49 protein-coding genes (1 of these 49 only partly in view) are annotated in these 57,305 nt (G+C 71.7%); 19 read left to right on the top strand and 30 right to left on the bottom strand.

Going from position 1 to position 57,305, the window contains the following annotated elements; genetic code table 11:
* Positions 1–8 precede the first annotated feature (8 nt).
* Entirely contained in the window at positions 9–626 is a 618-nt protein-coding gene (locus ACFZAX_RS12420) for a hypothetical protein (protein ID WP_390961137.1), read from the bottom strand.
* 337 nt (positions 627–963) lie between these two features.
* Between ACFZAX_RS12420 and ACFZAX_RS12425 the strand changes: the two genes are divergently transcribed.
* Positions 964–1,623, top strand: coding sequence for a class F sortase (locus ACFZAX_RS12425; protein WP_390961521.1), 660 nt, complete (start codon positions 964–966; stop codon positions 1,621–1,623).
* 151 nt (positions 1,624–1,774) lie between these two features.
* Here ACFZAX_RS12425 and ACFZAX_RS12430 read toward each other — a convergent pair whose 3' ends face one another.
* Positions 1,775–2,629, bottom strand: a complete 855-nt coding sequence (locus tag ACFZAX_RS12430) for a polysaccharide deacetylase family protein (protein ID WP_390961138.1) — start codon at positions 2,627–2,629, stop codon at positions 1,775–1,777.
* A gap of 157 nt (positions 2,630–2,786) precedes the next feature.
* Here ACFZAX_RS12430 and ACFZAX_RS12435 point away from each other — a divergent pair, with 157 nt between their 5' ends.
* Both ACFZAX_RS12435 and ACFZAX_RS12440 read left to right on the top strand, forming a co-directional pair.
* Positions 2,787–3,248 carry a universal stress protein gene (locus tag ACFZAX_RS12435; protein WP_390961139.1) on the top strand — a complete coding sequence of 154 codons (462 nt, stop codon included), beginning with the start codon at positions 2,787–2,789 and terminating at the stop codon, positions 3,246–3,248.
* A 171-nt stretch (positions 3,249–3,419) separates the two neighbouring features.
* Positions 3,420–3,989, top strand: a complete 570-nt coding sequence (locus tag ACFZAX_RS12440) for a sigma-70 family RNA polymerase sigma factor (RefSeq protein WP_390961140.1) — start codon at positions 3,420–3,422, stop codon at positions 3,987–3,989.
* Positions 3,990–4,018: 29 nt separating this feature from the next.
* Here ACFZAX_RS12440 and ACFZAX_RS12445 read toward each other — a convergent pair whose 3' ends face one another.
* From ACFZAX_RS12445 to ACFZAX_RS12490, 10 genes are all read right to left on the bottom strand, one after another.
* Positions 4,019–5,209: a histidine kinase gene (locus ACFZAX_RS12445; RefSeq protein ID WP_390961141.1), complete on the bottom strand. Its 1,191-nt coding sequence runs from the start codon at positions 5,207–5,209 to the stop codon at positions 4,019–4,021.
* Positions 5,206–6,696, bottom strand: coding sequence for a cation acetate symporter (locus tag ACFZAX_RS12450; protein WP_390961143.1), 1,491 nt, complete (start codon positions 6,694–6,696; stop codon positions 5,206–5,208). Before ACFZAX_RS12450 ends, ACFZAX_RS12445 begins: the two co-directional genes overlap by 4 nt.
* A 106-nt stretch (positions 6,697–6,802) precedes the next feature.
* On the bottom strand, positions 6,803–7,165 hold the full coding sequence (locus ACFZAX_RS12455) for a hypothetical protein (protein WP_390961144.1): 363 nt from the start codon (positions 7,163–7,165) through the stop codon (positions 6,803–6,805).
* A gap of 47 nt (positions 7,166–7,212) precedes the next feature.
* Positions 7,213–7,965 (bottom strand): LytTR family transcriptional regulator DNA-binding domain-containing protein, encoded by a 753-nt coding sequence (locus ACFZAX_RS12460; protein WP_390961145.1) that lies wholly within the window; start codon positions 7,963–7,965, stop codon positions 7,213–7,215.
* Positions 7,966–8,010: 45 nt separating this feature from the next.
* Positions 8,011–8,871 carry a DNA-formamidopyrimidine glycosylase family protein gene (locus ACFZAX_RS12465; protein WP_390961146.1) on the bottom strand — a complete coding sequence of 287 codons (861 nt, stop codon included), beginning with the start codon at positions 8,869–8,871 and terminating at the stop codon, positions 8,011–8,013.
* 115 nt (positions 8,872–8,986) lie between these two features.
* A complete protein-coding gene (locus ACFZAX_RS12470; RefSeq protein ID WP_390961147.1) occupies positions 8,987–9,844 on the bottom strand; it encodes an amidohydrolase family protein in 858 nt (285 codons plus the stop codon).
* Position 9,845: 1 nt separating this feature from the next.
* The gene (locus tag ACFZAX_RS12475) at positions 9,846–10,856 is read right to left on the bottom strand and encodes an aldo/keto reductase (RefSeq protein WP_390961148.1); all 1,011 of its coding nucleotides are present in this window, start codon (positions 10,854–10,856) and stop codon (positions 9,846–9,848) included.
* 119 nt (positions 10,857–10,975) lie between these two features.
* Positions 10,976–12,352 carry a wax ester/triacylglycerol synthase family O-acyltransferase gene (locus ACFZAX_RS12480; RefSeq protein ID WP_390961150.1) on the bottom strand — a complete coding sequence of 459 codons (1,377 nt, stop codon included), beginning with the start codon at positions 12,350–12,352 and terminating at the stop codon, positions 10,976–10,978.
* Positions 12,353–12,536: 184 nt separating this feature from the next.
* The gene (locus ACFZAX_RS12485; protein ID WP_390961151.1) at positions 12,537–14,708 is read right to left on the bottom strand and encodes a SpoIIE family protein phosphatase; all 2,172 of its coding nucleotides are present in this window, start codon (positions 14,706–14,708) and stop codon (positions 12,537–12,539) included.
* A gap of 86 nt (positions 14,709–14,794) precedes the next feature.
* On the bottom strand, positions 14,795–16,012 hold the full coding sequence (locus ACFZAX_RS12490; protein WP_390961152.1) for a DUF6777 domain-containing protein: 1,218 nt from the start codon (positions 16,010–16,012) through the stop codon (positions 14,795–14,797).
* A gap of 194 nt (positions 16,013–16,206) precedes the next feature.
* Here ACFZAX_RS12490 and ACFZAX_RS12495 point away from each other — a divergent pair, with 194 nt between their 5' ends.
* Both ACFZAX_RS12495 and ACFZAX_RS12500 read left to right on the top strand, forming a co-directional pair.
* Positions 16,207–16,713 (top strand): DUF1990 family protein, encoded by a 507-nt coding sequence (locus tag ACFZAX_RS12495; protein WP_390961154.1) that lies wholly within the window; start codon positions 16,207–16,209, stop codon positions 16,711–16,713.
* Positions 16,714–16,793: 80 nt separating this feature from the next.
* Complete coding sequence (locus tag ACFZAX_RS12500; RefSeq protein ID WP_390961155.1) at positions 16,794–18,233, top strand: lipase maturation factor family protein; 1,440 nt, start codon at positions 16,794–16,796, stop codon at positions 18,231–18,233.
* Between the two features lie 94 nt (positions 18,234–18,327).
* On the opposite strand, the gene ACFZAX_RS12505 is transcribed toward ACFZAX_RS12500, so the two are convergent.
* Entirely contained in the window at positions 18,328–18,501 is a 174-nt protein-coding gene (locus tag ACFZAX_RS12505) for a hypothetical protein (RefSeq protein WP_390961156.1), read from the bottom strand.
* Between the two features lie 384 nt (positions 18,502–18,885).
* Positions 18,886–20,367, bottom strand: a complete 1,482-nt coding sequence (locus ACFZAX_RS12510) for an SDR family NAD(P)-dependent oxidoreductase (RefSeq protein WP_390961157.1) — start codon at positions 20,365–20,367, stop codon at positions 18,886–18,888.
* Positions 20,368–20,708: 341 nt separating this feature from the next.
* Between ACFZAX_RS12510 and ACFZAX_RS12515 the strand changes: the two genes are divergently transcribed.
* From ACFZAX_RS12515 to ACFZAX_RS12535, 5 genes are all read left to right on the top strand, one after another.
* Positions 20,709–21,629: a SigB/SigF/SigG family RNA polymerase sigma factor gene (locus ACFZAX_RS12515; RefSeq protein WP_390961523.1), complete on the top strand. Its 921-nt coding sequence runs from the start codon at positions 20,709–20,711 to the stop codon at positions 21,627–21,629.
* A 148-nt stretch (positions 21,630–21,777) separates the two neighbouring features.
* Complete coding sequence (locus ACFZAX_RS12520) at positions 21,778–23,052, top strand: SpoIIE family protein phosphatase (RefSeq protein ID WP_390961159.1); 1,275 nt, start codon at positions 21,778–21,780, stop codon at positions 23,050–23,052.
* Positions 23,045–24,670 carry a CHASE3 domain-containing protein gene (locus ACFZAX_RS12525; RefSeq protein WP_390961161.1) on the top strand — a complete coding sequence of 542 codons (1,626 nt, stop codon included), beginning with the start codon at positions 23,045–23,047 and terminating at the stop codon, positions 24,668–24,670. Before ACFZAX_RS12520 ends, ACFZAX_RS12525 begins: the two co-directional genes overlap by 8 nt.
* Positions 24,667–25,110, top strand: a complete 444-nt coding sequence (locus tag ACFZAX_RS12530; RefSeq protein ID WP_390961162.1) for a response regulator — start codon at positions 24,667–24,669, stop codon at positions 25,108–25,110. Before ACFZAX_RS12525 ends, ACFZAX_RS12530 begins: the two co-directional genes overlap by 4 nt.
* 108 nt (positions 25,111–25,218) lie before the next feature.
* Positions 25,219–25,674, top strand: coding sequence for an ATP-binding protein (locus tag ACFZAX_RS12535; RefSeq protein ID WP_390961525.1), 456 nt, complete (start codon positions 25,219–25,221; stop codon positions 25,672–25,674).
* 114 nt (positions 25,675–25,788) lie between these two features.
* On the opposite strand, the gene glgC is transcribed toward ACFZAX_RS12535, so the two are convergent.
* Both glgC and glgA read right to left on the bottom strand, forming a co-directional pair.
* Entirely contained in the window at positions 25,789–27,006 is a 1,218-nt protein-coding gene (gene glgC / locus ACFZAX_RS12540; RefSeq protein ID WP_390961164.1) for a glucose-1-phosphate adenylyltransferase, read from the bottom strand.
* Between the two features lie 43 nt (positions 27,007–27,049).
* Positions 27,050–28,219, bottom strand: coding sequence for a glycogen synthase (glgA, locus tag ACFZAX_RS12545; RefSeq protein ID WP_390961166.1), 1,170 nt, complete (start codon positions 28,217–28,219; stop codon positions 27,050–27,052).
* A 214-nt stretch (positions 28,220–28,433) separates the two neighbouring features.
* Between glgA and ACFZAX_RS12550 the strand changes: the two genes are divergently transcribed.
* On the top strand, positions 28,434–29,543 hold the full coding sequence (locus ACFZAX_RS12550) for a DMT family transporter (protein WP_390961168.1): 1,110 nt from the start codon (positions 28,434–28,436) through the stop codon (positions 29,541–29,543).
* Here the strand turns inward: ACFZAX_RS12550 and ACFZAX_RS12555 are convergent.
* The 3 genes from ACFZAX_RS12555 to ACFZAX_RS12565 form a co-directional block, all read right to left on the bottom strand.
* A complete protein-coding gene (locus tag ACFZAX_RS12555; RefSeq protein ID WP_390961169.1) occupies positions 29,533–30,858 on the bottom strand; it encodes a peptidoglycan DD-metalloendopeptidase family protein in 1,326 nt (441 codons plus the stop codon). The two genes, ACFZAX_RS12550 and ACFZAX_RS12555, sit on opposite strands and share 11 nt — an antisense overlap.
* 210 nt (positions 30,859–31,068) lie before the next feature.
* Positions 31,069–32,442 (bottom strand): FAD-dependent oxidoreductase, encoded by a 1,374-nt coding sequence (locus ACFZAX_RS12560; protein ID WP_390961171.1) that lies wholly within the window; start codon positions 32,440–32,442, stop codon positions 31,069–31,071.
* An 81-nt stretch (positions 32,443–32,523) separates the two neighbouring features.
* On the bottom strand, positions 32,524–33,387 hold the full coding sequence (locus ACFZAX_RS12565) for a methyltransferase domain-containing protein (RefSeq protein ID WP_390961172.1): 864 nt from the start codon (positions 33,385–33,387) through the stop codon (positions 32,524–32,526).
* A gap of 72 nt (positions 33,388–33,459) precedes the next feature.
* Here ACFZAX_RS12565 and ACFZAX_RS12570 point away from each other — a divergent pair, with 72 nt between their 5' ends.
* On the top strand, positions 33,460–34,062 hold the full coding sequence (locus ACFZAX_RS12570; protein WP_390961173.1) for a TetR family transcriptional regulator: 603 nt from the start codon (positions 33,460–33,462) through the stop codon (positions 34,060–34,062).
* Here ACFZAX_RS12570 and ACFZAX_RS12575 read toward each other — a convergent pair.
* The 4 genes from ACFZAX_RS12575 to ACFZAX_RS12590 all read right to left on the bottom strand — a co-directional run bounded on the left by ACFZAX_RS12575 (position 34,007) and on the right by ACFZAX_RS12590 (position 37,280).
* Positions 34,007–34,660, bottom strand: coding sequence for a GNAT family N-acetyltransferase (locus ACFZAX_RS12575; protein ID WP_390961176.1), 654 nt, complete (start codon positions 34,658–34,660; stop codon positions 34,007–34,009). The genes ACFZAX_RS12570 and ACFZAX_RS12575 overlap by 56 nt on opposite strands.
* A gap of 85 nt (positions 34,661–34,745) precedes the next feature.
* Entirely contained in the window at positions 34,746–35,081 is a 336-nt protein-coding gene (locus ACFZAX_RS12580) for a hypothetical protein (protein WP_390961178.1), read from the bottom strand.
* 206 nt (positions 35,082–35,287) lie between these two features.
* Positions 35,288–35,800, bottom strand: coding sequence for a GNAT family N-acetyltransferase (locus ACFZAX_RS12585; protein WP_390961179.1), 513 nt, complete (start codon positions 35,798–35,800; stop codon positions 35,288–35,290).
* A 124-nt stretch (positions 35,801–35,924) separates the two neighbouring features.
* Positions 35,925–37,280, bottom strand: a complete 1,356-nt coding sequence (locus ACFZAX_RS12590) for an ROK family protein (RefSeq protein WP_390961181.1) — start codon at positions 37,278–37,280, stop codon at positions 35,925–35,927.
* 142 nt (positions 37,281–37,422) lie between these two features.
* Between ACFZAX_RS12590 and ACFZAX_RS12595 the strand changes: the two genes are divergently transcribed.
* From ACFZAX_RS12595 to ACFZAX_RS12610, 4 genes are read left to right on the top strand one after another with little or no spacing between them, the layout of a single operon-like run.
* Positions 37,423–38,736: an extracellular solute-binding protein gene (locus tag ACFZAX_RS12595; protein ID WP_390961182.1), complete on the top strand. Its 1,314-nt coding sequence runs from the start codon at positions 37,423–37,425 to the stop codon at positions 38,734–38,736.
* A 10-nt stretch (positions 38,737–38,746) separates the two neighbouring features.
* Positions 38,747–39,757 carry a sugar ABC transporter permease gene (locus ACFZAX_RS12600; protein WP_327179435.1) on the top strand — a complete coding sequence of 337 codons (1,011 nt, stop codon included), beginning with the start codon at positions 38,747–38,749 and terminating at the stop codon, positions 39,755–39,757.
* Positions 39,758–39,785: 28 nt separating this feature from the next.
* Positions 39,786–40,625, top strand: coding sequence for a carbohydrate ABC transporter permease (locus tag ACFZAX_RS12605; RefSeq protein ID WP_327180262.1), 840 nt, complete (start codon positions 39,786–39,788; stop codon positions 40,623–40,625).
* A gap of 20 nt (positions 40,626–40,645) precedes the next feature.
* Positions 40,646–42,004 (top strand): GH1 family beta-glucosidase, encoded by a 1,359-nt coding sequence (locus ACFZAX_RS12610; protein WP_390961527.1) that lies wholly within the window; start codon positions 40,646–40,648, stop codon positions 42,002–42,004.
* A gap of 185 nt (positions 42,005–42,189) precedes the next feature.
* Here ACFZAX_RS12610 and ACFZAX_RS12615 read toward each other — a convergent pair whose 3' ends face one another.
* From ACFZAX_RS12615 to ACFZAX_RS12625, 3 genes are all read right to left on the bottom strand, one after another.
* Positions 42,190–43,350, bottom strand: coding sequence for an alpha-lytic protease prodomain-containing protein (locus ACFZAX_RS12615; protein WP_390961183.1), 1,161 nt, complete (start codon positions 43,348–43,350; stop codon positions 42,190–42,192).
* A gap of 271 nt (positions 43,351–43,621) precedes the next feature.
* A complete protein-coding gene (locus ACFZAX_RS12620) occupies positions 43,622–44,218 on the bottom strand; it encodes a DUF664 domain-containing protein (RefSeq protein ID WP_390961184.1) in 597 nt (198 codons plus the stop codon).
* 97 nt (positions 44,219–44,315) lie between these two features.
* Entirely contained in the window at positions 44,316–45,878 is a 1,563-nt protein-coding gene (locus tag ACFZAX_RS12625) for a carboxylesterase family protein (RefSeq protein WP_390961185.1), read from the bottom strand.
* Between the two features lie 552 nt (positions 45,879–46,430).
* On the opposite strand from ACFZAX_RS12625, the gene ACFZAX_RS12630 reads away from it, so the two are divergent.
* Both ACFZAX_RS12630 and gndA read left to right on the top strand, forming a co-directional pair.
* Entirely contained in the window at positions 46,431–47,021 is a 591-nt protein-coding gene (locus ACFZAX_RS12630; RefSeq protein ID WP_390961186.1) for a DUF5709 domain-containing protein, read from the top strand.
* A 136-nt stretch (positions 47,022–47,157) separates the two neighbouring features.
* Positions 47,158–48,612: an NADP-dependent phosphogluconate dehydrogenase gene (gene gndA / locus ACFZAX_RS12635; protein ID WP_390961187.1), complete on the top strand. Its 1,455-nt coding sequence runs from the start codon at positions 47,158–47,160 to the stop codon at positions 48,610–48,612.
* Positions 48,613–49,097: 485 nt separating this feature from the next.
* On the opposite strand, the gene ACFZAX_RS12640 is transcribed toward gndA, so the two are convergent.
* Both ACFZAX_RS12640 and ACFZAX_RS12645 read right to left on the bottom strand, forming a co-directional pair.
* On the bottom strand, positions 49,098–49,649 hold the full coding sequence (locus tag ACFZAX_RS12640) for a TetR family transcriptional regulator (RefSeq protein ID WP_390961188.1): 552 nt from the start codon (positions 49,647–49,649) through the stop codon (positions 49,098–49,100).
* A 320-nt stretch (positions 49,650–49,969) separates the two neighbouring features.
* Positions 49,970–53,980, bottom strand: a complete 4,011-nt coding sequence (locus ACFZAX_RS12645) for a beta-ketoacyl synthase N-terminal-like domain-containing protein (protein ID WP_390961189.1) — start codon at positions 53,978–53,980, stop codon at positions 49,970–49,972.
* A 308-nt stretch (positions 53,981–54,288) separates the two neighbouring features.
* On the opposite strand from ACFZAX_RS12645, the gene ACFZAX_RS12650 reads away from it, so the two are divergent.
* Positions 54,289–55,353 carry a hypothetical protein gene (locus tag ACFZAX_RS12650; protein WP_390961191.1) on the top strand — a complete coding sequence of 355 codons (1,065 nt, stop codon included), beginning with the start codon at positions 54,289–54,291 and terminating at the stop codon, positions 55,351–55,353.
* Positions 55,354–55,679: 326 nt separating this feature from the next.
* On the opposite strand, the gene ACFZAX_RS12655 is transcribed toward ACFZAX_RS12650, so the two are convergent.
* Positions 55,680–55,862 (bottom strand): hypothetical protein, encoded by a 183-nt coding sequence (locus ACFZAX_RS12655; protein WP_390961193.1) that lies wholly within the window; start codon positions 55,860–55,862, stop codon positions 55,680–55,682.
* Positions 55,863–56,352: 490 nt separating this feature from the next.
* A protein-coding gene (gene aroC / locus ACFZAX_RS12660) for a chorismate synthase (protein WP_390961195.1) crosses the window boundary here: on the bottom strand, positions 56,353–57,305 show its 3' portion. 232 nt of this gene lie beyond the right edge of the window; 953 of the gene's 1,185 nt are visible here — the last part of the coding sequence; its start codon lies beyond the right edge, outside the window; it ends in the stop codon at positions 56,353–56,355.

The raw sequence follows: 57,305 nt of genomic DNA on the forward strand, positions 1-57,305 counted from the left end.
GAGAGGCCCTACACGGCCGCATTGCTCGTCCGACGACGGCGGACGATGAAGACGGCGCCCCCGACGGCCGCGGCCGCCACCAGCGCGCCGCCGATCCGCGTCTCCGTGGAGCCCGGCCCCATGGATCCGCCGAGACCACCCTGGGCCCCCCGGCCGTCGAGCACGGTGAACCGCGCCGTCGCCACGGCGCCGTTGCCGGAGCCGTTGCCGTTGCCGTTGCCGTTGCCGTTGCCGTTGCCGTTGCCGAAGTCGTTGGCGTCGTCGTTGCCGAAGCCGTTGTTGTTTCCGCTGTTGTTCCCGTTGTTGCTGCCGTTGTTGCTGTTGCAGCGCACCGAGAGGTTGTAGTGCCCAGGGGTGGTGTCGTAGCGGACGCGCGCGGTGGCGTAGCCGGTGCGGCCCGCCGAGAGCTCCACCGTCGGGAACGCGTTCGACCACACCCGGCCGCCGCGGTTGCAGCCCTGAGCGCTGATCTGCAGCGTGGCACCCTGGTGGACCGCACGCGGGTTGACGGTGACGTTCACCGGGACGGACGGTGACGGGCCGCCGCCGGCGACGGCCGGCGAGGGGGCGAGTCCGAGCGCCGCGAATGCCGTCGCGGTGACCGCGAGAGCGCGTGTGACACGCATCGTGTGAACCTCCAGCGGGACGCGCCCCGGAAGCCTCTCCTCCGGGATCGGTCGAACGCGTCCCATGACGAACCCTCACCAGAACCTCTGACTGGTCGCATGTCGGCACCGCCGTCCCCGGTACGGCGACACGCCGGGCGGTGCACGGCGTGACCTGACGGGACCGCAGGTCACGGACCGTCAGAACTTTTATGCGGCCATTACTCCGACAGGCATTACTCCGACAGGCAGGGCGGCCGACCTGCCGCATGTCCGACGCCACCCGTTCGCGCCGCTCCGATCGCCGTCGTGCCCCCGCGCCCTTAGCGTGCCGAGCGTGGCGACGAAAGGGAGAACCATGGGCCGGGACAACTGGAAGGTCCGGCGGACCAGACACACTCCCTGGGGTGCCGTCGCCCTGGTCATGCTCACCGGGATCGCGCTGATGAGGAACGGCGTCGACGTGCCGGCCGGGCCGCCGCAGCCGGTGGCCGCCGCCCGGATCGACAGCTCCCCGGACACCGGGAGCGTCCCCCCGGCCGCGGAGCCGGTGCAGATGCTGCCGTACGCCCCCGCCGCCCGCGTCTCGATCGCGGCGATCAAGGTGGACGCCCCGATCGTGGACGTGGGCCTCGACCAGGACGGCTGGATCGCCGCGCCTTCCCCGCGGGACACCAACCTGGCGGGCTGGTACCAGAACGGCATCTCCCCCGGGCAGCGGGGAACGTCGGTGATCGTCGGGCATGTGGACAACATGTCGGGGCCCGCCGTCTTCTACGGGCTCGGCGCCCTCACGAAGGGCGAGCACGTGGAGGTGACCCGCTACGACGGCCGGGTCGCGGTCTTCGAGATCTACGGCGTGGAGGTCTTCTCCAAGGCCGGCTTCCCCGGCCCCCGGGTGTACGGAGACACCGGTTACGCCGAGCTCCGCGTCATCACCTGCGGCGGCGGCTATACGAAGGCCGGCGGGTACGACGGGAACGTGGTCGTCTTCGCGCGACTGGTGGAGACCCGCTGAACCGTCTTCGCCCGCCCGCCCGTGCGGCAGGTGCCCGGGGCCCCCGCCGGACCGGCCGGGCCCGCGGGTGCGAGCCGCGCCGCCCCTCTGCACGGCCGACGCGCCCGCCTCGCACGCCGTACCCCCGCTCCCGGTGAGTGGGCCCGGTGTTTCAGGTGCGGTACGGCACCGTGAGCCGGTAGCCCTGGTCGATCAGACGGGGCAGGTAGCGGGGAAGCGCCTCGACGGTCTGCGAGCGGTCGCCGCCCGCGTCGTGGGAGAGGACGACCACGCCCGGGGCCGCGCCGTCCAGCACCCGGCCGATGATCACGTCGGTGCCGGGCGTCTCCCAGTCCAGCGTGTCGACCGTCCAGGCCATCGGTTCCATGTTCAGCTCGGCGCCGATCTCGAAGACGTTGCGGTTCCACGCCCCGTACGGCGCCCGGAACCACAGCGGCGCGTCCCCGGCCGTCCGCCGGATCACCTCGCTGGTCCGCTCGATCTCGTCCCTCGCCTCCGCCCGGGTCAGGCCGGTCATCAGGGGATGCGTCCAGGAATGGTTGCCGATCACGTGCCCGTCGTCGGCGATGGCCCGCACCAGATCCTGGTTGTCGTCGGCCATCTCGCCGCAGAGGAAGAACATGGCGTGCACCTGGTGCCTGCGCAGGGTGGCCAGGATCTGCGGGGTGTGGACGGGGTCGGGGCCGTCGTCGAAGGTGAGCACCATCGCGTGCCCGAGGTCCGGCAGCTCCTCGAAGGGCCGGGTGCGTACGGGCGGCAGCGCGGGGCGGCGGCGGGGTGCGGCCTCGGCGGCCCGGCCGACCATGGGCTGGAGCCGGTAGCCGGAGGGCCGGCGGGGTGCCGCGGCGGGCGGGCCTGCGGCCACCGGCATCCGCGGGGCGGCGGCCGGTCCGGTGGGGGCCGCGGCCGGTTCCGCCGCGATGAGGCGCACGGTGACCGCCGCGCCGATCCCGGCGGCGATTCCCAGCAGCGTTCGACGCCCCGGCTGCTTTTTCTCGTATTTCATGACTAACTGCTCGCACGAAGATCCTTTCGTCGGACCTTGCGACACGAGAGCCGGGCGAGGTCCACCCGATGGAAGGGCCGCGCCTGTGCCGACCGGTCCAACACCGCACGTGGGACCTCGTGCGGCGCCACACGCGGGAGCGGCTAGCCTTCCAGCCGTGAGCGAGCAACAGCAACACCAGTTCGAACGAGGCACCGACGGTCCCAAGGTGATCGTCGCGGGCATCGACGGCTCCGAGTCCTCCATGAGGGCGGCGGCCTATGCCGCCGGGCTCGCGCGCAGGCAGCACGCCATGCTGGCGCTGGTCTACGTCCAGCCCTTGATGATCGCCGGGGCGGCGCTCGGCGCACCGGTGTCGGGAACCACCGGGGACGTGGCGGAGGGGCTGATCAACGAGATCCGCAGCTCCTCGGAGCGGATGAAGGACACCTGGGACGTGCGCTGGGAGTTCCACACCTTCCCCGGTGACCCGTACAACGGGCTCGTCACCGCCGCGGACGAGCTGAAGGCGGACGCCGTGGTGGTCGGCGCCTCCGAGTCGGCCGGGCACCGGATCATCGGCTCGGTGGCGGTGCGGCTGGTGAAGGCGGGCCGCTGGCCGGTGACGGTGGTGCCGTGACCGCCGAGGCCCGTCGGACCTCGCTGCCGAGGGGCTGACGACCGTTCACCGCACCGTGCGACCGCTCGCCGCACGCTCCGGCCCGCAGCCTGGTCCTCGGCCCGCTGGATGCGTTCGTATACGCCAGGCGGCGACGAGGCCGCCTGCGACCTGCGGGAAGGACGTTCCACGATGTCCACGACGACCACCGACGAGCGGGCCATCGCGGAGCTGCTGCGGGAACACGGCCCCGCGCTCCTGCACTTCCTCCAGCAACTGACCTACGGCGACAGCCAGGGGGCCGAGGATCTGGTCCAGGAGACGCTGGTGCGCGCGTGGCAGCACCCCGAGGCTTTCGCCGCACCGTACGAGTCCATGCGGCCGTGGCTCTTCACCGTGGCCCGGCGCCTGGCCATCGACGCCCGGCGGTCCCGGCAGGCGCGTCCCGCCGAGGTGAGCGACTCCGTGCTGGAGTGCGCGTCCGCCCCGCTGGACACCGCCGACTCGGCGGTCCGCTCCCTCGACGTGCGCGCGGCGGTGCGCGGTCTGAGCCCCGAACACCGTGCTGTGCTGGAGGAGATCTACTTCCGCGGGCTCAGCGTCGGGGAGACGGCCGAGGTACTCGGCATTCCGCCGGGTACGGTCAAGTCGCGCTCCTACTACGCCCTCCGGCTGCTCCAGCGCGGTCTGCCCGGCTACTCCGAAAGGTCCCGCGCCGCCGGCCGGACGAGGCGTGCGGAGACCTGCGCCACCTCCGTGTAGGCGGATGCCGTCGCCCCGGCGGGCCCCGCTCAGGAACCGTGCACGCCGGCGCGGTACTTGGGGAACCGCAAGGTGATCTTCATGCCCGCGCCGACGCCGGTCTCGATGACGAGCCCGTAGTCGTCGCCGTACACCTGGCGCAGCCGCTCGTCGACGTTGAGCAGGCCGATGCCGGTCGAGGCGCCGCCCTCGCCGCGCAGGATCTGCCGCAGGCGTTCGGGGTCCATGCCGGTGCCGTCGTCCTCGATGACGACCTCGGCCTCGGAGCCCGCGTCCAGGGCGGAGATGGTGATCCGACTGCGGGTGACGGCTCCTTCGAGCCCGTGCTTGACGGCGTTCTCGACGAGCGGCTGGAGGCAGAGGAAGGGCAGGGCGACGGGCAGTACCTCGGGGGCCACCTGCAGGGTGACCGCGAGCCGCTCGCCGAATCGTGCGCGCACCAGCGCCAAGTACTGGTCGATGGAGTGAAGTTCGTCGGCGAGCGTGGTGAATTCGCCGTGGCGACGGAAGGAGTAGCGGGTGAAGTCGGCGAATTCCAGCAGGAGTTCTCGTGCCTGCTCGGGGTCGGTGCGGACGAACGACGCGATGGCGGCGAGCGAGTTGAAGATGAAGTGCGGGGAGATCTGGGCGCGCAGCGCCTTGATCTCCGCCTCGATCAACTGGGTGCGTGAGCGGTCGAGTTCAGCGAGCTCCAGCTGTACGCAGACCCAGCGCGCCACCTCGCCCGTCGCGCGCGCCAGCACCGCGGACTCGCGCGGCGCGTGGGCGACGAGCGCCCCGAGGACCCGGTTGTCGACGGTGAGCGGTACGGCCACCGCCCAGCGCAGCGGGCAGTCGAGGTCCTCGCAGTCGGTGCCGAAGGCGGTGTCGCGGCCGTTCTCCAGCAGGTTCTCCACCTGTTCCATGACGTCCGGGCCGTGGTGGTGTCCCGCGCCGTCCCAGACGAGCACCCGCTCCCGGTCGGTGAGGCAGAGCGCTTCGGTACCCAGCAGGGAGCGCAGCCGGCGGACGGAGCGCCGTGCGCTGTCCTCGGTCAGGCCGGCCCGCAGCGGGGGTGCGGCCAGCGACGCGGTGTGCAGGGTCTCGAAGGTCGCGTGCTCGACAGGGGTCCCGACGTCGCTGGGCCGCACGGGGCGGGCGGTACGGCGGCCGAGCAGGAAGGCCGCTCCGGCCAGCAGGGCGGCCGGCACGGCGAGGACCGCGATCTGCGCCCCGGTCATCGGTCCCGCCCCGGGGTCAGGGCTTCCGGCAGGTGGAAGCGGGTCATCACCGCGTTGGTGCCCGGGGGCACGCGCCCCGGGGTGGCGAGCGAGACGAGGACCATCGCGAGGAAGCCGACCGGCACCGACCACACGGCGGGCCAGGCCAGCAGCGCGTGGGGCCAGCCCGGCTGCCGTACGGCCCCGCTCACCGTGATCGCGACGGCGAGGAGCGCCGACCCGCCGCCGAGCAGGAGTCCGGCGATGGCTCCCGGCGGCGTGAGACGGCGCCACCAGATGCCGAGCACCAGCAGGGGGCAGAAGGACGACGCGGAGACGGCAAAGGCCATGGCCACCGCGTCGGCCACCGGCACCCTGCTGACCAGCAGCGACCCGGCCAGCGGCACGGCGATGGCAAGGACGGTCGCGGGCCGGAAGTAGCGCACGCCGCGTTGCGGCAGGACGTCCTGCGTGATGACCCCGGCCACGGCGACGGTCAGGCCGGAGGCGGTGGAGAGGAACGCGGCGAAGGCTCCCCCGGCGATCAGCGCGCCCAGCAGGTCGCCGCCGAGCCCTCCGATGACCCGTGCGGGCAGCAGCAGGACGGCGGCGTCGGCGTCACCGCCGTGCCGCAGTTCGGGGGCGTACAGGCGTCCCAGCGCTCCGTAGACGGGCGGCAGCAGGTAGAAGACGCCGACGAGGGCGAGCACGGCCACGGTGGTACGGCGCGCGTCGCGGCCGTTGGGGCTGGTGTAGAAGCGGACGACGACGTGCGGGAGCCCCATGGTGCCGAGGAAGGTGGCGACGATCAGCCCGTACGTGGCGTAGAGCGGGTGGTCGGCGCGGAAGACGGCGTGCTGTCCGCCGAAGGTGACGGCCGGGCGGCCGTCGCCCTGCCAGGCGAGTACGAGGAAGAGTGCGGGGACCAGGAGGGCGGTCAGCTTCAGCCAGTACTGGAAGACCTGGACGAAGGTGATCGACCGCATCCCGCCCGCCGCGACCGCGACCACGACGACCGAGGCGACGAGTACGTCCCCGAGCCAGCCGGGTGCGCCGGTGAGGATCTGCAGAGTGAGACCGGCCCCTTGGAGCTGGGGCACGAGGTAGAGCCAGCCCGCGCCGACGACGAAGACGCTGACCAGGCGGCGTACCTGGCGCGACTCAAGACGTCCTTCGGCGAAGTCGGGCAGGGTGTACGCCCCCGAGCGGCGCAGCGGGGCCGCGACGAAGAAGAGGAGCACCAGATATCCGGCCGTGTAGCCGACCGGGTACCAGAGCATGTCGGGGCCGTGCACGAGCACCAGTCCGGCGATGCCGAGGAAGGAGGCGGCAGAGAGGTATTCGCCGCTGATCGCCGCCGCGTTGAGGCGGGGGCGGACGGTGCGGGAGGCGACGTAGAAGTCGGAGGTGGTGCGGGATATCCGCAGGCCGAATCCGCCGACGAGCACCGTGGCGAGGACGACGAGGGCGACCGCGGCCCACGACGCCGTGTGGTCGGGCGTGTTCACCGTTGGGTGCGCCCTTCAGCGGGGTGTTCTTCGCGGGCGCCTTCTTCGACGGTGCGTCCCTGACCGGGGTGGGCGAAGGGGGCGGGCGGGGGGCCGACGGGGTTCCTCACGGGGCGGAGCGACCTTCCACGAGCCGGGCGAAGTCCCGCTCGTTGCGTTCGGCCCGGCGTACGTACCACCAGGCGAGAAGGGTGATCGGCAGGTAGGCGGCGAACCCGAGGACGGTCCAGACGACCGCGCCGCTGCGCAGGGTGGTGAAGACGAGCGGGAGGGTGCCGGCGACGAGCGCGAGGGCGGCGAAGGCGGTGAGCCCGGCCCGGAGCTGGCTGCGCATCAGCGAGCGTACGTACGCTCCGCCGAGGGCGGTCTGCTCGTCTATCTCGGACTGGGTGCGGTGGCGCGGCAGCGGACGCACCCGCCGGGGCACGCCGGTGACGACCTCGCGCCGGGGCGTGGGCTCTGCGGACATGGGCTGGAAGTTTAGGGCGCGTGGGGGCCGGCTGGGAAGGGGCCTGGTCAGCGGCTTCCCTGGCGCATCAGCAGATCGCGCAGGGCGCGGCTGTGGCGGCGGCTCACGGCGAGTTCCGCACCGCCGATGCGGACGCTCATGGTGCCGGCTTCGAGACGGAGTTCGTCGATGCGGGTGAGGGCGACGAGATGACGGCGGTGGATGCGGACGAAGCCCCGGGAGCGCCAGCGCTCCTCCAGCGTGGTGAGTGGGATCCGTACGAGGTGGCTTCCGGTGTCGGTGTGCAGGCGGGCGTAGTCGCCCTGGGCCTCGGCGTACGCGATGTCCTCGACGGGCACGAACCGGATCACTCCGCCGAGTTCGACCTGCACCGGGTCGCCGCCGGTGTCGTGCACGGGCGCGGTGCGCTCCCCCATCTGTTCGGCGACGCGGCGGACGGCCTCGGCAAGGCGTTCGCGGCGTACGGGCTTGAGCACGTAGTCGACGGCCTTGAGGTCGAAGGCGTGGCCGGCGAAGCCCTCGTGGGCGGTGACGAAGACGATGAGCGGCGGTGCGGCGAACCCGGCCAGCAGTTGGGCGATGTCGAGCCCGGTGAGGCCGGCCATGTGGATGTCCAGGAAGACGACGTCGATCGCACCGGGGCCGTCGGGTCCCGCGTCGACCGCGGCGCCGATGCGGCGCAGCGCCTCGGTGGCACCGGTGGCGCCTTCGGCGCTGCGGATGCGGGGGTCGGCGCGGAGGAGGTAGAGAAGTTCCTCCAGGGCCGGTTCTTCGTCGTCGACGGCGAGTACGCGCAGCATGAGGCCGGAGTGTAGGCGGTGCCCGGTAGCCTCTGCGTGACCTGTTCATTTCAGGAAGCGGGACGTCCTGCGGTCGGCGAGAGGCTTCCCGCCGGTCTGGCAGGTGGGGCAGTACTGGAGGGCGGAATCGCTGAAGGACACCTGCAGGACGGTGTCCCCGCAGACCGGGCAGGGCTCTCCCGCGCGTCCGTGGACGCGCATGCCACTGCGCTTCTCGGACTTGAGCTCGCCGGTGGCGATCCCGCTGGAACGGGCGACCGCGTCCTCCAGGGTGGTGCGCAGCGCGGCGTGGAGGTGGCTGATGTCGTCCTCGTCGAGGTCGGCGGTGCGCTTGAACGGGGACATCTTCGCGGCGTGCAGGATCTCGTCGCTGTAGGCGTTGCCGATGCCCGCGATCAGCGACTGGTCGCGGAGCGCGCCCTTGATCTGGCGGCGCTCCCCGTCGAGGAGGGCGGCGAGGGCGTCCCGGTCGAAGTCCGGGGCGAGCGGGTCGGGGCCGAGCCGGGCGATGCCGGGTACGTCCATCGGGTCGTGGACGAGGTACACGGCGAGCCGCTTCTTGCTGCCCATCTCGGTCAGGTCGAACCCGTCGCCTCCGGTGAGGACGGTACGGAGGGCGAGCGGACCCTTGCCGGGTCCGGGCGGTTTGGCGGGGAAGGAGTCCCGCCACCGGAGCCAGCCGGCCCGGGCCAGATGGGTGACGAGGTGGAGCGGTCCGGCACCGATGTCGAGGAACTTGCCGTGCCGGTCCACGGAGGTGACGGTGGCGCCCTCCAGCGCGGCGGGTGGCGGGTCGTACGTCTTGAGCACGTTGACGGAGAGCGGGAGGACACCGGCGATCTCCCTGCCGACCAGGTGGTCGCCGAGGAAGACCCGCAGGGCTTCGACTTCCGGCAGCTCGGGCATGTATCCAGCCTGCCGCAGGCCCCGTACGGTCGGCCACCGCTGGCCCTGGGCCGTGCTGTGCGCCACCCCCGGCGGGCATGCCCGACAAGGCCCGGCACACGCGCCCGGGGGCGGTTCAGCCGAGCCGGTACACGCGGGTCGCCGTCCCGGCGAAGACGGCGGCGCGCTCGTTGGCGGAGAGGTCCGCGGTGAGGGTGCGCGCGGCCTCCAGGACCTCCGCGTACGGCGCGGCGAGCCGGCAGACCGGCCAGTCCGAGCCGAACATCAGCCGGTGCGGTCCGAACGCGTCGAGCAGGACGTCGGTGAAGGGGCGCAGATCGTCCGTGGTCCAGTGGTGCGGGTCGGCTTCGGTGACGAGGCCGGAGAGCTTGCAGACCGTGTTCGGCAGCGCGGCCAGCGTGCGCAGGTCGTCGGCCCAGGGCTGGAGGTGGCCCTGGGCGACGGGAGGCTTCCCGGCGTGGTCGAGTACGAAGGTGAGCCCGGGCAGCAGTGCCGCGGCGGCAGTGGCGGCGGGCAGCTGGTGGGGGCGGACGATCAGGTCGTAGGCGAGACCGGCGTCGGCGACGGCGGCCAGGCCGCGCAGCACGTCGGGGCGGAGCAGCCAGCGCGGGTCGCTCTCGCCCTGGACCTGGTGGCGGATGCCGGTCAGCAGGTCGCCGCCGGGCAGGCCTCGCAGTGCGGCGAGAGTACCGGCGACGTCCGGGGCGGTGAGATCGGTCCAGCCGACGACGCCGGCGACGAGGTCGCTGCCGTGGGCGAGGGCGAGGAACTCCGGCGTCTCCTCGGCGACGGTGACCGTCTGGACGAGGACGGTGGCGCCCACGCCCGCGGCCCGGGCTTCGGGTTCCAGGTCGGCGAGAGTGAAGTCGCGCCGGATGGGGGCGAGTTCCTCGCCGGTGATCCACTCCTGGTCTCGTACGGAGAGGTCCCAGACGTGATGGTGGGCGTCGACGGTCGTCGCGGACGCGGTCATGTCATCGCTCCTCGGGGGCGCGGGACCCGGTGGGCGCGCCGGGGGCCGGAAGGAGCCCTTCGGCCCGCAGGTCGTCCCAGAGCGCCGACGGCAGCGGGGTACGCAGCAGGGCCGCGGCGTCGCGCACCTCGTCGGGTGAGCGGGTGCCGACCAGCACGCTGGCGACGGCAGGGTGTGCGAGGGAGTGGTGCAGGGCGGCGGCGCGCAGCGGGACGCCGTGCGCCTCGGTGACGGCCTTCATGCGCAGGGCGCGTTCGAGCAGTGCGGCGGGGGCGGCCGTGTAGTCGTAGGGGGCGCCGGGGCGCGGGTCGGCGAGGAGGCCCGAGTTGAAGACCCCGCCGACGACGACGCCGCGCCCCCGGGCCTCGGCCTCGGGGAGGAGTTCGTCCAGCGCGCTTCCGTCGAGCAGGGTGTGACGGCCGGCGCAGAGCACGACGTCGACGTCGGTGTCCCGCAGGAAGCGGGTGAGCAGGGCTGTCTGGTTCATCCCGGCTCCGATCGCGCCGACGACGCCCTCCTCGCGCAGCCGCTCCAGAGCGGGGTACGCCTCGCCGAAGGCGGCTTCCGCATGGTCGTCGGGGTCGTGCAGGTAGGCGACGTCGATACGGTCGAGGCCAAGGCGCAGCAGGCTGTCCTCGATGGACCTGCGCACCCCGTCCGCGCTGAAGTCCCAGCGCCTGCGGTGGGTCACCGGAACCGCGAACCCGTCGTCCAGGCCGTCGGGCACCGGGGTTCCGGCGGGCAGCGGGTCGAGGATCCGCCCGACCTTGGTGGAGAGGGTGTACGAGGAGCGGGGCCGGGACCGCAGCGCGGCGCCGAGCCGTCGCTCGGAGAGGCCGAGTCCGTAGTGCGGGGCGGTGTCGAAGTGCCGGACGCCCTCGTCCCACGCGGCGTCCACCGCGAGGGCCGCCTGCTCGGGGTCGACGGCGCTGAAGAGATTGCCGATGGCCGCTGCCCCGAAGGACAGTTCGGTGACCTCCACGGCGGTACGTCCGAGTGTGCTGCGCCGCATGGCCTGCCGCCCTCACTGAATGATCGCTTTCCGTACAGGGCGATGATTCATCGGATCACTGAGGCAAGTCAACCGGACAGACGCGGCCCATTTCCTCTCTTCATTGGGAATCAGTCCGATCACTCCACGAGGCCGAGGGTCCGCGGGGGCGTCCCGACGAGCTCCTGGAGCGCCGCGAGCTCGTCCGCCATCGCCGCTCCGAGCAGGTCGAGGTCGGGCAGCGCCCGGCCGTCGGCGACCAGGCCGACCTGCACCCGCCCGCCGTACGTCGAGAGCGCCACGGCGAGGGACTGCCCGCGCGCCAGCGGGGCCATCGGATAGAGGGAGCGCAGGGGGCAGCCGCCCAGCGAGAGTGCGGCGCGCGGCAGCGGAACGCTGGTGACCAGGAGGTCGAAGAGCATCCGGGCCGCGTTGCCGGCGAGGGGGGCGCCGAAGCGGTGGGCGAGCGGCGGCAGCCGGTCGGCCAGTACGGCGACGGCTCCCGCGCCCTTCAGCGGGCCGGCCGCCTTGTTGCGCTCCATCGCGACGCGTACGGCCCGCAGCCGGCTGCGGGCGTCCGGCTCCGAGACCGGGAGGCCGAGGAGGTAGGCGGAGAGCCGGTTGCCGTTCTGGGCAGCCACGCCGGGCCGGCGGCGCGATACGGGCACCAGGGCCCGGGGGTCGTCGCCCGGCAAGTCCTCGCCGCGCCCGGTCATCCACCGCCTCAGCGCCCCGGCGACGACGGCGAGCAGCACGTCGTTGGCCGTGCCGCCTTCGGCTCTGCGGACGCGCCGCACGGCTTCGGCGTCCAGATCCGCGGTGACGAGCCGCCGGGTGCCGCTGGAGCCTGCCGCCAGGGCACCCGAGCCGCCCGGCACCAGTCGGCTCGCGCGCACCACGGAGGCCCCGACACCCAGCGCCCGTCCGGCCTCTTCGAGCCGGCCGAGCGCGAGACCGGCGACCTCCCGGGGGCCGGGCATCCAGGAGCGCGGCGGGACGGGGGCGCGCCGTACGGCCGTCGCGCGCCGGGTGGCGACGGCCGCGATCTCGTCGAAGATGCCCGCGCCGATCGCGACGGCGCGCATGCCGTCGGCCAGCGCGTGGTGCAGTTTCACCAGCACGGCGAACGGACCGTCGCCGGACCCGCTCTCCAGCAGGTACATCTCCCAGGGCGGCAGCCCGCGGGCGATCGGGCGTTCCATCAGGTCGCCCGCGAGCGAGGTCGCCGCCGCCATGAAGTCCCCCGGCGGCAGGGCGGCGCGGTGGACATGGCGGCGGACGTCGAAGCCCTTGTCGGTGGACCAGGCCGCGCCGCCGAGGGGCAGCAGGACGTCCCGTACCCGCATCCGGAGCCGGGGGACGGCGGCCGCGCGCTCCCGGAGCAGTTCCAGCACGTCCTGCTCGGAGCCGCCGGCCACCGGGGAGAACACGGCGAGCGCGCCCAGGTGCATCGGGTGGGCCTCGGACTCCAGGTGCCAGAAGGCGAGATCGAGAGGGGCGAGCAGTTCGGTACCCATGGGGGACCTCATGTCATCGGGGGGAGAGCTGGACCGCCGTGCGCCCCCAGTCAAACCACGGCGGTCAGTTACGGTCAAGAACGGACATGTTACGTTCCGCTACCGCCAAGTAGGCGCTTTAGTCCGACCAGGTATCGGCAAAGTCCGATCCGCGTTCGAGTGAGGGCGGGGGCGAGGGCGAGGCTCAGGAACGCCGGGACGGACCGAACCGTCCGCCGTCGGGACGGTCGGAGGGCTCGGGCCGGTCGGGGAGCTCGTGGGGATCGCGGCGCCCGGGCCGCCCCGGGCGGTCGAACCGCTCGGGGATGAGGAACTCGCCCCACACGCACTTGCCGCCGCCCCGCGACTCCACCCCCCAGACGTCGGCGAGCCGGTCGACGAGCATCAGCCCGCGCCCGGAGACTCCGGCGTCCCCCGCATCGCGACGGCGCGGCAGCGCGCTGGAGCGGTCCTCCACGTCCACCCGCAGCCTGCGCTCGCCTCCGGCGAGGATCCGGATGGTGACGATCGCCCCGCCGTCCGTGTGCATCAGGGCGTTGGTCATCAGTTCGTCGGCGGCGAGTTCGATCTCGTCGGCGCGTTCCCTGGCGCCCCAGGCGCGGACCGCCGCCCTGATCATGTGACGGGCCGAACTCAGCGCCTCCGGGTCGTTCTGGGCCACGTGCTGCCGGAGCCGCCCGCCGGGCTGCGGCGTGGGCGCCGCGTCCCGCCGCAGCAGGAGGACCGCCACGTCGTCCTCGCCACCGCGCTCGTCGACCGAATCGCAGAGCCGGCCGGCCAGCCGCCGGATGTCCTGCGGGCCGGCCCGCACCATGTCGGTCAGCAGCCGCATTCCGGCGTCGAAATCGGTGTCGGGAAGCTCCACCAGCCCGTCGGTGTAGAACACCAGCGTCTGCCCGGGGTCGAGTTCGACGGTGCTCACCGGATAGTCCAGGCTGCCGAACTCGGCCGAGAGTCCGAGCGGCAGGCCGCCTTCGACGAACAGCTTGTGGCAGCTGCCGTCGGGGTCCCGGATGAGGGGCTCCATGTGCCCGGCCCGGACCATCTGCATCACCCCGGTGGTGAGGTCGACCTCGGCGTAGTTGCAGGTGGCGAAGCGGTCCGTGTCCAGCTCGTGCAGGAAGACGGAGGCGCGGGCCATGACCGTGGCGGGGCTGTGCCCCTCGGCGGCGTAGGCGCGCAGCACGATCCGGAGCTGTCCCATCACGGCCGCGGCGTGGGTGTCGTGGCCCTGCACGTCCCCGATGACGGCGCCGACCCGGCTGCCGGGGAGCGGGATGACGTCGTACCAGTCGCCGCCGATGTCGCGCCCCATACGGGCCGAGCGGTACCGGACGGCGACCTGCGCGCCCGGCACCTCCGGGATGCGGCGCGGCAACATCGCCTGCTGGAGCCCCTCGGCGAGGTCGTGCTCCTGTTCGTAGAGCATCGCGCGCTGGAGACTCTGCGCGATCGAACTGCCGAGGGAGACCAGCAGGTTGCGCTCGTCGGCGGCGAAGCCCACCCGGTCGTTGTACAGCAGGCCGAGCGCGCCGATCGGGCGGGCCTGGGCGATCAGTGGCAGATAGGCGGCGGAGGTGATCCCGAGGTGGCCGACCTGGGCCCAGAGCTCGGGGTACGAGGTGGCGAAGTCTTCGGAGGTCTCGATGAACCGGGGGTCCAGGGTCCGCAGCACTTCGCTCATCGGGTACCGCTCGTCCACCCGCGTGTAGCGGGTGCCCGGCACGAACGACCCCTCGGGTCCGTCCGCCACCAGATGGATGCGCCCGGCCTCCAGCAACCCCATGACGAGGCTGGTCGCCCCCAGGTGGGCCAGGCCCCGGGAGTTCTTGAGCACGTCGATGACGTCCTGCACCGTACGTGCGCTGGCCAGCGCAGCCGACGTGGCCTGCACCAGGCTGGTCCGCCGGCGCCGCTCCTCGTCGAGTTCCTGACGCGCGGCGGAGTCCGCCAGCTCCTGGGAGGCGTCCCGGACGATGCCCAGGATGCGGCGGGGCCGGCCCTCGGCGTCGCGGCGGATGAAGCCCTGCGTGTGGGTCCAGCGCAGCGAGCCGTCGCGGAGCCGGCACCGGAAGTAGGCGCCGTAGCTCTCCCGTCCGGCCGTCAACGCCTGCGTGACCATGGCGTCGAGCCGGGCGCCCTCGTCCTCGGGCACCCGCAGGGAGAGGGAGGCCGGCTGGTCGTCGTACTCCTCGGCCCGCAGATCGAACACGTCCAGTGCGGGCTGGTCCATGTGCATGAGGCCGCTGTCCAGATCCCAGTCGAAGCTGCCCATACGGTTCAGGGCGAGGCTGAGGTCCGGGTGGGCGGGCCAGTCTTCCGGGAATGACAGGGCACCGGCTGCCCGATCATCCATGTCGGCCACTCTGCCACCCTTTGTCCGATTCTTCGAGCGGTTCGCGAGGCGGGCGGGCCCGAGCGGCGCGACGCGGCCCGGGCCGGTCACGCCGTGGCCGTCTCCTGAGCCGCTTCCGCCTCACCGGAGTCACCGAGGTCACCGGGATCACCGGCGGGGTCCTGGAAACCCGAGTCCTCGTTCCCGGTGAAGTCCGGCAGGCCGTCGATGGACGGGTCGCCCGTGAAGTCCGGCAGGCCGTCGGCGGACGCGCCGCCCGTGAAGTCCGGCAGGTCGTCGATGGACGGGCCGCCCGTGAAGTCCGGCAGGCCGTCGATGGACGCGTCGCCCGTGAAGTCCGGCAGCTCCACATACGGATCCCCCGTGAAGTCCGGCAGGCCGTCGGCGGACGCTTCACCCGAGTCAGGGGAGCCGGGGGCGTGGACGCCGTCCGGGCCGGTGGAGGCGGCGTCCGAATCCGCCGCGCTGTCGGGCCGCTGCGCGTCGGCCGAGAAGGGGAAGAAGCTGTCCCCCGGACCGGCCGCCGGCGGGGCGGAGGGGTTCCTGTCCTCGGCGCCCTCGCCGCTCGGCCGCTCGATCCACGCACCCTCGACGAGGTCCGCGATGACCAGGCTCTCCAGCACGCCCGAGCTGGGGGCGACGTCCAGCACCCGGTCCGGGGCGTACCCGGCCCAGCGCACACCCCGGTCGGCGATCCGTCCCGTGAGGGGTACCGCGGGCGCGAGCGGGTTGCCGGAGGCGCACCGCACCCGGGGCAGCCCCCGGCTGTCGACCATCACGGCGGTACCCGCCTGGAGCACGGTCTGGAAGCTGATGGGGGCGCCCGAGGCGAAGCCGTGGTCGGTGACCCGTACGTCGGCCCGCAGCACTACGGGGGTCAGCGCACGCAGGTATCCGGGGATCTGCACCGCCTCGACGCCCGCCACCCGCGCGAAGGCCCGGGCCCGGGTGGGGTCCTCGGTCAACAGATCGGCCTGGGCGTCCACATCGCAACTGGGCGTGTTCCGGACACCTCCGTAGAGCCCCGCCGCGTCGCCCGTGACGGTACGGGCGGCCGGAGCGGCGGCGGGGGCGCCGCCCGCCGGAAGCGGCTCAGCGGCCTCGGCCCCGGGGACCGCTCCGGCCGTGGACCGGGTGAAGGGCGCCGGTCCCCGGGCGGCGGCCGACTGGAGCAGTACCTCGTGGCCGACGGTCGTCGCGGCGGGCCGGGCGGCGCCGGGTGCACCGGTACATCCGGCCGCGGAAAGGGCCGCCACGGAGACCACGGCGGACAGGGCATACGGAAGTCGTCGGGACGAGCGCACGGTGCTCTCCTGCCAGTACGTACGGGGGTGGTGGGTCCCCTCATGTCTGACGCACCTCCGTACCGGTCGCAAGCCGGGATACGGCCGCCCGGCGCAGTCTTGAACACGTTCAAGGAACGTACTAAGCTCGAGGACGGATCACCGCGCCGCGCCCGCGGCACCACGGTCGGACGCCGAACAGAGGGAGGCCCCCCGTGCCCGCCTTCACCTACCCGGAGACCGGCGCCACCCGTCGGCGCCCACTGCCGCGCGGCTACGACCACCTGCAGCACCGCGCTCCGGTGGGCCGGGGCCGCGCCTCGTTCGAGGCGGCCGGCGCGGCGGTGACCGAGTGGCGCATGCACCGTGCGACAGGGTTCCTCGTCGCGGCTTCCGCCGACCGCGCGGAGGTGGGAGCATCCGTCGAAGTGGCCCTGCGCCTGGGGCCTTTGCGCGTCAAGGCTCCCTGCGAAGTGGTGTGGACCGAGTACACCGGCGAGCGCATCGGCTTCGCGTACGGAACGCTCGACGGTCATCCGGAGCGGGGCGAGGAATCCTTCGTCGTGGAGCTCGCCGACGACGGCACCGTCTGGTTCGCCGTCACGGCGTTCTCCCGGCCCGCCCTCTGGTACTCCCGCATGGCCGGACCGTTCGTCCGGGTGCTCCAGCGGAGCTACGCCCGATACCTGGGGCGGACACTGCGCCGCATCGCCGCCACCTGAGCTCAAGCCGGGACGGCGGGTCGCCACGACCGCCGCGTCGGTCACACGGTGCGGGGCCGGGCTGACCGATACTGACGCCGGTGGACTGGTTCACCGCGGACGACTACGGGCTGAGCAGGCTGATCTTCCAGCGGGCTCTCGCCGCCATCTATCTCACCGCATTCCTCGCCGCCGCCCTCCAGTTCCGCGCGCTGATCGGCGAGCGGGGCATGCTGCCGGTGCCCGAACTGCTCTTGCGTACCCGCTGGACCACCGCTCCCGGACTTTTCCGGCTCCACTACTCGGACCGCTTCTTCGCCGCCGTCGCGTGGTCCGGCTGCGCGGTCTCCGTCGCGCTCCTGGGCGGGCTCGACGGCCTGTTGCCGCTGTGGGGCGCCCTGATCCTGTGGGCGCTGCCCTGGGTCCTGTACCTCTCGATCGTGCAGGTCGGGCAGGTCTGGTACGGCTTCGGCTGGGAGTCGCTGCTGCTGGAGACCGGATTCCTGGCGATCTTCCTGGGCAACGAGAGGACGGCTCCGCCGGTTCTGACGCTCTGGCTGATGCGCTGGCTGCTGTTCCGGGTGGAGTTCGGGGCCGGTCTCATCAAGATGCGCGGGGACGAGTGCTGGCGCCGGCTGACCTGCCTGGACTTCCACCACGAGACGCAGCCGATGCCGGGCCCGCTCAGCTGGTTCTTCCACCATCTGCCGGCCCCGGTGCACCGGGTGGAGGTGGCCGCCAACCACGTCACCCAACTCCTGGTCCCCTTCCTCCTCTTCACCCCTCAGCCGGTGGCGAGCGTGGCGGCGGCCGTCATGGTCGTCACCCAGCTGTGGCTGATCCTCTCCGGCAACTTCGCCTGGCTGAACTGGCTCACCGTCGCCCTCGCGCTCCCGGCGATCGACTGGTCCCCGCTCGCGGGCCCTTCCCGGCCCCTGCCCGCCGCACCGCTCTGGTACGAGATCGTGGTCTGCGCGATCACCGTTCTTCTCCTGGTGCTCGGTTACCGTCCGGCCCGCAACCTGCTCTCCCGTCGCCAGGTGATGAACCGCTCCTACGACCCGCTTCACCTGGTCAACACCTACGGCGCGTTCGGCAGCATCAGCAGGGTGCGCCTCGAAGTCGTCGTCGAGGGAACCGACGACACGGTGATCCACCCGGGTACCCGCTGGCGGGAGTACGGCTTCCGGGGGAAGCCGGGGGATCCGGGCCGCCTCCCGCGCCAGTTCGCCCCGTACCATCTGCGGCTCGACTGGATGATGTGGTTCGCCGCGCTCTCCCCCGCGTACGCCCGTTCCTGGTTCGGCCCGCTCACCGAGCGGCTCCTGCTCGGCGACCGCGACACCCTGCGGCTGCTGGGCCACAACCCCTTCCCCGACGGGCCGCCCGCCCAGGTGCGGGCGTCGGTGTACCGGTACCGCTTCACCGACGCCGCCGAACTGCGGAGCACCGGGCGGTGGTGGCACCGCACCTACGTACGGGAGTTCATGCGTCCGGTGCGCCGGCCGCTGCCGCTCCGGCCGCCGGAGGACTCCGGGTGACCGAAAGCGAGGGCGAGCGCCCCGACGTGCGAGAGCCCCGGTCCGCCCGTCGGGGCGGGAACCGGGGCTCTCGTGCACGACGGGAGACCGAGGGTCAGTCGATGCCGGGCAGGATGTGCGGTTCGGCGAGATCGTCCTCGTATCCAGCCAGCCGGATCGGGGCCGACCTGGCCCAGACCTCGATGTTCCGGAGCTTCTCGGGCCTACGGGCCCGATCGCCGGTCCGTTCGGCCGGTCGCTTCTCGTCTGTCGTCAGTTCAGGTGTCACCGCGCACTCCTTCGCGTCGCGTAACCCCCGGCAGTGGGGTACCGCGGCTTTCTCCACCGCGGACCACCGCACACAGGGGCAGGGGCATGGGCATACGGTCGCGGTGGCGCCGGTACGGGGCGGGACGGCGGCCTGGTTGCAGGCCTGTCCCGGGACGATCGAGGAAGCTTCGTGGATCCCTCGGTGCCGTCCGTTCGCCCCAGCGTAACCAAATGAGCGGCATCCCGCTCGACAGAACGTGTGCCTTGGGTCACTTTCGGCCAAACGAAGCCGTTCAACGGGGGGCGGGGAGGACGGGTGGGACCGGTGGGACGACGAAAAGGAGGACGGCCGCACCCCGGGTCGGGGTGCGGCCGTCCTTCGACAACGCGCTTCAGGCCGGAGTCACCACCCGGCGGGGGCGTAGTCCTTCAGGAAGCAGCCGTAGAGCTCCTCGCCCGCTTCGCCGCGCACGATCGGGTCGTAGACGCGGGCGGCGCCGTCCACCAGGTCGAGGGGCGCGTGGAAGCCCTCCTCGGCCAGGCGCATCTTGTCCGGGTGCGGGCGTTCGTCGGTGATCCAGCCGGTGTCGACGGCCGTCATCAGGATGCGGTCCTTCTCGAACATCTCCTGGGCGCTGGTGCGCGTCAGCATGTTCAGGGCCGCCTTGGCCATGTTGGTGTGCGGGTGGCCCGCTCCCTTGTAGCCGCGGCTGAACACGCCCTCCATGGCGGAGACGTTGACCACGTACGCCCGGCCCGCGGCGGCGGCCATCGCCGGACGCAGGCGGCTGATCAGGATGAACGGCGCGGTGGAGTTGCAGAGCTGCACCTCGAGGAGTTCGATCGGCTCGACCTCCTCCACCGTCTGGATCCAGCTGTTGGTGTCGTGCAGGTCGGGTACGAGCCCGCCCGCGTCGATGGCCGTGCCGGCCTCGATGCGCGCCGGGGAGGCCGAGCCGGTGACCAGCGCGAGAGCGGTGACGTCGGCGGCGGTCAGCCCTTCCTTGCGGGCGGCGGGCAGCGCGGCCACCCGGTCGACGCTGCCGCTGCCGAAGATGCCGATGACCTCGGCGGGCGGCAGCACTCCGGCGGGCAGCGGAGCCGACTCGGCAGCGAGCAGTTCGCTGTACGCCTGCGGGGACCGGCGTACCGTCTGCGCCGCGTTGTTGATCAGGATGTCCAGCGGGCCCTCGGCGGCGACGGAGTCGGCCAGCGCGACGACCTGGGCGGGGTCGCGGAGGTCGATGCCGACGATCTTCAGCCGGTGGATCCACTCGTCGCTGTCCGGCATCGCCTTGAAGCGACGGATCGCGTCGTTCGGGAAGCGGGTCGTGATCGTGGTGTGAGCGCCGTCGCGCAGCAACCGCAGCGCGATGTACATGCCGATCTTCGCCCGGCCGCCGGTGAGCAGCGCGCGGCGGCCCGTGAGGTCCGTACGCGCGTCGCGCCGGGCCCTGTTCTCGCGGGCGCAGTCCTGGCAGAGCTGGTGGTAGAAGGCGTCCACTTCGGTGTACCGGGTCTTGCAGATGTAGCAGGACCGCGGCCGCTGGAGGATGCCCGCGATCTCCGCGGTGGCCGAGGAGGAGGGCAGGACACCCTGCGTCTCGTCGTCGATCCGCTCGGCGGAGCCGGTGGCGGTCGCCTCGGTGACGGCCTTGTCGTGGGCCGTCTTGGCGGCGCGGCGCTCCTGGCGGCGGCGCTGCTTCACCGTCCGGTAGATACCGGCGGTGGCCCGTCGCACCCTGATGGCGTCCGGGTGGTCGACGTCGATGGAGTCGAGCTCGTCCAGCACGCTCAGGCAGACGGCCAGCCGCTCCGGAGCGATACCGGGACCGAAGTCCTCGATCCCGGGCGCGAGTCCCTGGCTTTCCTCTGTCACCGTCATGCTGCTGCTTCCTCTGTCGTCCTGGGTGGTGTCGGCGGATCGGAGTCGGTCAGGTCCTCGTGACCCCGGCCGCGTACCGCCGGACACCGCCTGCCCCGCGGGCCACCGGTCGTCGCGGGCCCGGACACCCGGTCAAGTCTGCCATGTGCGCGCCGCTCCTCCGTCCGGGTGTACACATGCTCCGCGCGCGCGGAGGTGGGCGCGGCCCAGGACGGCCGGTGACGCGGCCCACCCACCGCGTCGACGGATCTCCGCGAAAATTTCTGAAATCGGCAGGCATGACTCCGGAATACCCGGGCAGACGCCGGACCGACAGCTACGGCAACAGGGAGGGCGACACCATGACGGCGATGTCACTGCGAACCACCGGAACCGACGCCTCGGAGGCGTCGCGGCACGACCGGGCGGGAACGCGGACACCTGCCGGTGTCGGTACGGAGACGGGCCTGGGCGAGCTGCCCTGGATCGAGGAGGCCGGGAAGGTGGCCCCGCAGGACGCGCGGGCCCTCTCGAAGATCTTCTTCGACCGCCTCCAGACGGTCGAGGAAGGAACCCGCGAGCACCAGTACGCCCGCAACACCCTGATCGAGATGAATCTCTCACTGGTGCGGTTCGCGGCCTCGCGGTTCCGCAACCGGGGCGGGGACGACACCGAGGACATCATCCAGGTCGGCACGATCGGCCTGATCAAGGCGATCGACCGGTTCGACCTGTCCCGCGAGGTGGAGTTCGCCACATTCGCGGTGCCCTACATCGTGGGTGAGATCAAGCGGTTCTTCCGTGACACCACCTGGTCCGTGCACGTGCCGCGCCGGCTCCAGGAGCTGCGCGTCGAACTGGCCAAGGCGAAGGAGCAGCTCTCCGCGAAGCTGGACCGCGACCCCACGGTGAAGGAGCTCTCGGCCCACCTCGACCTCTCCGAGGAGGAGATCATCGAGGGTCTGGTCGCCGCCAACGGCTACTCGGCCGGCTCGCTCGACACCCCGTCCTCCGACAGCGACGACGGCCAGGACCAGCGCGCCTACGCCGAGATGCTGGGCGAGCGGGACCCCGCCATGGAGACGGTCGAGAACCTGCACACCCTCGCGCCGCTGCTGGAGCAGCTCGACGACCGCGAGCGCCGCATCGTGCAGATGCGGTTCGGGCAGGAGATGACCCAGGCGCAGATCGGCGCGGAGCTGGGCGTCTCGCAGATGCACGTGTCGCGGCTGCTGAGCCGGATCGTGGCGCGGCTGCGCGCCGGCATGTCCGTCGAGGAGTAAGGCCACCTTCCAGGTGGAGCAGCCGCCGGACTCGCTCCGGCCGGCCCTCCCGAGACCCACGTCCGGCGCTCCGGCACCGGGCGTGGGTCATTTATGCTTCCAGGCGTGGCGTGGGGAAACCCGCGCCTTCCTTACGAGGGGGTGCAGTGTGACCGAGCTGCCCACGAGGGGTGTGCCGGTCCGTCAGGCGGGACCCGCCGCGGTTCCCGCTCAGCAGACGACGGCCGCCGCGGCCCCGAACGGCTCCGTGTGGGGCGTGGACGCGGTGATCCTTCTGGTGGAGGACGACGCCGGAGACGCCCTCCTGGTCGAGGAGATGCTCTCCGACAGCGACCTCGACCCCTCCATCACCTGGTGCAAGACGCTGGCGGAGGCACGACAGTTCCTGCGGACCTGCCGCACCCCCGTCTGTGTGTTGCTCGATCTGCACCTTCCCGACGTGCACGGGCTCGACGCCGTGACGCAGATCGTGGAGGCGTCCAGGGACGCGGCCATCGTGGTGCTGACCGGACTGACGGAGGCGGGTACCGGGCTCTCGGCCGTGGCCAACGGCGCCCAGGACTACCTGGCCAAGGGCCGGCTCGACCCGGAGACGCTGGGCCGCGCGATCCGGTACGCCCTCCAGCGCAAGCAGGTGGAGCGGGCGGCGGCGGCGCTGCGGGCCAATCAGCAGATGGCGCAGGAGAACGCCCGGCTCGAGCGGGGTCTGCTGCCCGTGCCGCTGCTGCGGGACGACCGCTTCGAGGCGGTGGCCCGCTACGAACCGGGCCGGGTCCACGCGCTGTTGAGCGGTGACTTCTACGACGTGGTGCAGACCGAGGACGGCACGGTCCACGCGGTCATAGGGGACGTGTCCGGCCACGGTGCCGCCGAGGCCGCGCTCGGGGTGTGCCTCCGGGTGGCCTGGCGCACCGCGGTGCTCTGCGGCACCAGCCCGCTCGACCAGATCAACCTCCTGGAGGAGATCCTGGTGGCGGAGCGTTCCGACCCGCACCTCTTCGCGACGGTGACCGCGCTCACCTTCCCGCCGGACGGGAGCCGGGCGGGCATCGTGCGCGCCGGTCACCCGGGGCTGCTGCTGCGCCAGGGCGGCAAGGTCTCCTGGGTGGAGCCCGAGACCGGCATGGCGCTCGGGCTGCTGCCGGGAGCGCGGCACTGGTCGGAGAGCGAACTGGAGCTGGGCCCGGACAGCAGTCTGGTGCTCTTCACGGACGGTCTGTTCGAGGGGCGTACCGGCCCCGACAGCCGCCTCGGCGAGGAGGGGCTCCTCGCGATGGCGCAGGGCTGCTCGGAGCTGGCGGCCCGGCCGTTCATCGACGCCCTCGTCGCGGGAGCCACGGCCGGGGCGGCGCCCTTCGGCGGGCTCGCGGACGACGTGGCTGTACTGCATCTGAGCTGGGAAAAGGTGGAAAACAATGGCTGATCCCCAGGGGAAGCCCATACGCGCTGGAGGCGCCTCACGGCTGTCGGTGCAGAGCTGGGTCCACCTCATCCTGGGCGGCTTCGTCGTCGTGGTCGTCACGTGTCTGGTCATCGGCGCGGTCGTCCTCAACGACATGTCCGCGCGGACGACGGAGCTGGTCGACCGGGTCCAGCCGGCGCGCTCCGCCTCCTTCCAGCTCCAGAACGCACTGCTCAACCAGGAGACCGGCGTCCGGGGCTTCGTGCTGACCGGCGACGACTCGTTCCTCGAACCGTACAAACAGGGTCAGCGCGACGAGAAGGAGCGACTGGCCCGGGTGCGGGAGCTCGTCGGGTCCGAGCAGCCGTACGCCGGTGACCTGGACCGGATCGCGGCGGCGGCCGCGAAGTGGCGCACCTCGCAGGCCGAGCCGCTGATCGGAGCGGTGCGGGCCAGCGGTCCCACGGGGGAGGCGTCGGCGCCGCTGCTCCAGAGCAAGAAGGAGTTCGACGCGCTGCGTGCTCTCTACGGCGCCCAGCAGGACCACCTGGACCAGGCCCGTGACCACGCCCGTGACCAGTTGGACGACGCCCGCGCGACCCGCGACCGGGTGCTCCTCGCGCTGATCGCGGGGTTCCTCGCCTCCGTGGTGGCGCTGAGCCTGCTCTTCCACCGCGTGGTCGGCAGGCCGCTGAAGCGGCTGCGCGCCGCCTCGGACGACGTCACGTCGGGGACGTACGAGGGGAAGATCGACGTACGCGGTCCGGCGGACGTGCGGTCGGTGGCCACGGCCGTCGAGTCCATGCGGGTCCGGCTCGTGGACGAGCTCGCGGAGTCGCGGAGCCGCGAGACGCTGCTCGCCGAGCAGACGGAGGAGCTGCGGCGTTCCAACGCGGAGCTGGAGCAGTTCGCGTACGTCGCCTCGCACGACCTCCAGGAGCCGCTGCGGAAGGTGGCGTCCTTCTGCCAGCTGCTGGAGAAGCGGTACGGCGAGGAACTGGACGCGCGCGGCAAGCAGTACATCGACTTCGCGGTGGACGGCGCCAAGCGGATGCAGGTCCTCATCAACGACCTGCTCACCTTCTCGCGGGTGGGCCGGGTGCACGAGAGCTGGCAGCAGGTGGACATGGAGCGCGGGCTCGACCGCGCGCTGGCCAATCTGACGCTGGCGATCGAGGACGCGGCCGCGGAGGTCGTCCGGGACGAGCCCCTGCCGGAGGTGCTGGGCGACTCCACCACGCTGGCGATGGTGTGGCAGAACCTGATCGGCAACGCGGTGAAGTTCCGCCGCGCGGACGTCCCCTGCCGGATCGAGGTGGGGTGTGTCCGCGAGGACGATGTGTGGCACTTCACAGTGGCGGACAACGGCATCGGCATCGCGCCGGAGTTCGCGGACAAGGTGTTCATCATCTTCCAGCGGCTGCACGCCAGGGACGCCTACGACGGCACCGGCATCGGGCTCTCCCTCTGCCGCAAGATCATCGAGTTCCACGGGGGCCGGATCTGGCTGGACCCGGAGCCGGTTGAGGGTACGCTGATCCACTTCACCCTGCCCGTCAGCCCGGAAGCCCCCACGCACACCACGGCGGAGCTCCTGGCTCCCGCTCTGCTCGCCGCCCCGTCCGGAGATGCCACGTGACCAGTTCCGTACAGCCCATCGAGGTCCTCCTGGTGGAGGACGACCCCGGCGACGAGCTCATGACGCGCGAGGCGTTCGAGGACAACAAGATCCGCAACACCCTGCACGTGGTGCGCGACGGGCAGGAGGCGCTGGACTTCCTCTACCGGCGCGGCCCGCACGCGGACGCTCCCCGGCCCGACCTGATCCTGCTCGACCTGAACCTGCCGAAGTACGACGGCCGCCAGGTGCTGGAGCAGATCAAGAGCGACGCCGAGCTCGCCATGATTCCGGTGGTGGTGCTGACCACGTCCTCCGCCGAGGAGGACATCCTGCGCAGCTACAAACTCCACGCCAACGCCTATGTCACCAAGCCGGTCGACCTGGACCAGTTCATCGCGGCGGTCCGGCAGATCGACGACTTCTTCGTGACGGTGGTGCGGCTTCCCGGGCGTACGTGAGCCCGCCGCCGGTTTTCCGGTTTCACCAGGAGTGGGATGCCCCGGCCCGGGTAGACGGCTCCCGTGACAACGACTCTCACCTCCCCCGCCGGGCCCTGGCTGGAGCACATGAACGAACAGGCCGCTTCGTTGCCGGACGTACCCGGACCTGGCATCCCGTGCACCGGCGTACTCCTCACGGCGGAGGTGTTCGACGGTGAGCCGGGGTGCATCGCGCAGGCGCGCGCCGTGGCGGACCGGTTCCTGACCCGGCTCGCGGCCGAGTGGTTCGCCCCGCTCGGCGCCCACACCCGCAGCGATCTGATGCTGACGGTCAGCGAGCTGGTCACCAACGCGGACCGCTACAGCCATGGCCCGTACCTCCTGGAGCTGGAGGGCACCGCCGAGAGCGTGAGCGTGACGGTCTACGACAGCAGCACCGCACTTCCGGTGCTGTACTCCCCCGACCCCTCGCGGCTCGGCGGGCACGGCATGGAGATCGTGGTGGCACTCTGTGACCGGGTGACGGCGGAGGCGGTGCCGGTGGGCAAGCGCATCCGGGCCGAGTTCCGGCTCGGTTCCTGAACCCCGACCCCGCAGAACCCCGACCCCGCAGAGCCCCGGCTCCGAAGAACCTCGGCTCCGCGACGCCTCGGCCCCTGGACGGGCGGTCTCGGCCCGGACGCGCGGGGGCGCCCCTCAGCGCACCGGCTGGCCCTTGCCCAGGGCGATGACACCGTTGCCGGAGACTGTGTAGAACTCCCGGTCCCGCTCCGGGTTGACGCCGATCGCCGCGCCGGGCGGCACGTCGACGTTCTTGTCGAGGATCGCTCCCCGCACGATGGCCCCGCGTCCCACCCGGACGTTGTCGTGCAGCACCGATCCCTGGACGACGGCTCCCTCGGCGACGACGACGCCGGGCGAGAGGACCGACCGGGAGACCTGGCCGCGGATGACGCAGCCGGGACTGATGACCGACTCGCTCGCGATCCCGCCGGCCACGATTCTTGCGGGCGGCAGCGGCCCGGCGTGGGTGTAGATGGGCCAGCGGCGGTTGTCGAGGCTGAAGGCGGGCCGGTCGGAGAGCAGATCCATGTGGGCGTCGTAGTAGGCGTCGAGTGTGCCCACGTCACGCCAGTAGCCGTGTTGTACGGACGTCTCGCCCGGCACGTGGTTCTCGTCGAAGTCGTAGACCTGCGCCTGCCCCCGCGCGGTGAGCATCGGCAGGATGGAGCCGCCCATGTCGTGGACCGAGTGCGGGTCCTCGGCGTCCCGGTGCAACGCGTCCACCAGGACCTTCGTGGTGAAGAGGTAGTTGCCCATGGAGGCGAAGACCCGGTCGGGGTCGCCCGGCAGACCGGGCGGGTCGGTGGGCTTCTCCAGGAACCTCTCGACCTGGGTGCCGTCGGTGCCGGGCGTGATGATCCCGAACGCGGACGCCTCGGCGCGCGGCACCTTGATCCCGGCGACGGTGACGCCCGCCCCGTTGTCGATGTGCTTGGCGAGCATCTGGCGCGGATCCATGCGGTAGACGTGGTCCGCGCCGAACACGGCCACGTAGTCCGGCTGTTCGTCGTGGACCAGGTTGAGCGACTGGAGGATGGCGTCGGCGCTCCCCAAGTACCAGCGCGGGCCGAGCCTTTGCTGCGCGGGCACCGGTGTGACGTAGTTGCCCAGCAGGCTGGACATCCGCCAGGTCGTGGAGACGTGCCGGTCCAGCGAGTGCGACTTGTACTGGGTCAGTACGCAGATACGCAACACGTCCGCGTTGACCAGGCTGGACAGGACGAAGTCGACCAGCCGGTACGTGCCGCCGAACGTCACCGCCGGTTTGGCCCGGTCGGCGGTGAGCGGCATCAGCCGCTTGCCCTCCCCTCCCGCGAGTACGATTCCGAGCACCGAAGGTCCACCGCGCATCGCCGCCCCTTTGTCCGACCTCCACCGGCGCCTTTGCCGGTGGTCACTCACCTGTCGCGCAGATCTCCCGGTACAGCTCCGCGGTGCGGCCGGCCACCCGGTCCCACCCGAACTCCTCGACGGCGCGCCGCCGTCCGGCCGCGCCCATCCTCCGGGCCCCGGCGGGATCGCCGACCACTTCGTTCAATGCCTGGGCGAGCCGTAGTTCGAACCGTTCCGGCTCCTTCTCGTCGTAGGGGACGAGTACCCCCGTGACCCCGTCTTCCACCACTTCGGGGATACCGCCGACGGCGGAGGCGACCACGGGCGTACCGCACGCCATCGCCTCCAGGTTGACGATGCCGAGCGGCTCGTACACCGAGGGGCAGACGAACGCCGCCGCGTGAGTCAGGAGTTGGACGATGTCGGGCCGGTCGAGCATCTGCGGGATCCAGTGCACGCCCTTGCGGCCGGCGTCGAGCTCCTCGTGGGCGAGGCGGAACTCCTCGGCGAGTTCCGGGGTGTCGGCGGCTCCGGCGCACAACACCAGCTGGGTGCCCGGCTCCAGGTGGCGCGCGGCACGCAGCAGGTGCGGGACGCCCTTCTGGCGGGTGATGCGCCCGACGAACAGGACGTACGGCCGGTCCGGGTCGATGCGGAGCCGGGTGAGGACGTCCGTGCCGGGGTCGGGTGCGTAGAGGCGGGTGTCGATGCCGTTGTGGACGACCCGCACCCTGGCCGCGTCGAGCTCCGGATAGCAGGCGAGGATGTCGTCCCGCATGCCGTGCGACACCGCGACGACCGCGTCGGCGGAGGCGAGGGCGGTGCGCTCGGCCCAGCCGGAGAGGGCGTATCCGCCGCCGAGCTGCTCGGCCTTCCAGGGACGCAGGGGCTCCAGCGAGTGGCAGGTGACCACGTGCGGCACGCCGTGCTGGAGCTTGGCGAGGTGGCCGGCGAGATTGGTGTACCAGGTGTGCGAGTGGACCAGGTCGCGGTCGCCGAGGGCGGCGGCCATCGACAGGTCCACGGAGAGCGCCCGCAGCGCGTCGTTGGCGTCGGCCGGGAGCGCCGGGCGGTGCCAGTGCACGCCGTCCTCCCGCCCGTCGGGTTCGCCCCAGGCGTGCACGGCGAGATCGACCAGTGGCCGTAGTTCGCGCGCCAGGAACTCGACGTGCACGCCGGCGCCGCCGTAGACGCCGGGGGGGTACTCGCGAGTGAGCAGTCCGACCCTCATGCCTTGATGGTCACTCACGCGGCGCCCGCGCGAAAGACCCCGTCACGTTGCGGGTACGCGGTGTGGCGGTGCGGATCTTCTCCGGCGGCCTCGGAGAAGGAGGGCTACCGTCGAAGGAAGGACGTCGCACACCTGCCCGTACTACAGAGGCAGTACGCCGGATCGCCCCCTCTGGGACGACGACTCGGCGGCTCGCGGAGGACATCGTGGTCCCATGAGTTCCCTGGTGTTGTCGGTGCTGCTGTCCCTGGTCTCCGCGGTCGCCTACGCGGCCGGGGCGATCGTGCAGGAGCGGGTGGCCTCCGGCGGGGACCGGCGCTCGTACGCGCCGTTGCGCAACGCCGCCTGGTGGGCGGCCGTGGGGCTCAACGGCGCGGGGGCGCTGCTGCACGTGGTGGCGCTGGCGTACGGCCCGCTGAGCCTCGTCCAGCCGCTCGGGGCGCTGACGATCGTCTTCGCGCTGCCGATGGCGGCGCTCTTCGTCGGGCGGGCGGCGGGGCGCACCGCGTGGCGTGGGGCCGTCATGGCGACGGTGGGACTCGCCGGACTGCTGGCGCTCACCGGGAGCGCCGAATCGCACGCGCTGGGTGGTGCCGAGCGACTGCTGCTGGCGACCGCGACCTTCGGGGCGGTCGCGGTGCTCTTCCTGGCGGGTCAGGGGCTGGGGCGTGGCTCGCACGCCGCCGGACAGGCGGGACTTCCGGCACATGCTCCCGGGGCGCAGCGGCCGATGCTGCGCAGTGTGGTGCTGGCGACGGGTGCGGGAGTGGCGTTCGGGATGGCCTCGGTGTTCACCAAGACGGTGGCCGTCGAGTGGACCTCGGGCGCGCTCGGTGAGGGGCTGCCGTCGCTGCTGGTGATCGCGGTGTTCGCCGCCGCGGGGCTGCTGCTGTCGCAGGCGGCGTACCGGGGGGCGGGGCTGACCGCGCCGCTGGCCACGGTGACGGTGGTGAACCCGGTGGTGGCGGCGGTGGTCGGGCTCACGCTCTTCGGGGAGCACTTCCGCTTCGGGCCTCTGGGGACCCTGCTGGCGCTGGCGAGCGGCGCGCTGGCGGCGGCCGGGCTGGTGCTGCTGACGACTCAGCGGGTGGCCGCCGAGCGGCAGGACGGCCGGCCCGTCGGGGAGGCGGACGGGGCGGGCTCCGGGGCGACGCGGCGCCGTACGCCCGGTCCCCGGAAGGGCGGGCGGGGCCGGGTGGCGCTGCCGGAGCCCGCCGAGGAGCCCGAACCGCCGGCCGCCGGATCGGGCGGGGCCGAGCGGACGCGTTCCCCGGCGGTGGGCGGCCCCGCGTCGGCCGCCCCCGGTAGCGGGATCAGACCTTGACCCCGCCGGCCCTCAGGTAGGCGAGGGGGTTCACGTCGGAGCCGTAGGCGGGTCCGGTACGGATCTCGAAGTGGAGGTGCGGGCCGGTGGCGTTGCCGGTGGAGCCGGAGCGGGCGATGCGCTGTCCGGCGGAGACCTGCTGGCCGGCGCGCACGTTCAGGGCGGAGAGATGGGCGTACTGGCTGTACTTGCCGTCGCCGTGGCGGATGACGATCTCGTACCCGTACGCACCGGCCCAGCCCGCGGAGACGACGGTGCCCTTGGCGACGGCCTTCACCGAGGTGCCGGTGGCGACCGGGAAGTCGACGCCGGTGTGATAACCGCTGGCCCAGGAGCCGGACTGGTGGTACGGAGTGCCCAGGGACGCCTGGACGGGGGCGACCATTCCGACGGCCTTCGACGCCGGCTTGGCGGGGGCCGGCTTGGCGGGGGCCGGCTTGGCCGCCGGTTTGGCTTGCGCGGGCTTCGCGGCGGGCTTCGCGGCCGGTTTGGCTTGCGCGGGCTTCGCGGCGGGCTTCGCGGCCGGCTTGGTCACCGGCGCGGTGGCGGCGGGCTCGGTGGCGGTGGGCTTGGCGGCCTGCTGTCCCGCGGTGCCGCCTGACGCCCGGGCGGGGGCGAGGTCGAGTCGCTGGCCGGGAAGGATGAGATCGGGGTCCTCGCCGATGACCGTGCGATTGGCGGTGTAGAGCCGCTGCCAGCCGCCCTGGAGCCGCTCGGTGGCGGCGATGGCGGAGAGCGAGTCGCCGCGCGCCACGGTGTACGCCTCGCGCTTGCCCGGCACCGAGGTGGGGGTGGCGGCGGAGGCCTTCTTCGGCGCCTGCTCGGCCGTGGCGGCCGGGGTCTGCCGGGGCGCCTGCTGGGCAGCCTGCTTCGCGGTGGCCGGTAACGCTGCGGGGCGGGACCCCTGGGCCTGGGTGACCGTACCGGACCCCACGTCGTCCCGCGTCAGCCCCGCCCGGTCGGAGCAGACCGGCCAAGCGCCGGGGCCCTGCCCGTCGAGGACCTTCTCGGCGATCGCGATCTGCTGGTCCTTGGTCGCGAGATCGGCGCGCGCGGCGAAGGCGGTGCCTCCGTACGCGGCCCAGGTGGACCCGCTGAACTGGAGTCCGCCGTAGTAACCGTTGCCCGTGTTGATGTGCCAGCTGCTCGTCGACTCGCAGGCGGCGACCTTCTCCCACGTGTCCGTCGACGCGGCGTGGGCGGTGCCCGCCGTGATCAGCGGCAGGGCTATCCCGGCACCTCCCGCCGTCACCGTGAGCGACGCCCGGTTGATCCGGCTCGGCTGGTATCTGCGATGCCGTCCGTTCGCGGCCATGATGCGGCTCCCCCGCTGGCAGGTGGACACGGTTCAGGCGTCAACTTAGGTGCGCGCAAAGGCTCGTGACAAGTGCACGACCGCGTCGGCGTCCCCACCGGAGCCGGGCGCAGACGCCCGGCACCCGCTCTCCAGGGTGCCTGACCAGGGCCGTCGGCAAGGCGGTGGCGCTGCGGACCGTGGTCGGCGGCCAGGGCCACCGACGGTCGATCAGCCGGGGAGGACCGCGTTCCACTCGTCCCGGGTGGGGCCGTCGTGCCGGGGCGTGAAGTCGGGGCGTGCGGCCAGCCACGCGCTCACGTGCCGGTCCACCTCGTCGGTGCCGTAGGCCTCGTGCGGGTGGCGCAGGAGATGGCGCACCTGGGCCCGGGCCCGCATGACGACGGGATCCTCGAAGGCGCAGGCGGCCCGGGCGGCGGACCAGCGGTCCGGGTGCGGTGAACCGGACGCGAGCCGCTGCCCGTTGGCACGGTCGGCGGCCACCTGCCCGTCGAACCACGGGCGGAGGGCCTGGTTCGTCCACGCGTGGTACACCGCCGGGTCGGCGGCGATCCGGTCGGCACGAGTGGCGAGGTACTGGGCGGCGCGCAGCCCGAGGGCCGTTCCCTGGCCCAGGGTGGGGTTGGTGTGGACGAGGCTGTCCCCGACGCCGACCAGGCCGGTGACGACGGGTCCGCGGTCGTCGGTCAGCGGGGTCCAGCGGTTGTCCAGGCCCGCCATCGCCAGCACGCCCGACTGCGGTTCGGGCGCCAGGGCGAGCCAGGCGCCGAGGGCGGGAAAGAGCCTGGCCGCGGCTTCGAACACGGCCGGATCGGTGAGCGCGCCCCGGCCCGGATCACGGGTGGAGAGCACCAGGTTCACCGCAAAGGTCTCGTTGTCGGAGGGGAAGACCCCGGCGAGTGCGAACGGTGCGGCCGAACCGGTCTTCACCCGTCCAGGACCGCGCGGGCCGTCGGGCCGCAGGCGGTACCAGCGGCAGAGATACGCGATCCCCGTCCGATGACTTTCGGCCACGGGCGGGCGGCAGCCGGTCCCGGTCAGCCAGCCGGGCACCGGCGAGCGCCGGCCTGCCGCGTCGACGACGAGGTCCGCCCGGTGCGTCTCCTCCCCCACCCGCACGCCGGTGACCCGGGCGGGACGGCCCGCCTCGACGGTGAGGCCGTGCACCCGGCGGCCCGACCGCACTTCGACGGCGGGTTCCCGCCGCACGGCCGCGACAAGGGCGGCCTCCAGCACGATGCGCCGGGTGCGCAGGGTGACCAGTTCCTCGTCGCCCGGACGGTACGGGGGATGCTCGTCGAACCAGTCGAACTCGTGGTACTCCCGGGCCCCGCGCGCCAGCAGGTCGGCGTACACGTCGGGGGTCTCGGCGCGCAGCACCGTACGTACGGGCGCGAGGAGCGCGTGGGGTTGGTCCGCCTGCGGGACCCGGGGTCTGCGCCAGTGGAAGAAGTCCTGGTCCAGGTCGTCGCCTGCCTGTCGGGCGTCCTGCTCGAAGAGCGTGACCGGGTGGCCGCGCCGGGCGAGCATGAGCGCCGCCCCCAGCCCGCTGATCCCCGCCCCGATCACCGCGACCCGTGCCATGTGCGCCCCCTCGCGTCCCGTACTCGTACCCGTTCCCTGCCTCTGCTCAGGGGGCGCCTCCGCTCAGAAGGTGGCTTGCGCTCAGGAAGGGTCCTCCGCCGAGGAGGCGGCGGTGCGTACGGCGGTCGCGGCGAGGGTGGTGTACCCCATCGTGAAGCGTCCCCCCAGGGAGTCGATGGCACCTCCGACCGCCTCCAGTACCTCGGCCAGCTGCTCGGGACGGAGTCGGGTGAGGCCGCCGGTGGTGGGGAGCAGATCCAGCCATTGGTCGCGCGTGTAGGACCGCTCCCAGTCGAAGCGCCACTGCTCGGGATCCTCGAACTGCCCGGTCTCCCGGATCGTGTCGGCGACCTTCGCGTAGGCCGCCTGGTAGAGGCCGAGCGGACGCCGGGCCGGCTGACCGCTGAACGGGGAGTCGGGCGCCGCCCGCCGGAGGGCTTCGGCCAGCGGTTCCGCCACCTCGGCCGGCGGCTCGTACACGTGCCCGAAGATCGCCAGTCGTCCCCCTGGACGGAGCACACGGGCCGCTTTCACGGCACCCGCGACCGGATGCACCCAGTGCCACGACTGGGCGGCGACGACCGCGTCGAAGTTCCGGTCGCCCGGCTGCCAGTCTTCGAAGGTGGCCACCTCGACCCGCAGGCCACGGGCGCGCGCGAAGTCCGCCATCCGCGCATCGGGCTCGATGCCGAGCACCTCGCAGCCGGCCGCCCGGAACTGGCGGGCCGCGATGCCGGTACCGCAGCCGACGTCCACCACGTCGAGCACGTCGGCCCCGTCGGCCCCAGGGCTTCCCGCGACGATCCGCGTCACGAGTGCGTCGGGATAGCCGGGCCGGGCGCGGTCGTAGCGTTGCGCGTCCACGCCGAACGACTCGGCCGTCCGCCGGGCCTGATACGTCGCCACGCGGGGCGGTTCCGGCTGCTCTCGCGGTAGTGTGGGCATGCGCCCACTTTAATGGGCGCATGCCCACTCGACAACGGGTTCCGAGGGGCTGACGTACGAGAGGATCCGTGAGTGCCGACCGGGGTGCACCTTCGCGACGCGCGGCAGCAGCTGTTCGAGGCCGCCGAAAGCGTGCTGCTGCGGGACGGGCCGAACGGGCTGACCAGCCGGGCCGTCACCGACGAGGCGGGCTGCGCCAAAGGCGTCCTGCACCGGCACTTCGCCGACTTCGACGCCTTCCTCACCGACCTGGTGCTCGACCGGGCCGCCCAGTTGGAGCGGCAGGCGGACGTGCTGCGCGGGTCCGTCGGCACGGGCACGGTGGCCGACAACCTCACCACTGCGCTGACCACCCTGTTCGGGCCGGTTCCGGTGGCCATCATCCCGCTCATCACCTTCCGGGACGAGTTGCGGGCACGGCTGCGGCACGCCCGGCCCGGAGGCGGCATCGCGATCCTCGCCGAGGCCACGACCGCGATCTCCGGCTACCTGGCCGGCGAGCGGGAACGGGGCCGCATCGCGGCCGACGCCGACATCGACTCGCTCACCCTCTCCCTGGTCGGCGGCGGGCACCTCCTCTTCGCGGACCGCGACCCCGGTCCGCCGGCCACGGCGGCCGTCAGCAGGCTCGTGACCGCGGTCGTCGCAGATGCCGTGGGCAGGCGACCGGCTTGAGAGAACCGCCGCGATCGCTGTCGAACGGCGGCTTCCACGGGTGCCGCTCCCACGTGGTCCGGGTGAGTTCGTACTCGACTTCGCCGTGCTCGGAGCCTTCGATCGCCTCCGGCCAGTCTCCGGTGAAGCAGCGGAGGAACGACAGGCCCGCCTTCGCCATCACGCGCCGGGATCTCGCGTTGACCGCCATGGTGTTCGCGGTCACCCGCTCCACCCCGAGAGCCGTGAAGCCCTCGCGGATCAACGCCCGTGCTCCCTCGGTGGCGTAGCCGCTGCCCCAGGCGGCCCTGTGCAGCAGCCTGTAGCCGAGTTCCGCCACTGCGGCGTCATGGTCGTCCAAGGGGCGGAATTCGAACCAGCCCAGGAAGACGCCGGTGCCCTTCCCTTCCGCGGCCCAGTAGCCGCGGGTCCCGAAGCACGGGTGGTCGTGGAGGAGCCTGGGCAGGGTCTGCGCCCGGATCACCGCGCGGCTCGTGGGCCGCCCGCCGTTGATGAAGCGCATGACGTCGGGGTCGTTGTCCAGTGCGAGCAGGTGGTCGGTGTCGGCCTCGGTGAACGCGCGCAGCACGAGCCGATCGGTCTCCAGGAAAGTGTTCACGCCGCGATCTTCACCACCGGCAGCCGGGACCGCCATCGGATATGCGCAGCAGCCCGCGGAGGAACGGGCGTACGCGCCACCTCGGTCACGACGGCGGGTTGGCTCCCTGGATGACCGGCCGGCGGGAGCACGCTGCCGCTGACATGAGGAGCTGGACTCCTGTGCCACGGAGGGTCACGAGGGCGGTGTGGACGGGGTCGAGTTCCTCCACCGGGCGCCCGAAGTAGGCAAGGACCCGTGTCACTTCCAGGTCGATGGCCGCTGTCGAGTCGGTGACGCGGTCGAAGTGGGCGCCGAGGCGAACCGTCCCGAGCATGCAGCGCACGGTGGCGGTGACCTCGGCCGGTCCTACGACGGTGAGCTGATCGATCGCCGGTTCCACCCCGGCCGCCTGCCTGTCGGGGGCGAGGGGCTCGGTCACGACACGGCGCCGGTGCACCGGACCAGGATGCCGGCTCGGCTCGGTCGTCGTGCGCGTCTCCGCGGAAGGCGACGACGTCCTCGCCGATCCCGACTGCCGCCAGGAGAACGTCCAGGGCTCTGCCCGCCTGCTCGTGCGGCCGGGTGAGCCGGACGCACGAGTCCACCTGGGGCGACGAGCGGGGCAGTCGTGCATTCCGGGACGGATCAACGGAGCGCGAGCTTGAACCCCTCGTGGCTGCGCGCGAACCCCAGTGCGGTGTAGAAGCGGTGCGCGTCGTCGCGCTGCTTGCTGCTGGTCAGCTGGATCAGCGCGCAGCCCCGCGCGCGTGCCCGGGCGGCCGTGAGTTCCATCAGGGTGCGGCCGAGCCCGCCGCCGCGCCGGTCCGCGCGGATCCGTACCGCTTCGACCAGGGCACGCTCGGCGCCGCCCTTGCCGAGTCCCGGGACGTACGTGGCCTGGAGGCACCCCACCACCGTGCCCTCGCCCTCCACCAGGACCAGCATCTCGTTGCGCGGGTCCGTGTCGATCGCCGTGAAGGCGCGCTCGTACGCCTCCGTCACCACGACCGACGCCGGGTCCGCCACACGTTCCTCGTCGGCGAGCAGAGCCAGTACGGCGGGCAGGTCGGCGCGGGTGGCGGGGCGGAGAACGGGAGAGGGCACGGGCTCGGAGGCGGACCCGGCGGGCCCGGACGCGGGCTCGGAGGAAGGAGACATGGCACAGACCCTAACGGGACCCCGACCAGGGAACTTCGCTCGCCCCGGTCCGGTGGTCACGCTCCGGGGCGGGCGCCCCAGGGTTCCACCCGACCTGGCCGGAGAACTCCAACGTCCCTCCGGGTCACACCCCTTCGGCCACCACCGCCCTGGCCCGCACCGCGTCCGCCGGGGTACGGGCGGGGCCGGCCGGGGCGTCGGGGGACGGAAGCGGGGCGGGGCGGCTGCCGCCGCGGGCGAGGAAGTCGGAGAGCGGCAGGGTGGCCGCGCCGACGGTGACCGCGTCCGGGCCCAGCCGGCCCATCTCGATGGTGACGCGGGCGGCGGCGTGCCGGAGCGCGTACGCGTCGGCGTACCGGCGGATCGCGGGGAGGAGGTGGGGGCCGATCAGCAGTCCCGCCCATCCGCCGAGCAGGATGCGCTGCGGCAGGAAGAGGTTGACGAGGTCCGCGAGTGCGGCGCCGAGGCATTCGGCGGTCTCGTCGAGCAGGGCCACCGCGACGGGGTCGGGGTCGGCGCCGCCGGGCGGCGGGTAGGCGGCGGCGAGGAGGGCGGCGAGCGCCGCTTCGTCGTCGGTGTCCTCGGGGAGCGGTCCGCCGGCCTCGTACCAGCGTTCGCGCATCGCCTCGCCACCCGCGTACGCCTCCAGGCAGCCGATGGAGCCGCAGCGGCACCGGCGTCCCCTCAACTGGACGGTGGTGTGGCCCCATTCGAGGGGGACGCTGATGCGGTTCTCGTCGAGGACACCGCCCCGGTTCACGCAGGCGCCGACGCCGGAGCCGATGAGAGCGATGGCGGCGGCGTCAGCGCCGCGACCACCGCCGAACCACATCTCGGCCTGCCCGAGCGTCTTGGCACCGTTGTCGATGAAGAACGGCACCTCGGCGGGGATGTCGACGGCCTCGCGCAGCAGCCGCTCGAAGGGGACGGCCCGCCAGCCGATGGTCTGCCCGTGCACGACCGCCCCTGGTCCGTCGGGGCCGTCGCTCCCCGAGGGGTGGGGGCGTTCGATGATGCCGGGAACGCCGATACCGATGCCGAGCAGCCGGTGCGCGTCGGCGCCCGCGTCGGCGAGGACGTCGGCGACGGCGGCCCGCACATGGGCCACGATGCGCTCGACGTCGTACCCGTGCTGCGCCAGCGGTCGTTCGGTGCGGGCGAGTTCGGTGAGAGCGAGGTCGAACAGCTCGACGCGCACCCGGGTCTCGCCGATGTCGATCCCGATCAGCAGGCCGCCCGCGGGCGCCACCCGGAGGAGGGTGCGGGGCCGGCCGCCGTCCGAGTCGACGATCCCCGCCTCTTCGAGGACCCCCTCCGCGACGAGTTCGGCGACGACGTTGCTGATGGAACCTGAACTCAGCCCGGTGGCCGGGGCGAGCTCCTGGCGGCTCAGCGGGCCGTCGAAATACAACCGTTGCAATACCCTTGCCCGGTTGCCCCGCCGCAGGTCACGCACGGTCCGTCTGTTGCGCTCGGCCATGTTGCTCCCTTCCTTCCGGCAACATACCCCGGTCCAACCCCTTGACGCGACCTTCCTTCAGCTCTTAGATCACGGCATAAATTAAGTCATGGAGGCCGTTCGGTTCCCGAACGCAGCCATCCCCGGAAAGGGGCCATCCCGTATGCGCAACATCAGAGCCGCCGCAGCCGTCACCCTCGCGATCTCCATCGCTGCCGGAGTCACCGGCTGCGGAGGCGGGTCCTCCTCGGGCGGCGGAAGCAACGAGTCGCCGAAGACCCTCACGTACTGGGCCTCGAACCAGGGCCCGAACGTCGAGGCGGACAAGAAGGTCCTCACCCCCGAGCTGAAGAAGTTCGAGGAGCAGACCGGCATCAAGGTGAAGCTGGAGGTCGTGCCGTGGGCCGATCTCCTCAACCGGATCCTCGCCGCCACCACCTCCGGTCAGGGCCCGGACGTGCTGAACATCGGCAACACCTGGTCCGCCTCGCTGCAGGCGTCGGGCGCCCTGCTGCCGTGGGACACGAAGAACTTCGACGCGATCGGCGGCCGGGACCGGTTCGTCGAGTCGGCGGTCGCCTCGGCCGGCGCGGCGGGCCAGGACCCCGCGGCCGTGCCGCTGTACTCGCTGTCGTACGCGCTCTACTACAACAAGAAGATGTTCGCGGACGCCGGCATCGCGCAGCCGCCGAAGACCTGGGACGAGCTGGTCGCGGACGGCAAGAAGCTGTCCAAGGACGGCAAGTGGGGTCTGGGCGCCGAGGGCGGCAACCTCTCCAACAACATCCACCAGGTGTTCGTCCTCGGCAAGCAGCACGGCGCCGACTTCTTCGACTCCGCGGGCAAGGCCACCTTCACCTCGGACGGTGCGGTCGCCGCCGTGAAGCAGTACGTCGACTTCATGGCCAAGGACAAGATCATCGCTCCGGGCAACGCGGAGTACGCGCAGAACCAGTCGCTCACCGACTTCGCCAAGGGCCGTACGGGGATGGTGCTGTGGCAGGCCGCGGCCTCCACGTTCGCCGCCCAGGGCATGAAGCCGGAGGACTGGGGCGTCGCCCCCGTGCCCGTCCCGTCCGGGACCCCGGGCCAGGACGCCCAGACCAACTCGATGGTCGCCGGCATCAACATCGCGGTGTTCAAGAACACCAAGAACCTCGACGGCGCCAAGAAGTTCGTCAAGTTCATGACCAGTGACGAGGAGCAGAAGCTTCTCAACAAGACCTACGGGGCGATCCCGCCGGTCAAGGTGGCCCAGGCCGACGACGCGTTCGGCGCCCCGGACCTCTCGGTCCTGCGCGACACGCTGAGCAAGAGCGCGGCGCCGCTCCCCCAGGTGCCGAACGAGTCGCAGTTCGAGACGGCCGTGGGCACCGCGGTCAAGGACCTGTGGGCCGACGCCGCGGCGGGCAAGCCGGTGACCACCGAGACCGTCAAGGCGGCCCTCGAAAAGGCCCAGCAGACCATGGGGCAGTGAGGCACCGACCATGACTTCCACCGTGACCGCCGACCCCCGGGTCGGTAAGTCGGACAGCGGTGGGGGCCGGGGCACCGGGGGTGCGCGCAGGAGACTGCCGCGCATCCCCGACCGGATCCGCAACGGCGGACTGCCCTATCTCCTGCTCCTGCCGGCGATCCTGCTCGAACTGCTCGTCCACCTGATCCCGATGATCGTCGGAATCGTGATGAGCTTCCGTCAGCTCACCCAGTTCTTCATCAGCAACTGGGGCAACGCGCCCTGGACGGGCCTGGACAACTACAGCGTCGCTGTCGACTTCGACGCCCCCATCGGCAAGGCGCTGCTCCACTCCTTCTTCGTCACCTGCGCCTTCACCTTCTTCGCCGTCGGCCTGTCCTGGCTGTTCGGCGTGGCCGCCGCGATCATGCTCCAGGAGAACTTCCGGGGGCGCGGCGTGCTGCGGGCGATCTTCCTCGTCCCGTACGCACTGCCGGTCTACGCGGCCGTCATCACCTGGGCATTCATGTTCCAGCGGGACAACGGCCTGGTGAACCACGTCCTGCACGACCAGCTCGGCATCACCGACCAGCCGTCCTTCTGGCTGATCGGCGACAACAGCTTCATCGCGCTGCTGGTCGTCTCGGTGTGGAAGGGCTGGCCGTTCGCCCTCCTCATTCTGATGGCGGGGCTGCAGAACATTCCGAACGAGTTGTACGAGGCCGCGTCCATCGACGGGGCCGGCATCTGGCAGCAGATCCGCAAGATCACCCTGCCGTCGCTGCGGCCGGTCAACCAGGTGCTCGTGCTGGTCCTGTTCCTCTGGACCTTCAACGACTTCAACACGCCGTTCGTGCTCTTCGGCCGTGCGGCACCCGAGAACGCGGACCTGATCTCGCTGCACATCTACCAGTCGTCGTTCGTCACCTGGAACTTCGGCACCGGCTCCGCGATGTCCGTGCTCCTCCTGCTCTTCCTGCTGCTGGTGACGGCCGTCTACCTGCTGCTGACCTCACGCGGAAGGAAGGGCTCCGGTGTCTAGCGCCACCACGCACAAGCGCCGTTCACCGATGGCGGCCCCGGCGTCCTTCGTGTGGACCCGGCGGATCATCCTGACCCTGCTGGCCGGTTTCGTCCTGCTGCCCGTGTACGTCATGGTCAGCAGCTCGCTCAAGCCGCTCCAGGACGTGTCCGGCAAGTTCCAGTGGATACCGTCGGGCCTCACCGTCCGCCCGTACTTCGACATCTGGAAGACCGTCCCGCTGGCGAAGTACTTCGCCAACTCGCTGATCGTGGCGGGCGCCGCCACGGTCGCCTCGGTGATCATCGCCGTGTTCTCGGCGTACGCGGTGAGCCGCTACGCCTTCCGCGGCAAGCGGGTCTTCACCATCACGGTGCTCTCCACCCAGATGTTCCCCGGCATCCTCTTCCTGCTGCCGCTGTTCCTCATCTACGTGAACATCGGCAACAGCACCGGGATCGCCCTGTACGGCTCGCGCGGCGGGCTCATCCTCACCTACCTGACGTTCTCCCTCCCGTTCTCCATCTGGATGCTGATCGGGTACTTCGACTCCATCCCGAAGGATCTGGACGAGGCCGCCAAGGTGGACGGCTGCGGTCCCCTCGGCGCGCTGTTCCGGGTGGTCGTCCCGGCCGCCGTGCCGGGCATCGTCGCCGTCGCCGTGTACGCGTTCATGACGGCGTGGGGCGAGGTGCTCTTCGCCTCGGTGATGACGAACGACACGACCAGGACCCTCGCCGTCGGGCTCCAGGGATATGCCACCCAGAACGACGTCTACTGGAACCAGGTGATGGCGGCTTCGCTCGTCGTCAGCGTCCCGGTCGTCGCCGGGTTCCTCCTGCTGCAGCGCTATCTCGTCGCCGGTCTCACGGCAGGCGCTGTCAAGTGACCATCTCAGAAAGGCAGTCCGTGAACGACCTCAACTCCCTCCCGGCCGATTTCACCTGGGGAGTGGCCACCGCCTCGTACCAGATCGAGGGAGCCGTCGCCGAGGACGGCCGTTCCCCGTCCATCTGGGACACCTTCTCCCACACCCCCGGAAAGGTGGCGGGCGGCGACACCGGCGACGTGGCCTGCGACCACTACCACCGGGTGCCCGAGGACATCGGCCTGATCAAGGAGGTCGGCGCGGGCGCGTACCGCTTCTCGCTGGCCTGGCCGCGCATCGTCCCGGGCGGTGACGGCCCGGTCAACAAGAAGGGCCTGGACTTCTACGACCGGCTGGTGGACGGACTCCTGGGCAACGGGATCACCCCCTTCGCCACGCTCTACCACTGGGATCTCCCGCAGGCCCTGCAGGACCGCGGCGGCTGGACGGTCCGCGAGACCGCCGAGCACTTCGCGGCGTACACGTCCGCCGTCGTCGAGCGCCTCGGCGACCGCGTCAAGGACTGGGCGACCCTCAACGAGCCGCTCTGCTCGGCGTGGATCGGTCACCTGGAAGGCAAGATGGCGCCGGGCCTGACCGACATCACGGCCGCCGTCCGCGCCTCGTACCACCTCCACCTCGGCCACGGCCTCGCCGTGCAGGCGATCCGGGCCGCCTCCCCGGGTGCCCGGGTCGGCATCGTCAACAACCTCTCCCCGATCGAGCCGGCGAGCGACAGCCCCGCCGACATCGCGGCGGCGGTCCGCGCCGACGGACACACCAACCGTTGGTGGCTCGACCCGATCCACGGCCGCGGTTACCCGCAGGACATGCTCGACCTGTACGGGGTCGAACTCCCGATTCAGCCGGGCGACCTGGAGACCATCGCCGCCCCGCTCGACTGGCTGGGCCTGAACTACTACTTCCGCCAGGTCGTCACCGCCGACGAGTCGGGCCCGATCCCGCACGCCCGGCAGGTCCCGGTGCCCGGCGCCCCCGTCACGTACATGGACTGGGAGGTCCACGCGGAGGGCCTGGAGCAGCTGCTGCTGCGTCTGACCGAGGAGTACGGCGCGACCAGGATCTACGTCACCGAGAACGGTTCGGCCTACCAGGACACGGTCGCGGCCGACGGTTCGGTCCACGACCCGGAGCGCACCCGGTACCTGGAGGAGCACCTGGCCGCGTGCGGCCGGGCGGTCTCCAAGGGAGCACCGCTCGCCGGGTACTTCGCGTGGTCGCTGCTCGACAACTTCGAGTGGGCCTACGGGTACGACAAGCGATTCGGGCTGGTTCACGTCGATTACGACACCCAGCGCCGTACAGTGAAGACCAGCGGACGGCGTTACGCGGAGCTGATCCGCGAACTGTCCTCCGGGCGAGTGGCGGACTCCGCCTGACGCCACTCCTCCGGGAGCAGGCCCCGGCCGTGCGACGGCTTTCCGCCGCACGGCCGGGGCCCTGTCATTCTCTTTCCGGTTTGCGGAAAGCCCGTTGGGAGCGCACGGCCGTGGCGATCGTCAGTCCGTGGTGAGTGTCAGGCCTGGTGAGTGTCAGACCTGGTGAGTGTCAGACCTGGTGAGTGTCAGGCCGTAGTGAGTGTCAGGCCGTAGTGGCCGAGGATCTCGTTGATCGGCTGGTACCAGGTCTCGCCGCCGCTGGTGCAGTTGCCCCAGCCGCCCGAGGTGACGCCCTGGGCCTGGTCGCCGCTGATGAACGAGCCTCCGGAGTCGCCGCCTTCGGCGCAGACGTTGGTCTTCGTCATCTGGTACACCGCGCCCTGGCTGTAGTTGACCGTCTCGTTCTTGGCGAGCACGGTGCCGCAGTGCCAGTGGGTGGTGGAGCCGGAACGGCAGACGGAGGCGCCGACCGGAGCTTCGTTGGAGCCGCGCACCAGCTGGTCGGAGACAGTGCCCCAGCCGAGGACCACCGGCACCGTCCACCAGCCGTTGGCGACGTTCACCCAGGCGTAGTCGTCGCCGGGGAAGGTGGATCCCTGGAAGTTGCCGATGGCCGAACCGTCCCAGCCCCTCACCGCCGCGCCGGCCCCCGAGCAGTGCCCGGCGGTGACGAATCCGCCGTTCACCGAGAAGCCGATGGAACAGCGGACGTTGCCGGTGTAGTAGGGGTCGCCACCGACCGTTCCGGCGGCGAGCGTCTGCGGAACGGCGCTGACGTGACGCACCGTCACGGGACCTGCGGTGCGGGCCTTCGCCAGGAAGGAGCGGACTTCGTGATCCTTCGCCGAGGCGGCGGCGACCTCGACGACGACGGACCCGGCCTCGGCATCGACGTGCCAGCTCGCCACGCCGTCGGGTGCGGCGAGCGCGTCGATGGCCGACTTGGCCCGGTCGAGGGCGCGTTGGGTGTGCGGGACGAGCTTGGTGTCGGCGCCGGTCGCCCGTACGGCTGCGGCGGCCCTCGCGTCGGTGACTCCGACGGTCAGCCTGCCGGTGCCCGCGTCGAACCAGGACCCTCCGTACGAGGCCCCGGCGGCGCTGCGGGCGGCCGGCTCCTGGGCGGTGGCGGTCTTCTCCGCGGCGAGCCTGGCCTTGGCCTGCGCGGGCGTCAGCCCGAGGTCCTTGGTCATGGCGGCGAGCAGGCCGGCCGAGGCGGGTTGCGAGGCGGCGGCGCTCGTGGGGGGAGCGGCGTCGGCCGCCGATGCCGGGGCCGGGCCGATGGCCGCCCAGGCGCCGACGACGAGGAGGGCGGACAGTCCGGCGCGCAGAGTTGTCAGGTGTTTCAAGGCAGTGCCCCTTCTGGTGTTCCGGTGCGTGGGGGTGGAACAGGAGGCGTCCGCGAACGCTCGCGGGGTACTCGATTGAGAGCGCTCTCAGCGCGGCACGCGACGACCCTAACGCAGCAAAATGGTCAGGTCCATGCCAAGTCCGGGATTGAAGTGCACGACCTTGCGCACCAACACCCCTACGCATGGCTGAAGTTGACCTGCCGATCGGAACAGCTGGGGGCACCGGCACGGCAGCCGGCACCCCCTCGCACGAGCAATCGCGTCCGGCTCAGCCCTGACCGGAGCGGAACGCCCGCGCGGTCCGCTCCAGCCGGTCCACGTACCTCTTCCACCACGTGGCGTCGCCGTCGGGGAGGTTGTCCCCCTGGGACCTGTAGCCGACCTCGCCGTCGATGAACTCCCGGACGATGTCGGCGTGTCCCGCGTGCCGGTGCGTCTCGGAGGTCACGTGCACGAGGACCTTGTGGAGCGTCACCTCGCGGTTCGCCTCGGACCACCACGGCACGGTCCCGAGTGCGTCGAGGGGCAGCGCGGCGATGGTGGCGTCCGAGTGCTGCCATGCGCGCCGGTAGCGGGCGACGACCTCCTCGCGGCTCTCCTCCTCGGTCGCCCACATGTCGGCGTTGTCCTCGGCACCCTCGTCGAGCCACGGGAAGGGCTCGTCCGAGGGCCTTCCGAACGTCTCACCGAAATAGCCGAGTTCGACACCCGAAAGGTGTTTGACCAGGCCCAGGAGGTTGGTGCCGGTCGGCGTCAGGGGGCGCCGGGCGTCGTAATCCGAGACACCCTCCAGCTTCAGCAGAAGGGTGTCTCGTGCTTCCTGGAGGTAGGACTGCAGATCGTCTTTGGGCTGTGATCGACTCATCCGGGCAGTTTCGCACCCCGCACCGACAACCCGTCGAGCATTTTCTCCTGGCCTCTCCCTCCGCACGGTCCACGGGGACTGCCCGACGGCGAGCCGCTCAAGGAGTCAGGAGCGGCAGTCCCGCCTCGCGCCAGAGCGCGCGCAACCCCCCTGCACACGGATTCCGCTCGGGGGAAGGCCCCAGCCCGCCGGCCTCCTCACGTGTACGCCAGTGATGCGCGCCCGAGGCGCCGTGCGCCCCGATCCTTGCCCACCCCGGCTCGCCGCACCCGGCGAAGCCCGCCCACGACCGCATCATCCGCGCGGAGAGGTCACGGTCGGCGTCGCCCGGCGGCCCTCCGACGAGGAAGTGGACGTTCTCGTCGTCGAGCGTGCCGAAGGCGAACGGGACGTCGGCGGCGTGCCAGGCCCGCACCGGCCGGGCCGGGGACCCGCCGGACCTGCGATCGAAGTGTGCGAGGAAGGCCGTACCGCCCGCCCGCGCGTGAGCCTCGGCGAGCCGGTCGCCGTACTCGGCGAAGAGCAGGTCCCCCCGGATCGCCAGGTACGTCTCGTGGACGGATCCGCCCGGCGCCCGGTCCCGATAGCCCCGGACCAGGGCGGCGGGGAGACCGAAGTCCCGTGCGAAGGCGCCCAGTCGGTCCTCCGTACCGATGTCCGCGCTGCTGCCGACCGCTTCAAAGAGGGTGTACTCCTCCGTGGTGCGGCACACCAGGAGCTCGACGCCGCTCGCCGTGAGCCCTTCGGACGCGGCGGTCAGCGGGTCGGCGGGCAGCAGGGTGCCGTCGACGACCGGTCCGTAGATGGCCGGATCGTGGTGGCGTCGGCCGGTCGCGGGGTTCCGGCGGCACGCCTCGACCACGGTGTCGGACGCGGTGACCAGCGTCTGCGGGGATGCCGCGAGCAGCGCCTCCCGGGTGGCGGGGATGCCGGCCGCCTCGGCGACCTCCCGGGTGGTGCGGGCGGCCGACGCGGCCGTGGCGCAGGAGTTGACGGCGGAGTGCAGCATCGCGCGGCCGAACAGCCCCCGGGCACGGTCCATGGCCATGAGGCAGGCGATCGAGGTGGCACCCGCCGACTGGCCGGCCACGGTGACCCGGTCGGCGGCGCCCCCGAAAGCGGCGATGTTGTCGCGTACCCATTCCAGGGCGGCGATCTGGTCGAGCAGTCCCCGGTTGTCCGGGCAGGCGTCCCTGTTCCCGCCCGGTGCTGCGGGGGACCCGGCCGGGACATGGCCGAACCCTTCGAAACCCAAGCGGTAGTTGCAGCTCACGACCGTCAGACCGAGTCCGGCGAGGGCGGCCCCGTCGAAGTCGGGCTGGGCGGAGGAGCCGAAGGCGAAGGCGCCTCCGTGGATCCAGACCAGGACGGGGAGCGCGTCGCCGGGCCCTCCCGGCGTCCAGACGTTGACCGTCAGGATGTCCTCGTCCCCGGGCTTCCAACCGGGCGCGCCGGGGAGTTCGGCCGACTGCGGGGCGACCGGACCGACGGCGAGGCAGGGGCGGACACCGGTCCATCCCGCCACCTGCCGGGGCTCCCGGAACCGGCGGGGTCCGAACGGTGGCGCAGCGTACGGGATGCCGAGGACAGCCGTCACGCCTGGCACCCGCCCGGCGGGCCGCCCCCGCACCTCGCCGGACCTCGTCGTGAACACATCCATCGGTACTCCCCCTGTCGTCGCGAACCTGTCGTCGCGAACCTGTCGTCGCGAACCTGTCGTCGCGAACCTGTCGTCGCGAACCTGTCGTCGCGGACCTGTCGCAGCCCGGCCCGCCATCGCCCGAGCTGTCGCAGTCGGCAACCACCCGGCCGGGACCCCATGGTGCCGACAAGGGCGGAGCGGGTGCCAACACCGGAATCGGGGCGATTGACGCGGCTGCGATGTGAAGGGGAGGGCAAGGTCTCCACGGCGCCTCCCCCCGAACCGCAGTGGACCGGGGTGACGCGAGCGCACTCCGACCCGAAAGGGCCGAAGCGTCCCGAGTGGCGGGAACGGCTCGGAGGGTGTGGTGCCCGCACGGCACCGTCGGGCCCCGCAGAGCCTCTGCCGAGGGTGGGCGGGGCGCTTCGACGGCCGCGATCAGGGCATACGCGCTTCCGGGGCGCCCCCACCTCGGCGCCTGCGGAGATTCTCCCTTTGCGGCGGGCGCGCGACCGGAGTGCAATTGCGGCAGGGGACGGTACGGCTCCGCCATCGGCGAGAGGACACGCAATGAGCGACACCGACCGGGGGGACGACGTCTATCAGCCCCAGCCGGAGGAGGCGTCCGACCCCGACGAACAGCTGGACATCGAGGACACCCTCGTGGACTCCGACCTCGGCGACACGCTGGACGAGGGGTACTCGCCACCGGAGCGGCCGTGGGTCGTGGAGGACGTGGGAACCACCGCGTCCGAGCAGCACGACGGGGAGTCGCTCGACAGCAGGCTCTCCCGCGAGCAGCCGGAGGTGGCCACGAACGACGGCGACGGAGCCGGCGACCTGTCCGGCGGCGAGGGCGAGCCGTGGGACGACGAGGTGGGTACGGATCGTGCCGGAAGGATCACCCAGCAGGCGGACGGGACCGTACCGGCCACGCTCACCGCGAGCGACGTGGGTGTCGACGGGGCCGCCGCCTCCGCGGAAGAGGCGGCCATGCACGTCGTGCCCGACGAGGAGCCGTGGCTCCCCGAGTGGGACCCCGCTTCCCCACCGGACTCCGGCCCGGACGCCGAACCCGATGCCACCGCGGGCCCGGACGCCGAACCCGATGCCACCGCCGGCCCTGCCGCCCCCGAGGACGACCCCGCCCACGCCCGTTGACCCCCTCTGCGAGCAGCCCCGGACCGGTCGGACGGGTCGGGCGGGTCGGTGCGTACCGCTCCGCGCGGCGCCGCACCGCCGCCACCGAGGCCACTGCTTGCCGACAACCACCCCCGAGACAGCCAGGAGCACCCTCATGACCGGCACCACCCCGACCGGCACCGCTCAGATCGGCGTGACAGGACTCGCGGTGATGGGCCGCAACCTGGCCCGTAACTTCGCCCGCAACGGATACACGGTCGCGCTGCACAACCGGACCAACGCCAAGACCCACGCGCTGGTCGAGGAGTTCGGGAGCGAGGGCGATTTCGTCGCCACCGAGTCCGCCGAGGAATTCGTCTCTGCGCTCGAACGCCCACGCCGGCTGGTCGTCATGGTGAAGGCCGGCGACCCGACCGACGCCGTGATCGCGGAGTTCACCCCGCTCCTCGAACCCGGCGACATGATCGTCGACGGCGGCAACGCGCACTTCGCCGACACCCGCCGCCGCGAAAAGGAGCTGCGCGAGCACGGCATCCACTTCGTGGGCACCGGCGTCTCCGGCGGCGAAGAGGGCGCCCTCAACGGGCCCAGCATCATGCCGGGTGGCTCACCCGAGTCGTACGACAGCCTCGGCCCGATGCTGGAGAAGATCTCCGCGAAAGCCGACGACGGGGCCCCGTGCGTCACCCACCTCGGCCCGGACGGCGCGGGCCACTACGTCAAAATGGTACATAATGGCATCGAGTACGCGGACATGCAGCTCATCGCCGAGGCATACCATCTGCTCCGCGCGGTGGCGGGATACTCCCCCGCGCGCATCGCGGACGTCTTCCGCACCTGGAACACCGGGCGCCTGGACTCCTATCTCATCGAGATCACCGCTGAGGTGCTCTCCCATGTCGATGCGGCGACCGGCAAGCCCTTCGTGGACGTCGTGCTCGACCAGGCGGAGCAGAAGGGCACCGGCCGCTGGACCGTGCAGATCGCCCTCGACCTGGGCGTTCCCGTCTCCGGCATCGCCGAGGCCGTCTTCGCACGCTCCGTCTCCGGCCATGCCGGTCTCCGGGACGCCTCACGTGACCTCGCGGGTCCGACCGCCCGCAAGCTGGGTGAGGACGAGGCGGCTGCCTTCGCCGACCAGGTCGAGCAGGCCCTGTACGCCTCGAAGATCGTCGCCTACACACAGGGCTTCCACGAGATCTCGGCCGGCAGCGAGCAGTACGACTGGGACATCGACCTCGGCAGGGTCGCCTCGATCTGGCGCGGCGGATGCATCATCCGGGCCGCGTTTCTCGACAGGATCACCAGCGCCTACGAGGCCCAGCCCGGGATGGCGAGCCTCCTCTCCGACAAGAGTTTCGCCGAGGAGATCGCCAGCGCCCAGGACGACTGGCGCCACGTGATCGCCACCGCCGTCACCCAGGGCGTCCCCACCCCCGCCTTCGCCGCCACCCTCGCCTACTACGACTCCCTGCGCGCCGAACGCCTGCCCGCCGCACTCACCCAGGGCCAGCGCGACTACTTCGGCGCACACACCTACCACCGCGCCGACCGGAACGGCACCTTCCACACCCTCTGGGGAGGCGACAGGACCGAAACCGAAAGCTGAGAAAGTCCCCGATCAGTCCCGCGGAACCTCCCACCCCACCCACACCGCTCTGCGGTGTGGGTTCACAACCGCCACGTCCGAAGGGGCCCACCGGCGCCGTCGCCGCCGCATGGCGGCGCGGGCGAACCCGACCGCCGGATGGGCGCTGTCAGGACCTGCTCACGCCGGTCGGTGAAGACCATGGCGACCGCGTGCTCCGCCGCCAGACCTCCCGCACCGCCTGGCGCGGTCGGCAAGGTACCACCGCAACGAGCTACCCCGGACGTTTCACGGACGTCACCCGGCAGGTCACCGCCTTCGCGGACACACCCCTCAACGGCGAGGCCGTCAAGCTCACTTGGAGTGCGGCCACCCTCACGTGGTCATGAACCAGCCCTGGCCGACCGACCAGGCTGCGCAACACGCTCGGGCAGCCGGCCGCCGGGACCGCCGTCGTTCACGGCCGCCTTCGAGGCCTCCAATACCGCCGGGCCGCCGCCGACGCCTTACGGTTTCCTGGAGGTCGCCATGCCGTTCAGGAGGAGTTTGAGGACTTCCTGGAGCTCTTCCGCCAGTGATCCGGCCCGGTCCGACGCCGAGTGGTGCGCCCAGCGGTAGAGGGCGCCGAGGTACACGTCACGCAGGACGTTGCCGATGCGCTCGGGCGAAAGCTCGGTGCTCAGCTCCCCCTGCCGGATACCGCCCCGCACGATCTCCGCGAACACGTCCGCGACATACGGCTCCTCAAGAATCGGTCGGCCGGCCTTCACCCAGGCGGTGAGCATGGCGACGGTGAGCTCCTGCTCCTCCTGGTTGAGACGCGCGAGGGCGGCCATGCACTGCATGAGCTGCGCGGTGGGGCCCGCGTCATACCCCTTGCCCTCGTCCAGAGTCGTCATGAGAGTGGCCCGCCTCCGATCACCCCAGGCGCTGACGATGTCTTCCTTGCGCTGGAAATAGTTGAAGAACGTTCCCCGCGCCACGTCGGCCCGCTCGGCGATCTCGTCGATGGATGTGCTGTCGTAGCCTCTTTCGATGAAGAGCTCGACCGCTGCCAAGTACAAACGTTCCTTGACCCGTTGCTTGTTGCGCTCCCGACGGCCGACGGGCGGCGTCGACGCTGTCGCCCGCGAGTTCATTCCATCTCTCCGTTCGTGTATGACCCCCGTAAGGTCGGTGGCGCGGCCGGTGGCAGGAAAACTGCAGGCCATGCCGGCCTCGGTCCGGCCGAGGTCGGCATGCTGACTCTGGAAGTCACTTCCTACACGGTCGCATTTTTTTATACCATGGTCCAAGTTTTACCGCAGTCCCACCCGGAAAATGCGGCGTCCACCGGAGGGGCGCCACACCAGGCGGCGAGACACCCCTCCCGCGCCACTCAACCCTTGGCCGCACCGGCTGCCGGGTGCGGCTCCTCCGCGCTGCGCCCGGCCAGGCTCTTCCGGATGCTCTCCACGCTCTCCGGCCCGAGCAACCGGCCGGCCGTGATCTCGATCCCGTGATCCCGGTGCAACCGTTGCCTGAGCTGGGTCGCCATCAGGGAGTCGAGCCCCATGTCGCGCAGCGAGCGCCGCTCGTCGATGGCCCCGACGGACATGCCGAGCAGGGCCGCGGAGTGGTCGAGGAACACGTCCGCGTGGGCCCCGTCGCGCGGACGTGCAGCACGCACTCCGCTCTCCGGTGAACCGGCCCTCACGACGGAGCGCCGCACGGGCGTCACGCCCTCTCCCGCGGCGCAAGACGGTGCAGCGGGGCGCGGCACGTTGGTGGGGAGCCCCGTCGCGGGGGGGCCTGCGGTCTCTCCGAACAGTCCGGTCAGCGGCGCCGTGCACCGCGCGATCAGCCGCGACAGGAGGCCGGGTATCCGTGAGAGCGGGCTGCCCGCAGGTGTCGGCATGGGGAGCCGCCGCATGCGGATCCCGGCGAACCGCGCGAGAACCCGTCCGTCCGGCTCCACGAGGACGACGTCCGCGAGGGCGGAGTCCGGCCCGTTCTCCTGACGGAAGGTGCTCACACTCCAGAACTCCTGCGTCAGTTCCCCGTAGAACTGCACGGAATCGAAGGCCACGGGCAGATAGGCGCAGCCGTCCGTGCTGGACGCACCGCTCGGCCAGGCCGCCAGGAGCGACTGCAGGCCCACCTCCCAGCCGGCTCGTAGCGGAGCCTTCGGCAGTCGCATGCGGGCCACGGCTTCGCCGTCGCGACGCCACAGGTGTTCCACCGCCCGGAACGCTTCGCCGATCTCGAACCCCTTCCGCTCGGCGAGCAGTTGAAAGTCCTGTGCGCCCAGATAGTCGCGACAGCGGGAGAGCGCGGCATCGATGGTGTCCATCGCCTCGACGGCATCGCAGTCGTCCGCCTCGACGACCTGGCCCGCGGCGCAGAAGACGGGGAACGGCGCGCCCGGCAGCGAAGCCCGCACGCTCACGGCGCGGGCTCCTCCGGCCTCGTGGTCGTCGAGGGTGACCCGAAGGACCGTGTCGGCGGCGGACTCGAGGGGCACGTGGGCCTCCCCCAGTTCCACGTTCCGCAGTTCGAACATCCCCGTCGGGCCCCTGTCCCGCGCCGTGTCGAGCATCGCCGCGAGGTAGACGGCAGGCGGTACGGAGGTGACGCCCCGCACCCCGACGCCGCTGCCCCAGTCGGCGGTCGCACCCCAGGACCCGAGGTCGATCTCCCGTACGAAGGGGGCGCCGGACCGGGTAGCGGCATCCCCGAGGGCCGCTTCGCGCTGGAAGCACACTGCGTCCCAGGGGTACGTGGGCAGGGACGGCACCCAGCGCCGGACACCGCCGTACCACCGTTCCCAGTCCACGGTTCCGCCGCTGCCGAAGATCCGGCCGGCCGCCCGGGCCAGCTCCACGTGCTCGTCCTGTGCGCGGTGCAGAGAGGCCACCGTGGCCGCGCCGTACTCGGTGTCCAGGGTTTCGTCCACGGCGGTCGCGAGGATCGGATGAGGGCTGATCTCGACGAACACGCTCTCCGTCTCGCGCGCCACCTCCCGAACGGTGTCGGCGAACCGGACCGGACGGCGGAGGTTGTCCATCCAGTAGGCGGCGTCGAGTTCGGGGCCCTCGACCGGGGCGCGGCGCACCGTGGAGACCATGACCGTCGAGGATTCCACGGGGGCGAGTCCGGCCAGATCCCGCAGGAGGTCGTCGCGCAGCGTGTCCATCTGCGGTGAGTGCGACGCCACGTTCACCTTCACCGGGCGGCACAGGACGCCGCGCGTCTCCAGTGCGGTCCGGATGCGGGCGAGTGCGGTGGGATCGCCGGCCAGCACGGTGGCGGAGGGCGCGTTCTCGGCCGCGACGCACACGGAGTCCGCAAGGCTTGCGATGGCCTGCCGCGCATCGGCGGCGGACAGTTCCACGACGAGCATGGCGCCCTGCCCGGCCGCACGCTGCATCAGCAGGCTGCGTCGACAGATCACCGCAGCCGCGTCTTCGAGCGAGAGGGCGCCGGAAGCATGAGCGGCGGCCACTTCCCCCATGCTGTGACCGATGCACAGGGCGGGTGCCACGCCGCGCTCCCGCCATGCGGCGGTGAGCGCCACCTGCACGGCCCACAGTACGGGCTGAACGGTGGCGACATCCTGGGGGAAGTCAGCGGCGTCCGACGCCAGAACCTCGCGTACCGACCACCCGAGTTCGGCGTGAACCGCCCGGTCGCAGGCGTCCAGCGCGGCGCGGAAGGCCGGTGAACGCTCGTCCAGGACCCGGCTCATGCCCGACCACTGCGAGCCCTGTCCGGAATAGACGAACACGGTGCGCTTTCCGCCCGAGAATCCGGCCTCGCCCAGGCCGCCGTCAGGAATTGTCCCGCCCGCCGCGAGGGTGCGGAGCTTGTCGGCCAGTTCATCATGGTCGGCGCCGACGGCCCAGAGCCGGTGTGGATGCGCGTCGCGCCCGGTGGCCGCGGCGGCGCAGATGTCGTGCAGCGCCTGTGCCCGCCCAGGGCCGGACGGGCCGAGGTATTCCGCGTACCGTTCGGCCAGGCGGCGCAGGGCGTTGGCCGATCGCGCGCTGAGCACCAGCAGATGAGGACCGGCGTCGGCCGTGCTGTTCGCGTGGGCAGGCGGCTCGGGAACATGCTCGCCGATGACCACATGGGCGTTCGTACCGGACAGACCGAACGAGCTGACTCCGAGCAGCGCGCGCGGGCCGGCCGCGTCCAGCGGTCGGTTGCTGGTCACCACGCGGATGGGGGAATCGTCCTGATTCAGCAAGGCGTGCGGTCTTTTGAGGTGCAGAGACGCTGGCACAACGCCCCGCTGGACGATCAGCACCGCCTTGATGAGTCCGGCGATACCGGCTGCGGCCTCGGCGTGGCCGAGGTTGGTCTTCACCGACCCCGTCAGGAGTGGGCGGTCCGCCGAGCGCCCCTTCGCGGACTGGGCGAGCGCCCGGAATTCGACTCCGTCTCCGGCCGCGGTACCGGTGCCGTGGGCTTCCACGTAATCGAGTTGCGCGGGCTCGACGCCGGCAACGCGGCAGGCCTCGCGCAGCATGTCGACCTGGCCGTCCACCGAAGGGTGCAGCAGCAGTCCGCTGCCCTTGCCGTCGTTGGTGACCGCGCTGCCGAGCAGCACCGACAGCACGGGATCGCCGTCCCGGAGCGCGTCGTCCAAGCGCTTGAGCACGACGACGCCGACGCCTTCGCTGCGTACGAACCCGTCGGCGTCCGCGTCGCCGAAGCGGCAGCGCCCGCCGGGCGAGAGCATGCCCCCTTGGGAGTATGCGATGGAGTCGTGAGGGGACAGGATGACGTTGACGCCTGCGGCGATGCCCAGGTCGCTCTCGCCGGTCAGCAGGCTCTGCCGCGCGGCGTGCACGGCGACCAGGGACGAGGAGCACGCAGTGTCCAGCACGATGCTCGGGCCTCGCAGATCCAGGGCGAAGGAGACCCGGCCCGCCGTGATGGCACGCAGTCGGCTGCCGACGATGCTGCGGACATCGGGACTGTGTGCCAGCGGGTCGGTGTCCGCATGTTCCGAGGTGGCCTGCCCGACGAATACGCCGCCCCGGCTCCCGGCGAGTCGAGAGGGGGGTATGCCCGCCGATTCGAGGGCTTCCCAGACGACATGGAGCAGGAGCCGTTGCTGCGGGTCCATGCTTCGGGCCTCCACCGGCGAAATACCGAAGAAGGAGGCGTCGAAGTCGAACGGGTCGTCGAGGAAGCCGCCGTGCCGGGACACAGTCCGGCCCGGGGTCCCCGGTGCCGGGTCGTACCAGTCACCGACGTCGAATCGATCACCGGGGACCGGGCTCACGGCGTCGACGTTGTCGACGAGGACGTCCCACAACGCCTCCACGCCGTCGATCCGCGGAAACCTGCACCCCATGCCGATGATCGCGATGGGCCTCGTGCTCGGCCGTGCTGAACGCATGGAAACTCCAGACATCAAAAGGCGGATGAATCGGACGTTCGTTCTAGCGGGATCCAAAAATACACTCCAGGCCAATTTTCGCTCGGAAACTTCCCCCTGTCTCGGTGGAAGATCCCAAGTCCTGGAAAAGGAGGGAACGTTGCGTCACAAATGATCCACTTTGACCGTCGCTCCCGGGCACGCGCAAAAACTTGTACTTGCGCCCATACATAATCTGCCGACTATGATTGAGCCATGGGTCAGCATGTCGGGAAGTGGGCTGGATTTTGCGCTGACACCATGCGTCACGCCGTGGCCGTACAGGGGAAGTGGAGAAGCACGTGGACATCTCGCAGTTGATGCCGTCGATGGGCGACGAAGAGGTGGCCGCCTACCGGCTCCTCGTCGTGTCCGGTGGAGTCACCATGGAGCGGCTGGCGAGGAAGCTGGGGTGGGGCACCGCACAGACGGAACGCGTGCTGGCCACGCTCAGGAAACTGAGGCTGGTCAGACCCTGCACGGACAGCCCGAGCGACTGGGAGGCCGTGCACCCGGAAATGGCGAGGTTCCGGTACACGAAGCCGCTCGAAGGCGCCATTGACGCCTGGCAGGCCCAGCTGGACGGATTCCGCCGGCAGTTGGACGCGCTCACGACCGGCTACGACGACGGCTCGACGATCGAAGGCGTCAACCACATCGTCCCCGTCGTCGGCGCCTCGGACGTCCGCGACGTACTGGACGATGCCGCGGCCCGGTGCACTGAAGAGGTGCTCGCCGTACAGCCCCTGGGCCGGGAGCCGTCGGGCCTGGGCCGGAACGCGCTTTCCCGCCACCTCGGACTGCTGGGACGGTCCGTCCGGGTGCGCGTCCTCTTCCCGCACCTCTCGCGTTACGACGCCCAGACGCGTGAGTACGTGGAACGGGTCACGGCCGCGGATGGCGAAGTCCGCACCTCCGCCTCGCCCTTGCCCGCGCTCGTCGTCTTCGACCGGTCGGTGGCGTTTCTGCTGGACAACGACGGCCGCGGCACCGAGAAGGCCCAGGTGGTGAAGAACGGCGCTCTCGTGGACTTCATCGTCCGCGCGGCGGAAGGCGCTTGGGCCACCGGAGCCGACTTTCAGGGGGCCGGGGGCAACAACCGGATCCCGGAGCAGCTCACCCATCAGACGAAAGCGGCCATCATCCAGTTGCTCGCGGCCGGTTACAAGGACGAGGTGGTGGCGAGACGCCTCGGAATCGCCGTGCGCACGTGCCGGAAGTACATCGCGGAAATCTTCGACGACCTGGGAGCGCAGAGCCGCTTCCAGGCGGGCTGGCTGGTGCGGCAACGCATGCTCGCCGCCGGTGGCGGCGACATCGGCGAGGAGGCCACGGCCGGCAGGGGAGCCGCTTGAGCCGTCCCCGGCGACGAGCGCGGCGACCGGGAGCGGGATCGGCGGCACGGGCTGTTCCCGGCAGGCGGTCGGCGGCCGTTCCGGGGCGGACGCGTAGCCGCCCCAAAACGAGTCCCACGGAGCTCTCGCCTTTCTTCGGAGCAGGCCCAGTGTGATCCGTCCGCCGTGGGCACCAGGCCGCCGCGGAACATCGGGGCCGCGTCGCCGATCGATGAACTCCTAAGATTCAAAAGGCAGTTGAGCCTTTGCCTCGCGTGCCAGATCGTCCAGGCAGAGCGCGGGGGAGCTGTTCGCGGGCGTGGTGGGCGGGAGGGCCGGCGCGGTCATCAGCCTGACACCGAGGCGGACGCGAGGCGCTCGGACTGGACGGAGCCCGGACCGCGCGCACGGACGGCCCCGACACCCGCCGGCTCCGAGGCGTCGAAGGCTGCCCGGAGGTCCGGCACATGGAAGGCGATGTCCGCGACACCGCCCTCGTGCCACTCCGCACACGCGCTCGCCGCGCTCACCTGACTGACCATCAGGCGAATACCACCCCGCCGCAACGCCAGCGAGTGACGGTCGCTGCCCCGGCCGTCGCGAAAGCCTCACATCCGTACCGGCGCCGGAGCTTCGCCGCGCACTGGCGGACGCGTCCCGTACGGGGAACTCGACATGGGCAAGAGCCGGGCCGCTGTTCGCGGATTTGAAGTCGGCTTCGAGCACGGCCGGAACGCCCTTCGACAGAGCCACGGAAATTCGGCGGAAGGAAAACGAACTCGGTTGCTCGCACTTATCGGCCCGGCACCTGATGCGCCAAAGGGCGCGCGGCATTCATGCGCCCTGTGTGCGGAATCGCCATTTGGGTGAGCTTCGCGTCACGCGCATCGGACCGGTCGCCAATTGCCGGACGGCCCCATTGCGTCATCAGGCTGGCGAATTCGATCGCCGTTGCGCCAGTACCCGGCGAGTGCAGCAAGCTGCGGGGCACCTTGCTGCGCTCCCCGTCCTGCGGTCCCCTCACCGCACGACCAGGTTGTCGAGGTACGACCGCACGTTGCGGCGGGTCTCCGGAACGCTGTCGCCGCCGAACTTCTCCGCAACCGCGTCCGCCAGCACCAGCGCCACCATCGCCTCGGCGACGATCCCGGCGGCCGGGACCGCGCACACGTCCGAACGCTGGTGGTGGGCCTTGGTGGCCCCGCCGGTGGCGATGTCGAGGGTGGCCAGCGCACGTGGCACGGTCGCGATCGGCTTCATCGCGGCCCGCACCCGCAACGGCTCCCCCGTACTCATCCCGCCCTCGATGCCGCCGGACCGCCCGGTGGCGCGCCCCATGCCGTCGTCCGTGCGGACGACCTCGTCGTGCGCCCGGGAGCCGGGCACCCGCGCCAGCTCGAAGCCGTCGCCGACCTCGACCCCCTTGATGGCCTGGATGCCCATCAGGGCGGCAGCCAGCCGGGCGTCCAGCCGGCGGTCCCCGTGCACATGCGAGCCAAGCCCCACCGGCACCCCGTACGCCAGTACCTCGACCACACCACCCAGCGTGTCACCGTTCCCGTGGGCCCGGTCGATCTCCGCGACCATCGCCTTCGAAGCGGCCGGATCCAGACAGCGCACCGGGTCGGCATCCAGTTCCCCGGCGTCGTGAGGCCCGGGGCGGACGCCCTCCGGGACCTTCAAGGCGGCCAGCTCCACGACGTGCGAGACAACCTCGATCCCGGCGGCCTCCCGCACGTACGAGCGAGCCACCGCACCCAGCGCCACCCGTGCCGCGGTCTCCCGCGCGCTCGCCCTCTCCAAGACCGGCCGGGCGTCACCGAACCCGTACTTCTGCATGCCCGCCAAGTCGGCATGACCCGGCCGTGGCCGGGTCAGCGGTGCGCTGCGGGCCAGTTCGGCGAGGCTCTCCGGATCCACCGGATCGGCCGCCATGACCTGATCCCACTTCGGCCACTCCGTGTTACCGATCA

The organism is Streptomyces sp. NPDC008125 (assembly GCF_042957125.1).
GTDB lineage: Bacteria > Actinomycetota > Actinomycetes > Streptomycetales > Streptomycetaceae > Streptomyces.

Excerpts from the sequence above, each read along its gene's own strand:
- ACFZAX_RS12465 (WP_390961146.1), bottom strand. The coding sequence starts at position 8,871 with ATGCCCGAGCTGCCGGAAGTCGAAGCCCTGCGGGTCTTCCTCGGCGAC.
- ACFZAX_RS12565 (WP_390961172.1), bottom strand. The coding sequence starts at position 33,387 with ATGCCCACACTACCGCGAGAGCAGCCGGAACCGCCCCGCGTGGCGACG.
- ACFZAX_RS12430 (WP_390961138.1), bottom strand. The coding sequence starts at position 2,629 with ATGAAATACGAGAAAAAGCAGCCGGGGCGTCGAACGCTGCTGGGAATC.
- ACFZAX_RS12440 (WP_390961140.1), top strand. The coding sequence starts at position 3,420 with ATGTCCACGACGACCACCGACGAGCGGGCCATCGCGGAGCTGCTGCGG.
- ACFZAX_RS12515 (WP_390961523.1), top strand. The coding sequence starts at position 20,709 with ATGACGGCGATGTCACTGCGAACCACCGGAACCGACGCCTCGGAGGCG.
- ACFZAX_RS12645 (WP_390961189.1), bottom strand. The coding sequence starts at position 53,980 with ATGCGTTCAGCACGGCCGAGCACGAGGCCCATCGCGATCATCGGCATG.
- ACFZAX_RS12630 (WP_390961186.1), top strand. The coding sequence starts at position 46,431 with ATGAGCGACACCGACCGGGGGGACGACGTCTATCAGCCCCAGCCGGAG.
- ACFZAX_RS12550 (WP_390961168.1), top strand. The coding sequence starts at position 28,434 with ATGAGTTCCCTGGTGTTGTCGGTGCTGCTGTCCCTGGTCTCCGCGGTC.
- ACFZAX_RS12475 (WP_390961148.1), bottom strand. The coding sequence starts at position 10,856 with ATGCGGCGCAGCACACTCGGACGTACCGCCGTGGAGGTCACCGAACTG.
- ACFZAX_RS12600 (WP_327179435.1), top strand. The coding sequence starts at position 38,747 with ATGACTTCCACCGTGACCGCCGACCCCCGGGTCGGTAAGTCGGACAGC.
- ACFZAX_RS12555 (WP_390961169.1), bottom strand. The coding sequence starts at position 30,858 with ATGGCCGCGAACGGACGGCATCGCAGATACCAGCCGAGCCGGATCAAC.
- ACFZAX_RS12535 (WP_390961525.1), top strand. The coding sequence starts at position 25,219 with ATGAACGAACAGGCCGCTTCGTTGCCGGACGTACCCGGACCTGGCATC.
- ACFZAX_RS12510 (WP_390961157.1), bottom strand. The coding sequence starts at position 20,367 with ATGACGGTGACAGAGGAAAGCCAGGGACTCGCGCCCGGGATCGAGGAC.
- ACFZAX_RS12525 (WP_390961161.1), top strand. The coding sequence starts at position 23,045 with ATGGCTGATCCCCAGGGGAAGCCCATACGCGCTGGAGGCGCCTCACGG.
- glgA (WP_390961166.1), bottom strand. The coding sequence starts at position 28,219 with ATGAGGGTCGGACTGCTCACTCGCGAGTACCCCCCCGGCGTCTACGGC.
- ACFZAX_RS12425 (WP_390961521.1), top strand. The coding sequence starts at position 964 with ATGGGCCGGGACAACTGGAAGGTCCGGCGGACCAGACACACTCCCTGG.
- ACFZAX_RS12560 (WP_390961171.1), bottom strand. The coding sequence starts at position 32,442 with ATGGCACGGGTCGCGGTGATCGGGGCGGGGATCAGCGGGCTGGGGGCG.
- glgC (WP_390961164.1), bottom strand. The coding sequence starts at position 27,006 with ATGCGCGGTGGACCTTCGGTGCTCGGAATCGTACTCGCGGGAGGGGAG.
- ACFZAX_RS12445 (WP_390961141.1), bottom strand. The coding sequence starts at position 5,209 with ATGACCGGGGCGCAGATCGCGGTCCTCGCCGTGCCGGCCGCCCTGCTG.
- ACFZAX_RS12585 (WP_390961179.1), bottom strand. The coding sequence starts at position 35,800 with ATGTCTCCTTCCTCCGAGCCCGCGTCCGGGCCCGCCGGGTCCGCCTCC.
- gndA (WP_390961187.1), top strand. The coding sequence starts at position 47,158 with ATGACCGGCACCACCCCGACCGGCACCGCTCAGATCGGCGTGACAGGA.
- ACFZAX_RS12620 (WP_390961184.1), bottom strand. The coding sequence starts at position 44,218 with ATGAGTCGATCACAGCCCAAAGACGATCTGCAGTCCTACCTCCAGGAA.
- ACFZAX_RS12485 (WP_390961151.1), bottom strand. The coding sequence starts at position 14,708 with ATGGATGATCGGGCAGCCGGTGCCCTGTCATTCCCGGAAGACTGGCCC.
- ACFZAX_RS12605 (WP_327180262.1), top strand. The coding sequence starts at position 39,786 with ATGGCGGCCCCGGCGTCCTTCGTGTGGACCCGGCGGATCATCCTGACC.
- ACFZAX_RS12595 (WP_390961182.1), top strand. The coding sequence starts at position 37,423 with ATGCGCAACATCAGAGCCGCCGCAGCCGTCACCCTCGCGATCTCCATC.
- ACFZAX_RS12460 (WP_390961145.1), bottom strand. The coding sequence starts at position 7,965 with ATGCTGCGCGTACTCGCCGTCGACGACGAAGAACCGGCCCTGGAGGAA.
- ACFZAX_RS12470 (WP_390961147.1), bottom strand. The coding sequence starts at position 9,844 with ATGACCGCGTCCGCGACGACCGTCGACGCCCACCATCACGTCTGGGAC.
- ACFZAX_RS12480 (WP_390961150.1), bottom strand. The coding sequence starts at position 12,352 with ATGGGTACCGAACTGCTCGCCCCTCTCGATCTCGCCTTCTGGCACCTG.
- ACFZAX_RS12420 (WP_390961137.1), bottom strand. The coding sequence starts at position 626 with ATGCGTGTCACACGCGCTCTCGCGGTCACCGCGACGGCATTCGCGGCG.
- ACFZAX_RS12455 (WP_390961144.1), bottom strand. The coding sequence starts at position 7,165 with ATGTCCGCAGAGCCCACGCCCCGGCGCGAGGTCGTCACCGGCGTGCCC.
- ACFZAX_RS12625 (WP_390961185.1), bottom strand. The coding sequence starts at position 45,878 with ATGGATGTGTTCACGACGAGGTCCGGCGAGGTGCGGGGGCGGCCCGCC.
- ACFZAX_RS12590 (WP_390961181.1), bottom strand. The coding sequence starts at position 37,280 with ATGGCCGAGCGCAACAGACGGACCGTGCGTGACCTGCGGCGGGGCAAC.